This window comes from Ktedonobacter racemifer DSM 44963 (assembly GCF_000178855.1).
Lineage (GTDB): Bacteria > Chloroflexota > Ktedonobacteria > Ktedonobacterales > Ktedonobacteraceae > Ktedonobacter > Ktedonobacter racemifer.
In genome coordinates this window covers 632,996-690,666 of record NZ_ADVG01000003.1, presented here as the reverse complement: position 1 = coordinate 690,666, position 57,671 = coordinate 632,996, and the positions used below count along the sequence as shown (strand labels likewise).

Here is a 57,671-nt window from a genome sequence, read left to right as displayed (position 1 = left end):
TCAGTAGACATATCCTGTTGACAGCACAATAACCCAAAAACCACCTCACTTGTTAGACTATAGATAGAAGGCAAGCAAGTTTCCAGGCGTGTGGAAGCAAAAGGAGCAGACGAGAAAGGAACCAGGCAATGCGTATCTTCGCAGTTCTTTTTGGGCTGTTATTGCTGTTGAGTATTTTGTTCGATAGTTTTGAAACGATGGTTCTGCCACGCAGAATCAAACGCAGAATCAAGCTCTCTCTCATTATCCACAATGGTCTCTGGACAGGATGGGTCACGGTTGCGCGCTTTATGCGCTCTAGTGGCATGCGAGAGGTCTATCTCAGCTATTTTGGCCCGCTGTTACTGCTGTTTATGCTTGCTTCCTGGGCGATAGGATTAATCGTGTCATTTGCGCTGATTCAATGGGGGATCTCATCATCTATTATTGCACCAGAGAAAATTGCCACGTTCGAAACCTACCTTTACATGAGTGGATCAACCTTTTTTACGCTCGGCCTGGGTGATGTCAGGCCGGATACAGTATTCACCCGCTTTCTAGCGGTGACCGAGGCTGGAATTGGCTTCGGCTTCTTGGCACTCATCATTGGCTATGTCCCCGTTGTCTACCAAGCATTTTCACGGCGCGAAGCCCAGATCACCCTGCTGGATGCCCATGCTGGCTCACCCCCTCACGCCATAGAGTGGCTCCACCGTCAGCACAACATGCAGGCAAACGAGGAAGAGATGGGCGATGTGCTCCACACATGGGAACTCTGGTGTGCCGATATCCTGGAGAGCCACCTCTCTTACCCGTCTTTGCTCCACTATCGCTCCCAGCATGAACGGCAGTCCTGGCTGGCAGCCCTCACCACCATGCTCGATATTTGTGCGCTCCTCCTCGTCGGCCTTGATGGTATCAATATTCCCACCGCTCGCTTTCTTTTCGCTATTGCTCGCCATACAGCAGTCGATCTGGCACAAATTTACGGCACATCGCCAAGACAGTCTGCATATAATCGCCTCACCTCAGAAGACTTCCGCCGCCTACGAGATATCCTGGGATCATTCAGCCTTACGTTTCGCCGGGAGGATGCGGAACAACAACTTGCGGAGATGCGCAAGCTCTATGAACCATTTGTATTAGGTCTGGCAGACTACCTGCTCATCGATATTCCCTCTTGGTTGCCAGGCTCCCACCCAGTTGACGACTGGCAAACAAGCCCCTGGGACCATTTCGCGGTCTGGTCCCAGACAAAATTAGAGGAAATTACCCATCTTGTCATCGAACGTAAACGCAAGTTGCCTCACTAGCGCTGCTGGGAACGACCTATCGATCCGGGTATTGTTACAAGCGAGCGGGAGTGTCTGTCACAGAGCTTCCTTCTTCACTTTCATGTACGTTTCATCAATCCGTGACGAATCCGTGTAGTCTTCAAATAAGGTCGGCTGCGCCGTTCTAGCTCAGGGGTAGTTTTCACACCTATGGACGTTCAAAATTCAAATATTTGAACTCAATTTTCCCGCAGAAGGCCGCGTGACTCAGCCGATCTTTCTCTTCTTCGGTCAAATCACCAAAATTGCGTTCGTCGCTGTCAATGAAGGCTCTCATACGCTTGCTTCTGATCTCTTCCAGAGAGCTGTTGTCCCCGAGACGTTGCTTGTAGAGCTGTGGTACCCATTTCTTGCCAAAGCGGACGTGCGAGCGCTCATCTATGATATCTATTTCAGCGGTCATGCCGGAAATGATATCACCTCTGGAATAATATGCCTGCATGGAGTCTCGTTTGCGGTTGAAGGAGCAGGCTTCGCCAAACATGGTCAGGCTGCTGTAATAATGCTCCAATTCCTGCTGTGCATCCTCCCCATAGGGCAGAGGAACATCTTTCAGATCATATCCCATTTGTCGTAAACGGCGAACTCCCATCAAATGATGACGCGACTCGTCCCAGATATGGCGACTCAGATCAAGATAAAATTCAAATGGCATATTGTCCACGCCATAAAATATATAGCACATGGGATCTAGCACCTGGATCTCGGTCGCATAGTGCCACATAAATGTTTTCAGGTTATTCGCGAACTCTTCAGGGGGATTCCCTAGATCACCGGGCTTCAACCATTGTGGCTTTGAGCGCTTGCGAGGGGCAGGCCCGTAAGGCTCACTGATTGGACACGCGGGTTTTTCGACGAGGCTCTCCTCTTTCTCATCAAGTCCCCCAAGAGACAGGAGATACTGCCTGGTGTATTTGCGCCAGCGATTCACCGCCTCCAGCATCGACGACTCTTTCACGGCATCATGAATCAGCTCGGCTGCCCACTTTACCTGTTGCTGCTTTTTCGGCAGGCACTCTTGCAGCATTTCTAGCGTGGGCGCATCAAAAATTGGATCAAGTGCCTCCATGCACTGCTCATAACAGCGAATCTGTTCCCGGATCACTTCCAGAAACCAGCCCGCGACAAAGGGGAAAAATCCATCTGCGGCCGAGGTGTCCTGGATAAAGGTGTGCAGGCTTTTTGAGGGGATCGCAACAGTACGATTACTGGATAATTCGTTTTTGCGTACCAGGAGGCGATCCGCGACTGTCATATTTTGCCAGACCATCTTCGCCATGGTACACTTCCACTCAAGCTCTTCGGCCGCGGGTATCCAGCCAGCGATAATACGCGCCGATGCCCATTCCAGGTAGGCGAACCGATTAAAGAGCTGAATCTGGTCGGCCACGCGCAACCAGTAGTCACCTAACTGATGTTGGAGCGCCTCTGACTCGAAACGCTCGATGTCAAATTGCAGGGACATAGTAATTTTCTCCTCTTTTCAAATGGGCAGCAATTTGTTACTCTGACTATACCCCGGCTTTAGCGTAAAAGCCTGGGGAATCAGACAAACTTTTTGGTGAAATAGCCAGAGGCGTCCTTTGCTCGCAGGAGAGTGTCTATGTCACTTTACGACAACAGTATTTTTGCTTGTAGCACCTTCCCTTTTCATCTGATGCCATTTCAATTGCAGCGAGGAGAAACGGTTGAACTGCACAGCCATCAATATGTCGAATTCGCCTGGATCTCTCAAGGATGGGGTGAGCATCTCTATCAGAAACAGATTTCTGCCGTAAAAGAAGGCGATGTCTTTGTCATTGAGCCAGGCGAAGAACATGGATACCAGGTGACGGGAGATGTTTTAGCAGGCTACAATGTGATGTTTCATCCCTCGCTCCTTCAAGCTGAGTTTGAGACACTCTCACGCGTATCGTCTTTTGTCGATTTCTTCTATGTCGAACCATTTCTGCGACAGAGCAATCATTTCGTCAAACACCTTCAACTCAATCCCCTGGAACAGATAGAGATGCGGTTTCTGCTCAACCGGCTCGAACGCGAATTCCTCAAAGAACCCGATGGCTATCGAATTCTCATCAAAACGTATTTGATCGAACTGTTTATCTATTTGAGTCGCTGCTATCAAGCTGGCCACCACAAACCACTGGCCTCCATCGCCAATGATCGCGAGATTATCGCGCGCATAAGTGAGTTTATTGCGCTTCACCATGCCCTCCCGCTGAGTCTCGACCAGGTCAGTCAGATGAGTGGGATGAGTCCCAGTGCATTTAAAACAAAATTTAAGCAGGCGACCGGAAAGACGTTTGTGGAGTTTCGCAATGAGATTCGTTTGCAGACGGCACGACAGATGTTGGCTGAGACCGAGAAAAAGATTCTGACTATTTCTCAAGCGGTAGGTTTTGCGGACCTGAGCTTCTTCAATAAATCGTTTAAGCAAGCCTATGGGGTATCTCCCGGAGCATATCGGAAACAAAAAGCATAGGCTTCTCCCCTGTCGGAAACGCCTCTTTTAGGGAGCAGAAAGGGAGGAGGTGAAGTTCAGCTTCACCTCCTCCCTTTCTGCTCGTAGTAGCTATTTTTGCTTTTTTACCTCAAATGTGTATGAACCAGAAACAACGTCAAAGACCGTAGAATGTTCTTCGTCGCGCACAAAGCTTACCCCTTCGGCCGCTGTTGCCGCGCTCCCTCCTTCAAAAATCGCTTGCCCCTTCTCACGCGGCACGTACACCAGGGCGCTGCTATTGGCTGGAATAGTCACCTGCAAAATGAAGATATCCTCATGCTGCTGCCAGTGGCTGACGATTTTTCCCAGCGGCGAGTCAAATTCAGCTTGCGCATACGTCAGGCGAGGGTTGGGATTAGGTCGAATCAAGATGTGCTGAAAGCCTGGCTCCTGCGGGTCAACGCTGATGCCCGCGACATACTCATACAGCCACTGCCCCACTGAGCCAAGCGAGTAGTGATTAAACGAGTTCATACCGACGTCCTGGAATCCTCGCTCCTCTGTCCAGCCATCCCAGCGCTCCCAGATCGTCGTCGCTCCGTGTTTGATAGAGTAGCCCCAGGAGGGAAAGGTGTCATTGAGCAAGAGGCGGTAGGCGACATCGTTGTATCCGGCCTCGGTCAGCACCGGGCAGAGGTAGCCTACACCCACAAAGCCTGTTGAGAGATGCCAGCCCTTCTTCTCAATATCCTCTACCAGGTGGCTTGCTGCCAGCGGACGTAGGGCCTGTGGCAAGAGTCCCATGCGTAAGGCGAGGAGGTAGCAGGTCTGCGTCTCGCCCTTGATGCGCCCATCGTCAGTGACATAGGCTCGGCAGAATGCCTCGCTGATCTCTTGGTACAGGGTGCGATATTGTTCCGCGTCTGTGTGTCGCTCCAGCGCCTCTGCAACCTGCTCCATCAACAGGGCATCATAAGCAAAATAAGCGGTTGCCAGCACATCCTTTGGTGTCTCGGCGTCAATCGAGAGCCAATCACCATAGTTGTTGCCTGTCTTGTGAACCCAGAGCAGATCAGGGTTAGCCTCGCGAACATAGTGTACCCAGCGCGCCATGGCTGTGTAATGCCGCTCAAGGACGCGTCGGTCTCCGTACATCTGGTAGAGCGTCCAGGGGACAATAATGCCCGCGTTGCCCCAGGCGGGGGAGGCATCATTTTGTACAAGCAGGCGCGGCGAGACTTCACCAAAGGCTCCATTTTCAGCCTGGGCATCGACGACATCCTGCATCCACTTGCTAAAGAAGGCCGAGACATCCATGTTGTAGCAGGCCGTGCGAATAAAGATCTGGGCATCACCCATCCAGCCCAGCCGTTCATCGCGTTGAGGGCAGTCGGTTGGGATACTCAGGAAATTGCCGCGCTGGCCCCAGGTAATGTTTTTTTGCAACTGGTTGACCATGGGGTCCGAGCATTCAAAGGTGCCGCTCAGTGGGGTATCGGAGTGGACGACGCAGCCACGAAGGGCGGAGAGGTCCGGAATGCCTGTATAGCCAGTCACTTCGATATAGCGGAAGCCATGAAAGGTGAAACGTGGCTCAAAGATCTCATCGCCACTGCCTTTGAGGATATAGCTGTCGGTTTGCCGGGCGCTACGCAGATTCTCGGTATAGATGGTCCCATCGGGACTGCGCATCTCTGCAAAACGCAGTTGTACCCGCTGTCCAGCCTCGCCTCGCACGCGCAACTGGACCCATCCGACCATGTTTTGTCCCATATCATAGACATAGACCCCCGGCGAGACCTCTTCAATGCCTTGCGGGTGCAGCGTCTGTGTCGCACGTATGGGCTGGTCCGGCTGGGCAACCAGCGGAATGGCGTCCTGCTCCCAGGCTGAAACTGGCTGCCATGCCTGCTCTCCCCCCTCGTTATAGTCCGCCTGGTCCCAGTGTCCAAGCTCCAGACGCGCATCGTATGCCTCGCCAGCCAGGAAATCGGAGTACAGAATGGGGCCTGTTGTTCCCTTCCAGGTTTCATCGGTCACAAATGCCTGGCGGCTGCCATCAGTATAGGTGACCACGAGTTGGAGGAGGAGACGAGGCGTCGTTCCATAATGATGATAGTTCTGTTTGCCATTGAGGCCAAAGCCTACATGCCCGCAGTACCAGCCGGTTCCCAGAATGGCCCCCAGAGCGTTCTCCCCCTGGTGTACCTGCCCAGTAACGTCATAGGTCTGATACTGCACTCGTTTCGTATACTCGGTCCAGCCCGGTGCCAGGCAGGCATTGCCGACGCGCTGGCCATTGAGATGGGCTTCGTAGAGTCCCCTGGCGGTGATGTAGAGGCGTGCCCGGCTCACAGACTTCTCACAGGTAATGGTGGTACGCAGGTAGGGACTGGGCTGCAAGCCATGCGCTTCATGTTTCGCAACTTGATTGGCCATGCCGATCCACTGCCCCTGCCAGTCGGAGGGCTCCAAGAGCCCTATCTCCCAGTGGGCTGCCTCGCTGAAGGCTGAGACATTGCCCTGCGCATCCCAGATGCGTACCTTCCACCAGCATGCCTGTCCTGAACTAAGGGGCCGGCCAGCGTAGGGAATGTGCTGCGACTGCCTGGAGTGCACTTTTCCGCTATCCCAGAGATCTCCCTGGTCTCTTGCCAGTGTTGCTTCGTCGCTGGCCACAAGAATATGATATGCTGTCTGGCGTGCCCCGCGCTGCTCTGGGTGTGCCGCAAGCCCAATCCAGCTCAAGCGCGGCTCGCGGCAGTCAATGCCCAACGGATTGTCCAGGTATTCACAGCGCAAACGTGCCGGGATAATCTCGATCGTCATCGCGTTTGTATCCTTCCTAAATACAATGCTCAGTATCCTACTGAACCAGGAAAGTGGTTAGATACTGTTCACCACTGAACAATATGTTCTGTCATCATTATCAAGGTAGAAGCCAGAGGACAGGGCCACGCCAAAGAATGATGAACTCGTGAGAGAAGAGGCAAATACAAGTGATCGCCCTCCAAAGAACGTTCACACGGGTGCAGGGCCGGTTGACGCGCGAACAATCAGTTGTACATGCGTTTCCAGGTGCTGAAGAGGGCGTTTGGGATCAGCGATGCGCTCGATGGCGAGCCTGGCAGCCAGTTCCCCCTGTCTTCTGAATTCCCCGTCAACAGTTGTTAAAGGGGGCGTCATATAAGCAGAAATAGGCGTATTATCAAAACTGATGACACTTATATCCTGTGGTATCGCAATGTTTGCGACATGTAATGCCCGATACACGCTATGTGCCAGGAGGTCATTCACAACCACCAGGGCGGTCGGTCGCTCTTCTCCCACGCATCGAGCGAGTAACTCCTGGCAGGCGCGGTACCCGTCTTCAAGCGTTGGGCCGCAGCGAGAGATCCACCGCTCATCAACTGGGATACCCATCTCCTGTTGTGTCTTTAGACAAGTATCCAGGCGCATTGACATCTGCGGATTGGCAACTCCATAGATATATCCAATACGTCGATGTCCAAGCCCCGCCAGGTGCTCGATGACCTGGCGCTCTCCGCTGGCCTGCTTCATCAGCACAGTGTCCAATTCATCGTAAAAGGTGATATTGACAATGGGATAGTCCTGTTGCAACACCTTGTGAATTTCACTGTGAAGCGCATTGCCAGACCAGACGATAAAAATAAGGGCATCCACTAATTGGTGGGTAAGCATGTGCAGGGCCGCACGCTCCTCTTCAACCTGAAAATCGGTGATGCGTATATTAAGGTTATATCCATGCTGTTGCGCATACGCTTTTGCCCCCTGGATCATTTCATAATAGTGTGGATTTCCGGCTTCAGGAATAACAAAGCCCAGGGTATGTGATGCGCGGCGGGCGAGGTTGCGCGCCGCTGCATGCGGATGAAAGTTTAGCTCAGCAATAGCATCACGCACACGAGCCTGGGTCTCCTCAGAGATACCAGCGATCATGCCGTTAATTACAAAGGAGACGGTGGTTTGTGATACGCCAGCCAGCCTGGCGACATCGTAACTGGTAGCTCTCTTTGCACGTGTTCGCTTTTTCTCTACCGCTTTTTTCTCCATCTCTCTCAATCTCGCTACTGCAATAATGCCCATTACTAATTCGCATTAGTTCTCAATAGTATAAAGAACTGGCGTGATAGTTGTCAAGCCAAGCGCTCAGATCTCTTTAAGTGGCTGGTTCCACCCACTTATTTAATATATTAGTTGCGGGAATAGCTGCAGAAGAAGATTTTGGCGTAAATTGACTAGAAGGTGTCATATCTTTGTCCTGGTAAAATTCTTCTTTTCCAGGTATCCTCCTGAATGAGACCGTTTCTACAGACAATTGAGGAGCGGGCAGGTATTGCCGTTTTCTAACTGTCCTTTAGAGCAGGAATATATGGCTCGCTCTTGAAAAGAATTGCAGATTTTTGCATCTTCCTTCATTTGCCAGTAGAAACATAGTAAATGCCTTGTAAACGAATGGAAAGGAAGCCTCACCTATGAAAAAGATTGTTGTCCGCAAAACCCAGGCCGTCAAATTGACTTCTGGGTCGACTCCGCTCTATGGGATGTGCATCTATTAATCAGGTGAGAAGCCTTTGCAGCCTCGTTTGCAAAGGCTTCTCTCGTCTCTTATGCGATCTTATGCGGAAACCAACGTCACTCTCGTGACTAGCGCTTCGCGCTCAGGTTTCCTAATAGGTAGCACCTGGAAAGCAAAGAAATTCTGGGGAGGCTATGTGAGCGCCAATACGCCTATCTCGTTCTATCCATTAACTTTTGTGCCGGATTCGCCCGATGTAGTCGTTGGACGGAAAGATATTGACAGTTACGCCGTTTTTCCGGAAGATGGGGCAGCATTGCTACAAATGCTGCAATCTGGGGTTAGTCCTGAAGAGGCAGCACACTGGTATTTTGAGCGCTATGCAGAACCGATTGATATAGAAGATTTTCTGCAAACGCTCGGCGATTTGCAGTTTATCCGTAATGGCAGAGATAAAGAAGTAGTGCCTCCTTCCACACGATCATCTATCTGGCAGTCCATAGGTCGGGCCACCTTTTCTCCATTGGCCTGGATTATCTATAGTGCCATCCTTGGATACTCTCTCTACGTTATGATCCGTTTCCCTTATCTGCGTCCGGGTTATCACAATCTTTTCTTTTCACCTTATCTTGTCGTGCTGGAATTGGGGCTTTTCTTGGGGCAATTCCCCGGCATCCTTGTTCATGAACTCTTTCATATGCTGGCGGGGAGGCGTCTGGGTATTCCTTCACGCCTGGGGATAGGCCGCCGTCTCTATATCATTGTCTTTGAGACCCATTTAACAGGTTTATGGAGCGTGCCGCGCCAGGCACGTTATCTGCCTTTTCTGGCTGGTATGCTTGCAGATCTCCTCTGGTTCGCCCTTCTGACTACCATTGCTAGCCTGACCTATACTCCTGCTCACCCATTCTCATTCCCTGGAGCCTTCTGCCTGGCTCTAGCTTTTTCTACCTTATTGCGTTTTATTTGGCAATTTTATTTCTATCTACAAACGGATATCTACTATGTTTTTACCAATATTTTGCGCTGCGTCGATCTTCAACAAACAACGTGGCAATATCTCTGGAATCGGATTTACCGCCTACTCAAGCTCACTCACAAAATACGGGATGAAGATGCATGGAATCCTCGTGATAGACAGGTCGCCCGCTGGTATGTTTTTTTCTTTGGAGCGGGATACCTCTTCACTCTGGGTACTCTTTTCTTTGTTGGTGTACCAACCGCATTGAGAATTTTCTCTGGTATAGTGGCAGATTTACTGAATCATGCAGCTTTTAATCTCAATTTCTGGGATTCTTGCGTGTTTCTTCTTCTCAATGGCATACAAGTTGCGGTAGTCGCCTGGATTTACTGGCGTGAACGCAAGGCGCGCAGAGCCGCGGAACGTTCCTTATCTGCCATGAGTCATGAGAAAAACCTCTCACCTGATTATGTTGAAGAAAAAGGAGTTCTATAATGTCAGCACAGCCTTCTCACATCTGGCTTATCGCTCCTTCCCGGCGAGGCAGACAAAACGTATGGAATACCTTGAAAGCAGGAGCCTCTTATGAGGTCAATTGCCACTGGCATCACTGTGGTCCGTATACTGGAACTTGTACATTGCTGCGTCAATTGGTTCCTGAGGTGTACCGACAGTTTCCCGAGCATGTTCGAGCACACGCAGTTGAGATTCTTTCTATCGCACCCGAACTCCGTTCGACCTTTTCTGTCTCTCACGAGACGCTGACTTCCCTGGCCATTCCAGAAGAACGTACACGCTTTTATTCGCATACCAGAACGTTGCGTTTAGCACATGGGATCATCGATTTCCTCAAAGGATGCCTTAGCCTGAAGATATACAGTCATCTCTCGCTTTATTTTGAAGATGTGCAGGATGCTGATACACTGGATCAAGAATTCCTCAGTGTACTCTTGAGGCGTGCTGACCCAGCTACGTTGACTGTAGTTATTGGCACAACCTGCGATCCTTTACCTGAGCAGTTGCAAACTGCCCTTGCAGATCACACCCACCAGATTCGCGTTGAACCCCAGGACACTGGCGAGTATCTTCAGCTACTCCAGACGTGGCAGTTCCCGCAAGTATGGCAAAGCTGGCTGCTGAAACATACCGAGGGATGGCCAGAAGAGTACGAACCGTTACGTGATCTCTCACAACATCTCAGAACAAGCATGCCACAAGGGGAAACGTTTGCCCTGGGCATGCAGGCAATTAGCGAGCAAGTGCCGGCTGAACAAAATGTGGCCTGGGCACAAGCCTTTATCGCATCTGACTGTACAAATGATTCCATGTTGGAACGCCTGGCCTATCAGAGATTGGATGTTTCTACGCGCCAGAGGTGGCATGACGAACGGGCGGACTGGCTGGAACAACAGCATGAATGGTCGCTGAAGCTGGGGGCTATCCCTTATCATCGCGAGCGAGGCAGTTCTCCCGCCAATCAGGGAGCTGCGGCCCTGCAGGAAGCGCTCGATTACTGTCTTAACATGGGCTATTACAAGGCTACAGTCGACTTTGGCTATCGCGGACGTGCTGTCGTCAATTGGACAGAGCAAGAGCAATATTACTGGATATTTACGACCAAAGCGACGACCTCCCTTGCTGCCCTGGGGCGCCCCGAGGAGGCGGAGAAGCTTTACAACGAGGCACGCGCACTCAGTAAAAGAGCCAAACTGCACATGCAGGCTGCCTATGCCACTGCAATGCTTTATACACGTCATCTTCCAGAAAATCGGCGTGATCATCTACTGGCCAAAGCCTGGATTAACGAGGCGATTGCGATTGCCAGCCTGCTTCCTGACGCCAAAGAGCGAGCGTTTCACTCGGTTTTTAATCAGAACGGCCTGGCTCTGATCGAGACTCATCTGAAGAATTTCCAGGAGGCTCTGCGTCTAGTGACAGAAGGACTGAAGCGCCTCGATGAAGAACTGGAACCAGGCGAGCACATGCTGCATCGCTCGGTATTGCTCTATAACAGGGGCCAGGTGTATGCAGGGATAGGGGCCCTGGAAGAGGCTCTGGCCGATTATACCGCTGTCATTACCCAGGATCCCTATTATAGCGAATATTATCTGGAGCGTGGCAATCTCTACCGCCGCCTCGGACGTAATGAGGAGGCTTTGGCCGATTATGAACGATCCGTTTTCTACAGCCCGCCTTATGCTGAAGCGCACTTTAACCGCGCCAATGTACACTCTCTCTTTGGTCATGATGAGGAGGCCCTGGCCGATTATAGCTACGTTCTGGAAATTGATCCTACGTATCTGGATGCCTTGATCAATCGCGCCAGTATCTTTTACGAACAAGGAAATTACACCGCCTCCCTTCAGGATGTAGAACGCGGATTGCAGCAGGATCCGGAAAATGCCCAGCTACATTGTACTCTTGGCTTGCTCTTAATGGCACAGGAGGATACCGAGAAGGCTGACCAGGCTTTCTCAGCTGCCCTTCAACAAGATCCTTTACTCGTTGCGGCCTGGACAAATCGTGCAATCCTTGCCTTCGAGGAAAACAGGATCGAAGCTGCTATTAAGGATCTCTCTCAAGCGCTGGCATTAGAGGAGAATCCAACCGTTCTCTATAACCGGGGTATCGCTTATCAAGCTCAAAACCGCTGGCAAGAAGCCATCAACGATTTCACACAAGCGTTGGCGTTATCCAATGAAGACGCGCAAGATATTCTCTATAGGCGCAGTTTTTGCTATACGCAACTAGGGGATACTAATCAGGCTCAGAGAGATCTTCAGGAGCAGCAAGTGTTAAGGCCATAGAGGGTGAATGGACCGCGACACCATCCCGAAAGATGTACGCTTTGTGCGAGTGGTTTAGACAGCGAGACTGGCTAGCTGAAGGGGTGGGCGATCCTTGACGAGACCACCATGCCAGTACAGCAGCTCAAGGGCGATTATGTGCGCGACGAGCGTTTGCAGGCACGCGAAATCACGGATCTGCTGGGGATACTCGACGGCGCAAGGGCATATCGTCCCTCCTGTGGCGTAGTGCTTGACCGCGACCCCTTAATGCAGAGCCTGAAAGATAGGCTGCATGAGCCCCGTATTCTCAGGATGGGCAAGAGATTCCAGCGAAGGCTTCCATAAACTGGATGATGGCGGAAGCATCTTCTTCGCCCACGCCGCGCATCGCAGCCGCGGCTATTTGCTGCGCTACCGCTGTCGTTGGCAGAGGCGCGGACACCTCAAAGGCCTCATCGAGCATGAGATGAAAGTCCTTGTGCATCAAGGCCAGGGCAAAATCGGCTGGATACTCCCTCTGCCGCGCGTGCTCAAGATCGGCTTGTTGACGAGGAGAGACAACCGCTGTCTGCTTGAGGACATCGATGAGTTGGTCTCTTTCAAGCCCGGCCTTTTCTCCGAGCACGAGTGCTTCCGCCAGAGCCTGCCTGCCCAAGCCCAGCAGCATATTGACCACAAGCTTCATGGTTGTCCCTTTTCCGCTTGAGCCCAGATATATGCTCTGCTTTCCTAGCACATCAAGGATGGGTTTGCAGCGCTCATACGTTTCCCGCTCGCCACCAACAAAGATGACCAGGCTTCCCTGTTCGACTTGAGGCACGCTGCCAGAGACGGCCGCGTCAATCATCGACACGCCCTTTGCTCGCGCGGCCTGGAAAAGATGGCGCGATGTCTGCGGGGCAACGGTGCTCATATCGATGATCACTGACGAGGCATGCGCTCCCGCCAGCGCACCATCTGGCGCCAGCATGACTGCTTCCAGAGCACTATCATTCGTGACACAGGAGATGATGACTTCACAGCTGGCAGCCAGCTCTCTGGGCGTCTCGGCCACCAGCGCCCCAAGTTGGCCCATGGCCCGTGCCCGCTCCGCTGTGCGATCATAGACCGTCAGGTGATAGCCAGCACGTAGCAGCCTGGGTACCATATGACTTCCCATATGCCCTATGCCGATAAAGCCTATGTTCGGCCTGGAATTCTCCGTTACCGTCATTGCCCAGTTCCTCCATTTCTTCTGCTTGCACGAGAGAGCCTATGCATATCCTCCGATATACACTATTTTACCCCCCGACCTATGGAAACTGTATCCGTCGTAGACAGGGCTGTGAGCTTGCCCTCGCCATCGACAAGATAGCCCACGAAAGGAAAGAGAATCACGAGAAAGCATCATGCCTGGCTTTCTCGTGATTCTCTTTCCTTTCGTGGTGCCATCCCCACCCCAGAGGTAGGTCGGCATAGGCAGAAGACCCTCTAGCATGTGAAAGGGGCCTTCTGTCTATGCTGATCTGCTCGATGCTAGCCGCAAAGTTCGCTCATGAATTCCTGGAGATCCTTATCATTCTGCCAGAAGCGAGCTGCCGCGCGCAGAGATGCAGCAAAAAAGAAATCTTTGGCAGCTAGCGCGTGCATAATAGCCTCCCGCGCCATTCAAGGTGATGGAACTTGAAAGAGAATGATCCCTATGTCGCTTGTTGATGGCGAAATGGATACGCTTAAACAGGCAGTATTATATGGCGCGTTGGCCAACAACGAGTGTCACGCCAAGCCGTTCGAGGGCCTGCCATATGTCCGGGCATAGAGATCAGTGTTACAGAAGCTTGGAGTCGCGTGAATGAAGAGCTCGTCCCCATAATGGTGGTGAGCTCTTCATTCACGCTTTCGAGCGTTCATCCACTGAGGAGTGGATTATAGCTGTGTTGGAGGTGGGAGGGTAGGCGTTTCGGCCTTACGTACCAGCATATCCACCACTTTACTCTGATGCTCAATGAGCCTGGTGCTGACCTCATTGGTGGCGGCAGAAATGACCTCGCTCGCCTTCACCATGGCATCGTCGTTCTCAGCGCGCCGTAATTTCCCTTGCTCATAGGCATCAATGATGGCCTGCGATTGCCTCTCAACTGCGGCGGCCATCGCGGAAATCGTTGTTGGAGTGAGCGTAGGCGTCTCAACCGCGTTGGCAATCAATGGCACAATTTGATCTCCCGCCTGAGAATACGCCGTAAGCCACTCGTTTGCAGAACTGGCAACGATCTGTTCCAATTGCGCGGCCTGCATACTTTGAATCATCATGCGCCATTGCAGGATCGTTCCTAACATGACCGGGATCGTCAGGTTCATCAGCAGATCCAGCTTTTGGGCCAGGGAGACATCCAGATCGCGCATATTTGTGACCTGGGGAGATGTCGTCCACCCGACGAAAAGGCGGTTTTTATACTCGGCGATCTTTATCTCCATGTTACGGGCAAACTGGGCCAGGTTGCGTTTACGCTCCTCTTGCTGGTGATCAAGCGTAGGGGAGGTAACAGTAATACCCTGTCCCTCTTCAACTGCCAGGTCGCGAATGATCTCCATTACGGCAATAGCGGCTATAACCTGCTGAATCTCTTCTTCATTTTTACGATACAACTGGTCATAATAGCCGACATTGCGGAGGATCTGGTGTTCGCTACCCACGAGTTCCTTCTTCACGCGGTCAATCTGCTCCTCAAGCTTCATGGCATCTTCCATGAGCGCCTGTAGAAGGGATTTCATACGACCAAAGAAGCCCCCAATGCCGCGCGCCCACTTCTCAAGCTTCTCACGCGTCTTATCATTGCTGACGTCGTATTTCTGGCGTATCTTGCGCATCTCATCATTGAGTCGACGCATGATCTGAGTCAGTTCGGGAATGTCGACCGGTTCGACCTCTTTTAAGAGACGGTTAATGAGCGTGTTCATTCCCGCGACCGAGTCACTACCAAAGGCCATCATGATCTGTGTGTTTGCCAGCATCTGGGGATAGAGTTGTTTAGCGTACTGTTGCGCTCGCTCATAGCTCTGCGGATCCAGCAGGTCCTTACACACAAGCTGCTGCCGGGTCTGCTGGCTCTGCGCGTACTGAGACATGAATGGATCGGCGTCACTCTTGGGAGTCGGGGCTACCTGTACGGTAGAGCCTGCTCCGGGAACCATTGGAAACGACACTTTAAAGCTTGGAACCGCATTTTCCTCTGCCACGCTGATCGTCCTTTCTTTTCTCTCTCAGTAGTGAGATTAACACTGTTTACTATCTTTCAGGCAGTTATTCAAGAGTGTAATGACCTCTGCTGAAGGGACGTTAATCGAAGAAACGGTTTCTGCAAGAGGGAGTTTGGGAAAGTCTTTCACGTTGGTGATACCCAGTTGGACCGAACGAAAACCGTATTTTCGCCAGGCAATCTGCTGAATCTTCGGGTCCTTCATTGCATCGATAAAGCGCTGTGATTTCTTGTTCAGCGCCAGGATCGGGTGATCGCTATACACGGTTGGGTCAGGATAAAGAACGTTGACGTCCTTTAACTGGGGATATGTGAGGGACTTCTCGATGATCTGCGATTCATAGCCAGAATAAAGCGGGGCGCGAAATTCGCCGCCCTGGTTCAGCCACTGATCAAAGCCAAAGCTTGAGCTTTGTGCTTGCAGTCCCTGCGCATCGTAGAGGGCACGTATTGTAGGCAAGACGCTTTTGGCCTGCGCAACGTTGGGGCTTTTATGCGCGTCATTGGTCGCGATAATGGTTAGCTTCAGCAGGTAGAGGATGAAGCCGCTGTTCGATTCTACCGGATTCGTGCTGCCAATCTGGATGGGACCCTGCAACTGCTGGGCCCCCAGATCCTCCCATTGTTTGCCCTTGAGGACGTATTCGAGGAGCAGCTTCTTCATATTTACGATGAAATAGTTGTTCCCACGCTTTGTGACAATGCCAGCTTTCTGCAACGCTGCCGTACCGTTAGGGCCTGCATAAATGACTTCAGGGCTACTCAGCACCGTCTCGGCGCGGTAGGCTTCGAATTCGCTGGCTTTATGTTGCGCTTCAAAGACTGTCTGTGAAGCGATACTAGAGGGCCAGAGGCAATCTAATCCCTTTTGTTTGATCTCACTCGTTGACATGGTGGCCTGGGCAAGTGAACCCATAGATTGAAATTGAATATTCAGGCCATATTTATTATGCAGAATTCCCTGTATTTCAGTATCCTGCATCAAATCATTCTTCTCACTTCCTCCCACACAGGAAATGCTGGTCTGGGGAACTGGCGTTGATGCAGGTGCAGCCTGTGATGGTTTCAACACAGTGACGAACACAATCAGCACAACCAACCCAATTGTCAGGCTGACTGCTGACAACCCAAAGCGGATGGTACGAGTCATTAGCGTTTTTCTCCTCATGCCAATCTTCTATATTTGGCTGCATCAAGCATTTGCACATCGACGTCAAGCGCGAAGGTATCCCCATCTTCGAGCGCGATGGTGCTGGCAACAATATACTCATCAAAGGACTGTAATCCCTGCTGAATCAGCTCTCGCTTGACGGCGGGGTCTTTGTAGTAGCGCGGGTAGGCTTCGATATCGACATACTTCTCTGTTACGGAGACAACCTGTTGTAAGTAGTTGTCGATTCTCTCCGTTGACGAGAGAAGCTCAGCAGCGTTCTTGGCACGGACCCGCGTGATAAGCTGGTCAACATCATGACAGATTTGGCCCAACAGCGTCGCTGTGGCTTGATGGCGTATTTGGGCCGCGAAGACATTGATCTGGCGTAGTTTGAGTTGGACGAGGCGTACCTTCTGTTCGGCCTCGTCGAGATAGGTATCGAAGCGTGCCTCTCGCTCGCTGCGCCTATCTAGAAGGAGCCAGGAGGCGCCTGATGTACAGAGGCTGACAATGGCAGCGATGCCCAGGGCGATCCAGAGCGACCACCCCGCGGAGGTCAGGAGATAGTAGGCGACGAGAAATATCGCCACCCCTATCCCAAGTGCTATCCAGGTCGCATACCGTGCGATCTTCATCGTGGTCTCCTACCTATTTATACCCTGTCGCCTCACGCATTGCATCGACCATATTATCCTTTTTGGTCACTGACCCATGCGTTGCAGTCGAGATTTCATTCAATTGCGTCACGTCGGCATCACTGCCAAAGGCCACCGAAATGACAGGCACCCCTAGTGAGGCGACCGACTGAATGATCTGATCGACGCCATTGCCCTTCTCGCTCTGTCCATCTGTCATGACGATAATCAGCCGTTTGCGGTTTTCATTTGGCTGCTGCTTGAAGAGTTCAACGGATCTCTGTAAGCAGGCATACATATTGGTCCCGCCGTCCGGTTCGCGCGCCTGAATATTGTCATACAATCCTCGCATCTTTTGCGGATCATTGCCCTCGACCGTCCATGAGCCATCGGGACCGGCAGCGATATCACTGTTAAAAACCATGACCGATGTGAGGTCTTGCGGATGCGTTTGTAGCAGGTATTGGCGCGCCTTCGTTTGATCAAAGAGCAGTTCCGAGGACTCCTTCAACTGGTCCCATCCGCCATTGCTCCCCATTGATCCGGAGCCATCCAGGCAGTAAATGGTATGTACGGGGCGGCGGTACACCGTCTGGTAGTTATCCAGCGCGGCGTTAATCACATCTGGAGCAGGGTACGTAATTGCCTGCTGGCGCAGAGTCGCTTTGATACCCCAGTCAGGATTGAACGTTGTCTTGTCGACGCCGGTGAGAGAGAGACCACCACCGCCAGCCGGTCGACGACCGAGCTGAAGCAATTTCTGCTGAACATCTGTTGACAGGAGGTATTGCTGGAGTTGGTGGAAGTTCTGTTCCTTGGCGCTATTCGCATTCCCGGCATGGGGGAGAAATCCCATGGGGGCATCGGCAATCGCCAGAGACTCTTTGGGATAGACAACGTAGAGAGGCTCCTGTCCCTTCGCCACAAGCTCCTTGTTGTGTTCGATAGCCAGGGCTTCATAGGTAAACAAGGTCCGGCATTTCTCTTTATTGGCAATACAATTGTTCATGAGCGTACCAGTTGAAGGGGGAGTCTGATCCATCGCCCGGATAAACTTGGTAATCCCTTCCTGGACGGGCTGTGAATTCAACTGTTGCTTTGAAAGGGGGACACCTGCTTTGTTGCCTGCAAAGTAATTCATAAATCCGAAAAAGACGGTCGCACCACTATTGGACTGCGAAGGATTCGTCAGCCAGGCAGAGGTCTTATGCGACTCGACGGCGGAGAGAATTTCGGCAACGGAGATATCATCGCGCCCAACGAAGCCTAGCTTCTGCATCTCTGATTTCCAGCCGGCATAAACGAGTGGTGTGATGAACATTGGCTGGACGCTCTTGAGCACATTTTTTTCATCGCCTATCTGCTCAAACACAGAACTCGCGAACCAGAATACATCGTACGCCCCACCACCTTGTTTGAGTAAGTATGACTGATCAACGCTGCCCTTGAGCACAAAGTTACAGGTGAAACCCTTCGACTTGCACCATGGGACAACGATCTGTTCAAGAATTGTTTGCTGTTCGCTGCCCGCGATAATATTCAGTACTTTAGCATCATCTGTATACTGAAGGTCTTGCTTGGTAGTATTCTCAGTTCCTCCACACCCCGTAAGGAGCATGCTCGTCAGCAGCATGCTTAAGAAAAGTGTCAGGAGCTTTTTCGGCATGGATCCTCCCTGATATGTGAAATTAGCACCTTTTTCACTATTGTCATAATTTGGCACCTGGCACAAGAATAGCGAGGAGAAGTACACCAGGTGGTACAACATACAAGATAGTAGACGTAAAGAAGGGGTAAAAAAACAAAAGGCCCTGAAGCGCCTTTGCAAGAACTTGATGCCTCTGCCTGGTAGGGTGAAGAAGCGTTAAGGAGCACCAGCAATCCTGAAAAAGGGTGAATACCCCTTTTTCAGGATTGCTGGTGCTCCTTAAATGCGGTGCGTATGCTTCTGGGGCGCTCTCGCCGCGTATCCTGGTCAGTTCGTCGTGGACGCTGATATCTTCGCCGGCGAACTTGAAGAGCAGGCGTATGGCGGTCTCATCGCTGAGCCAGCCCTGGGCCTTGGCGGCGATGAGGGCCTGTGTGAGGGCGTTAGCGGCCCCGGCAAGCTGCTTGTTGTCGTCGAGGTCGATCTCGGGAAAGATCAGGTCATAGTTGAGGTTAACGTTTTCGCTGAGGCGACCGGCACCCTGAGCCTCGGCGAGCACGCGGTCGAGGATACAGCGCAGAATATATTTCATATAGCGCTGGCGACGCTGAAACTTGAGCAGGGTGAGAACGCTCACTCGTTATCGTTGCCATTTCCCAGCCTGTTGTCGCTGCCCCGATGTTTTATTGCCCCCGTAAATTTGCTCAGTCCTGCAGGGTAGAGCCATACGGCAAAGCTTTGGCTATCCCGCTTGATGGTCTTACTGCTCGTTTGAGCGACCTGTTCAAGAATTTTAAGTGCAATGGCTCTGTCTGGTATAACATTCAGATCAGAAACCGTCACATTGTCAGCAATGGGTGCGGTTTGGGAAATTTGCCGGCGCACACCCAGGAACAGCGCCCGCTCCCGTATCATATTCCAGGTCTTCTCTAGGAAGTGGTTAAGAATCTCCCATTTATTGCCAACACCATAGTGTGCTCTGATGTATTCGTCTTCTTCAGCTGTCCATCGTTCGACGTGCCGTCTTCCCCGCTGGCACCAGATAAGGCAGACGTCAGGCCGAGCAGCGAGAGGGCCGCGCCAGAAAACGGTAAGCCGGAGCCAATGAACGCTGACATCTTCAATCACAACACTTTCAGTAATCAACCTCGCCAGCTTTTGCTTTCGCTCCATCGAGCAACCGTCAAGCTTGCCAGGGATGTCGGCCAGCACATCTGCTAACTCTTGGAAGTCTTCTTTGAGCGTTGTTTGTGGGGTATTATTTTGTGCCTCAATTAGCTCTTTCTCTCGATTGCGCAAACCAGCAAGCGTTTTATTGTACTTGGCTTTTTCTTCAATGGTGAGGGTTAATATTTCGTCGTGGAGGAAGGCTAGCGTCTTTTGGATTTCCAGTCGCACATGTGCGCGCTGGTCATCTATAGAGACAACAGCCTCGACATGCTCTGCCTCCAGTTCGTCGATGCTGGCCTTAATATGTTTGGTAATATGCTGGTTTGCAAGCGCCAGTTCTTTGATAGTTGATCAAAGCATAACCATCTATTGCAATGATTATCCTTCTCACTTTAACCTACGCCTGTTTACCAAACAGCGGACTAGGCGGGAGGATGCACTACGAGCATCCTATGCACCTCTCTCTACTGAGAGATGTTCACTCGTGAGATGATTCCAGGAACATCTCTGGGGGATCCCAGAAGCTCAACTGGACGGGAGGCCCGGCATCCTGGATCCTCTGCTGATTCTGCTGTTTCCACGCTTCATGCCGCGTCATGAGGAGCGCCTTGACCTCCGAGGTCGAGCGACATGCCGCCAGTTTCCGATCCCCCCAGCGTCCCGCGAGCGTCTGTGCGGCTTTGCGGTCGGCCTGGTCTGCGTAATCACAGACCAGGCACTTGAAGGTTTTCTGGTTCGGCCGATTAGCGCGATCGACATAATGGCAGCGGGGGCATTCCTGAGAGGAATAGGCGGCTCGGACCGTGTGGGCTGCCATGCCCTGTTTGGCGGCGGCCCAGGCCAGCTGCTCTGGGATATGCCCCAGGTGAGAAGCATACAGATAACTGTTCATCACCCTTGCTTTGAAGCGCATCGAGGCCACATTGAGGTCCTCATAAATGAGTCTGGCATCTCGATGATCTTTGACCAACGCATTGACCGCCCGGTTGATCTCTTGCTTGACGTGACGGCTCAAGCGTTGCGACGTTTCAGAACTTGTCGAAGGAAGCTTGCCCTTTGGGACGCCTTTCTTTTCCAGACAGGCTCGCAGTTTCGCCTTGCGGCGACGCTTTTCCCGATCGTGCTTGTGCTGTCGGGCCATCTTGCCATGAAAACTGCCATACGCTTTATTGGTGGAGGTCGTGAGGAAATGGGCAATGCCCACATCGACGCCTACTGTAGGGGCGTCAGGCTTGGTTTGAAGAGGAACGTCCTCGTCAAAGGAGAGCGTCAGCCACCAGACTCCATTGCGCTTGTGAAGTGTTGTGGATGCATTGAGCGTACGGCCTTCGAGTGCTCGTTTGTGATAGGAGGCGAGTTTGACTGGGACTCGAAGCGGATTCCCGACATCTAAGGTGGACACGCGCAGCCAGTAGTCGAACGTGGAGTCCTCCGACTTCTCGAGCACCACCACGTTGACATTGGCTTGGATGACTGGCACACGCAGCACAGGGAGATCCCATTCGGTCCAGGTCGGTTCGCGGCGTTTGAAGGCGGACATCCGGCCTTCCGCCTGAGCTTTGGCCTTGGCCTGAGCGTAATCAGCCACATCTTCCAGGTACGCCTGATAGGCGTTCGCTCGATTCGTGCGAACGCTTTTGGCAATGCCTGCGGCTTGCTGTATTGCCACTCGATGCAAGCGGTCGGAAAGATCGGTTTTGAAGACGGTTTCTTGGTACTTGTCCGGGCTTGTCTCGGCCTCGCAAAACAGGGTGGTGTACTGTTGGCACAGCGGCAAGTAAACCGCCACAAGCTGATCGAGCGCCTCAAGTTTGCCAGGATTGGCCTCAATGAGACGGATATGGGTCACCGCTCGAGTGATGGTCTGCTTCGTCTTCTTTTTGCGCTTGCGCTTTTTTTTCTCATCAAGCGAGGCTTTTTGGGGCTTCTTGCTCACGGGCGGGTCCATTCTGCTGCAAAGCCGCTAGCACTTGTTCCGTCTTGCGTTTGGCTCGTCTGCGACCATAAAGACGAGCGCAAAACGAGGGAATGATGCTGATAAAATCGCCCATGAGATCATCGTCGGCAGTATCAGCGGTGTTGACGATGACCAGTTTCCGTCCTTGCATAGCCAACAAGGTCTGAATATAGGCCACGCCAAAGCGAGAAGCGCGATCTTTGTGTTCAACCACGATCTGCCCGATTTTGGGATCTGCCAGCAGCGCCAGAAACTTGGGCCGCTGATCGTTGATGCCACTGCCGCACTCTTTGACGACTTTGCTGACCGACCAGCCTTGGGCATTGCACCAGGTCACCAGCCGCTCGGCTTGCCTTTCCAGGTTGTCTTTGTTTTCGCTGCTTGAAACACGAGCATACACAGCGACGGCGTGGACCGGAACCGAGCGAAGCTCCGGCGGATCAATGATCACGGTGCCGGTGGGCAATTGATAGCCGGGAATCTGGCCGCGTTTCCACATACGCCAGGCGCTGTTATAACTGATCCCAATCTTCTTGGCATAACTCGATAACTTCATACATCCAAGTATACTCTATCTGCTTGAGATATGCAAGAGATGATGATACTTTGTGATGGTTGCTTATACAAAATGGATACCTCTGTCACAGGAAAATTTGGCTCACTGTAAACCTGAACTAATGCCTCATTAGTTCAAGTATACCTCTAGTATATACCATTCGTGCTCAGAAAGGGAAGGCTCTTCGCTTTGGTGTCTTAGGAGGGTGCCTGACTCCTCTTGGATGTGAGAGAGGAGTCAGGCAGGAAGCAGGCAATGCCATACTCGAGGGCCTATTACGCGCCTAGCCACTCCGTTGCCGGAGGTTGATAGATGTGGAAGTCTTCCTGCGCTTATTTGTCCTTGCCTGCAATGAGCTGATCCGCGATTTGGCTCAGATCGGACCCGACAATATCGGGTGGCGCGACATTTGGATCAAGCACCATGCCAGGACGCGAAATAAACGCGGTCTTGCAGCCAGCCTTGCACGCCCCGGCGATATCCCAGGTATGGGCGGCAATCAACGTGAGGTCTCCGATCGGCACGCCGAGTTCCCGCGCGACCATCTGATACGGCTCTGGCGCGGGCTTGAGCCTGTGAACAGTATCCGCCGAAAACTGGCGCTCGATGTACCTGCCCAAGCCGGAATTGCCCAGCTGAGCCTGAGAAACGGCCAGGGTGGAGTTGGTCAGGCTGACCAGGAGCAGCCCAGCCTCTTTCAGACGCTGCAGGCTCTCCGGGACCTCGGGATGGGGCGGCATCTGACGCAGACCTTTCAGCAACGTAGTCTGCTGCTCCTGCGCCAACGAGACGCCGTAGCGGGCGGAGATCATGCCCAGGGCGGAAGCCCCCAATACGCCGAAATCGCGATATTCACCTGTAATAGTGGAAACAAAGGCAAGTTGCAGCATCTGATTGAACCATTCGCGGCGAATGCCAGCATCCCCAAATGCCTCTTTAAATGAGGGGTCCAGGGCCTTGAGATCAAGCAGTGTTTCATTGACGTCGAAGACGCAAATACGCGGCATAAGATTCCCTCCTCTTCACTTACGGTCCGATCAACTTTGCCATGAGTGACTTTAAGCCGGGCCGTGCGGCCCGCGGACTGATGCCTCTCTCTTATCAATACAATTTTCTTCGTGTAACTATTCTGCGTTCAGCAAGAATCTGAATAGTTACAAGAAATTACCTCACTGAATGTTCACATTTACACCATAAAACCCTGAGAAAGCATCTTGCAGAGAGCAAACGCTCTTTCGTACTTACTGCTTGAGCAGTTCTTGCCCACGTTGATCGTAGATACTGACAATCTCACCGGTACTCTCTCCCCGGAGCAGATTGACGACGAGGCGCGCAGGTCGAGATGGCTCAAGCAATGTGCCTTGCTCATAAAAGCCTTTGAAGCGGTCATGGATTTGCTGCCCGACTTGTTCTATCGGTAGGCCACGAATATGCGCCTGCATCGCCGTATCAACGGTGCCTGGGCGAACGGCATTCACCGTCACGCCTTTCCCTCGTAGCTCAGCCGCACTATTGCGAGTGAGCATCTCAAGCCCTGCTTTGCTTGTCGAGTACGCACTACTGTTCTCCATCCCGGTTTCAGTCGCGGCCCCTGTCGAAATGTTGATGATACGCCCCCAGCCGCGTTCAAGCATCATCGGGAGACAGGCACGCATCCAACGAAACGCTCCGATGAGATTGATGTCGATAGCTTGCGCCCATGCATCAGGATCAACTGTTTGAATGGAGCCAAGTGGCTCGACGACCCCTGCATTGTTGATCAGAATAGCAATTGGACCAAGCTCTTTCGTGATGGCTGTGAATGTGTGAGTTATCGCTTTGCCATCCGAGAGGTCACTACTGATTGCAAAGCTCCGCTGCCCTGTTGCTTGTATTTCGGCGGCGACCTGCTCGATCTCTCCATGAGTACGCGCTAGCACTGCAACATCACAGCCCGCTTGTGCCAATGCAAGCGCGATAGCACGCCCAATACCACGTCCGCCACCTGTTACCAATGCAACTTTTCCCTGGAACTCGTTCATGATGCAATCCCTTCGTTATCGCTCGAAATCGAACGTCGCCAGTTCTTCCAACGTCGTCTGGATATGACCAGGAAGATACAACGTCCATAGGACAGAGAGACGTTTAGGCGTTTTTTCATACCAATGGGCGTGAGGACACATGTGAGGGCGCGCCCCCCTGTTGTTTGTGCGTCTGGTGCTGCATATATTTGATGAAATTGATGGTGTCGGCAGCAACAAGACGACCAATCGCGCCACTAGAAGAGACAGAGACAGCAATAGTGCCATCGGGTTGCAAGACGAATCCAGTGGCTTGCAAGTAGAGTGGGTCTTCGTTGATATAGGCTCCTATCTTCTGCGCGATGTCGTGAGCATCCAAGCCATACAAGACCGGAAAGGTGAGATGGTGCTTGGTCACCGTCTCCTGGGCCTTTTCAAGCGGGTCCACTGACAAGGCAACGACCTCGGCTCCTATTTCATGAAGTTGCTCTAAAGCACGCTGAAAATCCATCAATTGCTGTCGGCAATACGGACACCAGTGACCGCGATAGAACAGCAACACCGTCCATTTGCCCTCTAGACTCTGGGGAAGCGTCATTTCACCACCACCAACACGCGAAGCCGTAATCGTCGGGAAGTGCTGACCGTTTGTCAATCGCATCGTGTTTTCCAGCATTCTCGTTAGTCAACTAACTTTTTACAATGATAAAAAGTGGTATAAAGCAAAATGATTTACAAGTGTCCCTCAGAGGCCTTTACTTGCTCATGGTGCGCAGGCCATCGAGGAGCGCGGATGGCTCCAGGCGGTGGGTGTAGTCTGCATCGGCGTAGGTCAGGCGGATGGTGCCATCCTGGGAGATGATGAAGGTGCCGGGTACGGGTAGCTCCCAGGACTCGTCACCGTTGAAGGCGGCTATGTCGGAGCCAAGGCTCTTGAGGAGGGTGCGTGTTTGCTCCTCAATCGAGTAGGCCAGGCCAAACTGACGAGCGACCAGGTTGCCCTGGTCGCTCAGGACCGGGAAGGCCAGCTCATGCTTCTCGCTCAGAGAGAGTGAGTGATCAGGGGTCTGAGGCGAGATAGCGATGAGACTCGCGCCCAATTCCTTGATCTGGGGCAGAACCTGCTGATAGGCATGGAGCTGCAGATTGCAGTAGGGGCACCACTCACCGCGATAGAACGTTACGACGACCGGCCCCTGCTGGAGAAGCCCCGCAAGCGAGACCTGGCGTCCCAGAGCATCGGGCAGCGTGAAAGAAGGAGCTTTCTCACCCACCTTCAACGCGTTCTTCTCTACGCCAGATGCAATGAGCGTATTGATGTGCTGGCTAAACTGGTCAACGACCTGGGGAGGAGCCTGAGTCGCGAGCTGGGCATTGAACTCATGAATTTGCTGCTCAAGTGTTGCGCTCTGGTCTAGAGACATCGTTTTCTTCTCTTTCTTTTTACCAATGAACAATTTTTGTTAGTTAACTAACTTAATTTGTGCGTGGAAGAGGGCCACTCTGTGCGCTCCCCATGGGTGCTTATGGAAGTGCTGCCTGGTGAGAGGCGGCGAGATCGTCAAGCCACTTTTCGAGGCGGGTGAGTTTGCGCTCGAACATTTCTGGCGAGCGCAGGCTCTGGAGCAGGAGATAGATCCCCTGCATGTTCGCGAGCAGGTCTACGGCCAGATCGCGCGCCTCGTCGCCGAAGTCAAGCTGGCGGAACTGCTTCTCGGCCCAGTCCACCTGGAGAGCAAAGAGTTCAGAGGAGGACTGAGCCAGGGGCGTCTCCTCTTTCTCCAGTTCCAGGCAGAGCGTGGCGTAAGGACAACCATAGCTCATCAATTGGTCACGGAAGGAGCGACCGATACCCGCCAGGGCTTTGAGCCGTTGCCAGGGGTCTGGCAGGGTCTCAAGAGCGTGCAGGTTATCGCGGATCTCCTGTAAACGCGCTTTAATGACAGCCTCGACCAGGGCATCCTTGGTCTTAAAGTAGTAGTAGACGTTGCCAAGGGGAACCCCTGACGCCTGGGCGACATCCGCCAGCGTCGTGCGATGGGTGCCTTGCTGGTACATCACCTGCGTGGCGGCCTCGATCAGGCGCTGGCGTTTCTCCTCTCCTGGCATACCCTTGATCTCCTCCGCAATAGTTAGTTAACTTACAAATAGAGTATATCTGAGCAGAAATCAGATTGTCAAGGATAGTGGTAAATGGAAAATGTATCCTTCTCTAAGGGTGGAGTTTCCAGAGTGTAAAACCCAACATTATTCGGCTCTTGTCCAATTAGGGGGAAATGAAGAGCTTCTCGAATCATTCCCTTTCAAAAATGAGCTCAAAAGATCGCCTGGAAAGACTCTTCAATTATCCATTTCCCAAAAATTGGACAAGAGCCAGGAAACTGGCCGTTTTCCAACGATTATTCCGGTGGATGCATCTTGCTTCACCAGAATAATTGTACCAATTTCACCAGTTTCCTGGCTCTTACGCAACCTCGATACTGCTGGCGAACCTCTCTCGACCGCATCAGAATGGCATTGTAAAGAGCGCGTCTGGATCCCAAGCATGTTGAAAGCTCCTCAATCTTCAGTGAAATGCGGAATATATCAGCAATTCCTCCTTTTGTCAGGCTTCTGTTTGACACCGACTCACATGATGGGTTGCACATATTGAAAGTATCCATTGCGATAAAAAGTGGCCTTGTCCAGACAACAGAAACCATGTAATATACTCTGAAGACTGGAAGACGCGGTCTCTTATGGTGCGGTCTATCAATTTGGTGTATCAGAGAGGCTTGTTTCGGAGAACGGAAGCATTTTGGAAAAAGGGCGAGGTTTGCTTCCTTTGCGATGCACAAGAGCTGAGAGGCAAAATAAGAAAGGGATCTCTGTGATGACGATGACAATGATCGTCCTGGTGGTCGCGGTCGTTTTCGCCGGAGCGCTGATGCGAGCGACCTTTGGATTTGGGGAAGCAGTGATTAGTATGCCATTGCTGGCGCTCTTGCCAATCAGTCTCCATACGTCGATCTCACTCATCGGGCTGGCGGGGCTCACTGTCGCCGGGATGACTCTTCCTTCTGGCTGGCGTTACATCGATCGCCCCACACTGATCCGGCTGAGCGTTGCCACGCTCCTTGGCATCCCGATTGGACTGGCATTGGTGAAGCTTGCACCTGCTGGCGTCGTTACCAAAACGCTCGGAGCCCTCCTGATTGGTTATAGCGTCTACTCACTGATCCGTGATGTTATTACTCAAACGACTGCCCCCTCCTGGCTAAGCAATAAGGGCTGGGTTTTCCCGTTCGGGTTTGCCGCCGGAGCGTTGGGAAGCGCCTATAACGTGACGGGAATCCCCGTGGTCGTTTACGGCACCTTGCGCCGCTGGAACCCATCCCGTTTTCACGGGACCCTCCAGGCGCACTTCCTGGTCGCTGGCATCTTTGTTGTGATCGGTCAGGCTCTTGGCGGTCTCTGGACTGCCAACCTGTTCCTGCTCTATGGGGTCTCTCTTCCTGCCATCATCATCGCCACGTTGCTCGGCCTGTTCCTGCATCGATACATTCCGACGGAGAAGTTCAAACACTACGTGTTCTTCGTCATCTTGGCCCTTGGTATTCTGCTCCTCGTCAACCCGACTTGACCACAATGCGCATGGGTCAGGACAAAGATCAGCACACGCTATGCGTCCTGATTCACAGCCTGTCCGCCTCTCCCATGGCAGCGATGCATCTCCTATCACCACTACGTCTGTTGTTAGAAGTTACTCTCTGCGCTGCCAGTCACTTTTTATCGCAATGGATACTTTCAATATGTGCAACCCATCATGTGAGTTGGTGTTACTGGAGGCATTTCTTTGCCGTGTGGCATTGAATTGCTTCTAGTAGTGGTACAGATTCGATGCATGATATACTAGAAAAACATGTATCGGCAAAGGGAAGGTGATCTACGTCCTCATATCCAAAGAAGGTGAGACAGGATGTCAAAGAAGGTTCAACGGTTGAAGCAAAAGAGTACAGGTGCCCTTGCCTTGCAGCCAGCACGCCATTTGACACTATGCAGTGGGTCGCTCTGGTTGCCCCAGGAAACTGTCGGAGCCCAGTTTCAATGGATATGGGCGTGTGCAACTAACGTCGATGAGGCCCTCAACTACCTTCAAGAATCTGAGCCTCATGTGTTAGAGACCTATATCACTCAGCAAGATGTGGATCTCTCTCTCCATGCACATACACTTGGTCTCAGCACTCCTTTCCCAAGGATATATCCCGTGCATATCGTGGCACGCGAGAATTCCGCGCTCTCCGTCGTACAATCACGCTTTCCAGACTTTGCATACCATAATTCCGAGCCGCATAACATTTCCTCTCCTCATCAGCCTGTGCAGCAGTCACTTGTCACCCTGAACAAGCGTGAACTGGAGGTTCTACGCCTTCTGGCTGAGGGCCGCTCGAATCAAGAGATCGCTGATACCTTGATCGTTGCAAAAAGTACGATCAAATGGTATCTCAAACAAATCTACAGCAAACTCAATGCGCATAGCCGTACACAAGCCATTGTATGTGCCAGGCAAATCGGCTTCCTATCATAAAGCCATCGTCTCCTCACTTTTACTTTTTCCCCTAAAGAGGCCACTTTCCCCCCAAAGGGAGGGTGACAGTCTTCCTCTTCCATAGGTACACTGCGCATCATAAACACAAGCGAGTGGCTGGTGTTTGTGTACAAGAGCTTTCTATTGAAAGTGAGGATATGGTGGTATGTCTACTGAAACACGCTTCTCGTTCTTGACCAAAGCAGAACATCTCTTTATCAATCGCAACTTTCTGCTGCTCTGGAGTGGACAAGTGCTTTCGACCTTTGGCGATTTCCTCTTCGGAACAACGCTCATCCTCTGGATGGTTACCTTCATCGCACCAGGACGCTCGTGGCTCCCTCTGGCAGTGAGCGCTCTCATCCTAGCTCAATCATTGCCTCGATTTCTCATTCAGCCGCTTGCAGGGGTTTTTGTTGATCGATGGGACAAACGTCGAACCATGCTGTGGATGGATGCCATTCGGGCTATTCTGATCTCATTTCTGCTCTTTGCGAGTGGAATTCTTCCTATCCCATTTTTCCCTGGTGGGCATCTTCCTCTTATCTGGCTGCTTGCCATCATTTATGGAGTCGTTTTTGTTGCAAGTGTTTGTACGCAATTCTTCGCCCCTGCTCAATTCGCTCTGATTAGCGATATTGTGGCAGAATCAGAACTTGCCAGGGCAAGCGGATGGAATCTCGTTGTCACTAACCTCGCCATGATACTTGGACCGGCTCTGGCAAGTCCACTGCTTTTGGGAATTGGAGTCTCGTGGACGTTTGGGTTCAATGCCTTTTCGTTTATTGTCTCGTTCCTAACCATGTTACTAGTGCACCCTTCCCGTGAAGCAGGAAACGCACAGACTCATTCAAAAGGGCATATATGGCTTGAGTTTTGGGAAGGCCTTCAGTTTGTTTCGAGAAATACGGTTGTGAGGACACTCACCATTTCCTTGATGATTGCCATGTCTGGACTCGGGGCATTAAATGTACTTGATGTGTTTTTTCTCACTCAGAATCTCCATGCACCCACAGTACTTTATGGCTTCTTGAGTACGGCCTTTGGCGTAGGCTCAATTGTAGGAACTGCGCTCGCTAGCCCCTTAGTCCCACGTTTTGGTTTCACCAGAGCATTCTGGAGTTCAATGATAGCAGTGGGAGCGCTTATCCTTGTATTTGCTCGGATGACAAACTTTCTTTCGGCACTTATCGTCTTTGGCTTACTAGGGATACCAAATGCAGCAAATAATGTTGCTTTGGAGCCACTCATGCTTCAAACCACACCTCGCAACCTTGCCGGGCGAGTGTTTGCTGTACTCACACCCGCCTGGACATTGGCCTACGTTGTGTCTGTTACCCTCGCAGGATACGCTGGGAGCCTGGTGTCATGGCACGTTCATATGGTCATCCTCGGTATTACCTTTGGTCCCATAGACACCATACTGATTGGGACAGGTCTGCTCGTGATTGTTGGTGGAGTCTTTGCAATGGTCTCTTTACGTGGAATCACTCAGTAGCCGTCTTCCAGGTCATTGCCTCAAGCCTGGTTCCTGCAATGAAATATGCAAGATATGTACTTTTGGCAACCATTAACGTCCAATTCACACTCCCGGCAAAGTTATGGGCGCAAGAGCGAGAAATATGCCATTCACAAGCTCTACAAATCAAGCTCGTAGACAGCAATGTTATGCTTCCAGCCATGGCAAAGTTATTCGTAAAGTATCAGTTGGTGTCCTTCTGTTTGGCTCAAGGGTGTTCGCAGATCCGGGCCTCTTCACGCTACGCCTGTTCCCTGGCTACCTCATCGCTCTCTCTAGGGTTCGCCAGCAGTATCAACCTCGATGATTCGGAGGAGTGACTCTTCGGTATGAGTTTGGTCAAGAGATTTGTGAAGCTGATTCCTGACTCTTGCTCGAAGCTAATCATTTCTAAAATTATCGAGGTTGCGTAAGAGCCGTTTCCTGTTGGGCTTTACATCCAGAGATCGAAGAAAACAGCGCGAGAGGTTTCCCACCAGTCCTGTCCGATCCATCGAGCATGGAGTCGGCGAACTTGCAAGTAGATGGCCACCTCGGCCCCTCTTTGGCTGCCAAACGTGACCGCCTGACGAAATTTGCGTCGCAACTCCCGGTTCGTGCGCTCCAACAAAGATGTGGTGCGTATCCATACGGGGGCTAGACCGCTGAGTGAGTAGAAGACGAGGGTTTGCTCAAAGTCGCGTTCAAGCGTCGCGATGGATTGAGGAGCCTGTTCTCGCCATTGCTCGCCCCACCTAGCCAGGCGCAGACGGGCATTACTGGCATTCTCTGCTTGATAGACCAGAGCCGCTTGCTCCATCAATTGTTTCCTGAGATCGCGTTGCTCTTTGCCTTTGAGTTCGCTGCGACACTTGGTGGCCACATTGTGCAGTTTGTGAAAGATGCATCGTTGTTCAAGCACCGTCGCGCCATACACCAGGGCGAGTGCTTCCCCCAACCCACCGCTCCTGCCAGCTTGCCAGATTCAAACAGTAGAGGCGGAAATAGACGAGGCGATGATGCGGATGCAGCATGTGTGTTCGCAATTGAGTATTTTATAGCATTTGTTTTGCTTGAAACAGGGCACAGGACATTCCTGTGCTCTGTTTTGCTCGACATGAATACTATATTGGGTGTATTGTAACATACCTGCTTACAGATGGTATTGAGCAAAAAAGAGGCTCATCCGCCATTCCTCCGAAAATCTCTCTTGTGGGCCCAGCACCAGATCTGGAAACTGGCCAAAAGGACCCAAAGGAATCCTGATCGTATTGGATTCCTCTTCGTCTCCGTCTGAAGCCATTCCGTCTGAAGCCGTTGTATCATGCAGAATGAGCAGTTAAGCTGCCTCCTTTGGCATGAGCGTCACGGTGTAACCGAGTCGTTCAAGGCCGTGAATATGGTGACGTTCGATCCGTCCCCGATCCCGTTGGTCAAAATAATCAGCGCCTAGATCGGCATACGGTTTCTTGGTACGTAAGATGTGATAGATAATCACCAACACTTTGTGTGCCAGGGCCATGATCGCTTTTTTCTTGCCATGGCGCCGAGCCATGCGGTGATAGAAAGCTGACAAGTAATTGTCTTTCGTGTGGGCAATGGCCCAGGCCACGCGCAAACAAGATGGCCCGCAGGTAGGGGTTGCCTTTGGTGGTCTTTCCACTCAGCCGCTTCCCCCCACTCTGCTTGTTGCCGGGGCAGTCGGGTAGCCAGCCGACGAGGTAGTTTGGTAACTCCTTTTTCGCCTGGCCCCCGCCGAATGAAGTAGGGCACCAGCGAGGTACTTTATCAGCCCTTTTCTGTTGCCCCCTTCCCAAACCGAGCAGGCGACGTTAATCGCACTCGGCTTTCCAGAGAAATCATTTCATAGCGGAGAGAATAAGGAGGGACTTATGCATTTCGCGGCCAACCAACTCTCCACATTTCTGAAATGTTCCTCCTGCTGCCCTTTGCCCTGCGACCGGATCTCCCGGTCTCCCTGGTGAGGCGTTACGCTCACGACGTGAGGTAGGAGGCCAGGTCTTGATCACTCAAGAGCATCAACCTCCCCCTCCCGAACCGTACGTGCAGCTTGTCACCGCATACGGCTCTCACGGAATCTCCTACGTTGTACTGATTCGTACGGGTTGTATGCCAGATCAGAGAGACGTATTCCACTGTAGTCGCCTCGATGGATCTTCTGATGGCATTCTGAACAGACAGGGATCTGTTTTCGATTCATCAGTTGTAATATGGCGTTGATGCCGGCTGGTTTTTTCGCGCCAGTTTTCCGAATATGGCGGACATGGTGCATTTCTACTTGCTCAGAACTGCTACAAATACAGCATGGCATTCCCAATTTTGAGCGTGATCGCAATTTCATGCTCCATCGGAGCTGATCGACTGTCGCTTGGTTGATTTGAAAACCGTTCCGTTGCTTTTTCCAGTCGCTGTTGTTGTAGAATGCGACCTGACGATCTCGTTTCCCATCTTTTGCTTTGATGGTAACGGTAGGAGTTTTCCCAAAGCGCTTGAAAACTTGGCGCACTGAGCACTTGTATTTCGCTGCCAGCGTGTGAGCAAGTGAGAACTTGAGAATGTATTGGATACGTATCAGGTGTGAAAAGTTGTCCGCGAAGCGATAGTAGTTTTGTACTCCTCGATTGATGCCATTGTAGAGGGCGATGATTTGGTCTGCATCTAGATGTATCCATCCTAACTTGGTGGTGGGTTGTCCTAGTGCAGTGCAAAATCCTTTCGCATGGAGTTTCTTGATGAGCTCATCTCTGGGAGCCACCATAACTATTTCCCAGCCCGTTGAACGGCGTTTGACAGGCCGTATGGAACCGTTGTTGGTCGTGACGACTCGTTGAATTCCTTCTCTTCCAATGGCTAGTCGAGTTCCAAGGAAGTGGGCCTGTTCTTTGCGTGCATGCGTGATTTTTGTCTTTTCCGCGCTCAAGGTGAGCTTGAGGCGTTGACTCAGGAAGGTTTTCAGTTCTTCCTTGACTTGTTCTGCAAGCTTTCGAGGTCCGCAGATCCCAACCAGCCAATCGTCCGCATACCTCAGATATTTGAGGCGGATGAAGTTAGGGTCATCCACGTCTACTGCTGGCATATTTCGGATTTGTCGTACTAATTCGCGGAATTCTTTTGTGCGTGTTGCTCCTTTCTTGACAAGGCGGAGTTTTTGTTCTGACAGTTTGTGGTAGAGGGGGTTTCGTCGTTTCCGTTTCCCGCCTCTCTCTACCTGTTTGCACATTTCTTCGACTTTTTCATCCAGTTCATGCAAGTACACGTTTGCAAGGATTGGGCTTGCCAGGCCGCCTTGCGGGGTTCCTGCCAGACTATCGTGTCTCGCTTCTCGTAGGTCTAAGTATCCTGCCCGCAGGAGCTTCCATATGAGATTGAGAAAGCGCTCGTCTCGAATCTTCTTGCGAAGGAGGCTCACTAACACGCCGTGGTCGATCGCGTCGAAGCAGGATTGAATATCTCCCTCCAAAAACCAGTTGATGGCCGGCCATTTCCCGCGAATCTCCCGTAGCGCTGTGTGACAACTGCGGTTCGGGCGGAAGCCGTGGCTGGTTTCGTGAAAGTATGGTCCCTTTGGGCTATCATAGATGCATTCGAGAATGGTGCGGATCACCTCTTGCACGATTTTATCGCGCGTGGAGGGGATTCCTAACTTTCTCTTCTTTCCGTTGGGTTTTGGCAGATAGACCGTTCGGACCGGTTTGAACTGAAATCGTTCCGTTCGCATCTCCTCGATGATGTGTTGGATCATGCACATGGAGATGCCGTCGATGGTTTTTCCATCCGTTCCTGGGGTCATATTCCCTGGGGCTGATTTAATCCTTTCGTAGGCCAGAACGTACAAATCTTCTTTGTACATCAGGCGATAGAGGTTCGAGTTGATCCAGTTCCTGTCTGTATTCAGTTGTCGTAGGCGCTCAAGTCTCTGTAAGGTCTTGTGTGACTCGTCCAAGTCAACCTCCTTAGAATTAAGCAGATTCCCTAGAGTCCTTCCTTCTCAACAAAAACTTTTGATGAGATAGTACTATGACTCCTCCGTGACCTTGGCCTTCACAGGCTGTAGGCCATCCCCAAGTTGCTCTAGAAGCCTCGCTTCGTGTTTTAGGTGTCCCGTCCGTCGTTTCCCGCTCCTTGCGGGCTGGTCTCGATGGGAGCTTTGCAGGGAAATATGAGCTTTCTCTACAACATCGAGCGCAGGCGATCATACCGTATCCTGCGGGCTGCCACTTTTCCCCCACGACTAGGTTTCAAACAATCCGGTCTTCACCACGCACGACCTCGCTGACTGACCTCTGGTTCGCGGTACTCGAACTTCACCAGCCTTGCTCACATCATGCTACTGTCCCCTCTCACCTTTCGGAGGAAGGTATCCCTGAACTCATTGTGAGCGCAGGTAAGATGCTGCTTTAATCACCATGCTCCAGTGATGCCTTTTCCAAGGCAGAGACTTCTATGCCACATGGGCGCAATCATATGGCAGCTCTGTCACCATCTGACTCGCGTCAGGAAGGTGATCCCGTGGTACGTCGCTGTGGTACGTGCTAGCTTCCCGTAGCGTCCCGACTCATCCTTTGAAAGACCTCGTTGGTCCTCGTTCACGTTTGAGGATTGTCCCAGCCCACCGTTCATGCCAAGACAAAACGTGACATCGGTTTCAAGCGTTCTTCCGATGGGTGCGCACATTCACCCCGTCAGGATTCGGGTTCAGGCAATCCAGCTTTACGCATAGGAAGCGGGTCGTACGAACACCCTGCCCTACAACGCTTTCGAGCATGCGTCGCTTGCCTGGCATGCTTGGTCACCTTCAGCTTTCGCCTCCAGCTATGCCAGTAACCCAGGAACCTCTCCTCAGTTCCTCCTGCTTCCAGCAGGGATACCACAACGCGCCTCACGGCGCACACGGAGCGTGCGATTTTCACCGCACTCCGCTCTCCAGTGATGTCTTTCGTGTTTGTGGTTTTCCGTCCCCTCGATGGATGTTCTCATGGCAGTTGGCGCAAACGATGAGGGTTTTTCGCCTTCTTTGGGCCATTTTCTTCCCCCACCGAGGCTTCTCTTTCCTTCCTTTTTCTCTGAGGTCGGCCAGCTTGCGAATGTGATGGACTTCTATGTTCGTGTGCGAACCACAGAGTTCACATTTCTCCGCAAGAAGTCGTTTGATGAGTTCATTGCGGTCGCGGCCTCGCTGTTGAGAGTAGATTGGATCGAGATCGGTCAGGATTGCCTTTTCTTGCCGTCTCAGCGGTATGCCTCCGAACTGTGCTACCAAGGGCTTCTTTCCGTTTGCTCGTTCAACAACTATCTCTAAACAGGACAGTCTTTCGTAAGGAGTCTCTGTTGTCGCTCGGAATTTTTCGGCCATGGCTTTCAGGCTTGTCCGATGTTTCCGGGCGAGTGTCCTGAGGAGTGAGGCTTGCATGACCCAATGAAGTTGGTGAAACCAGCTTACATTGATTGCCAGCACATAGTATTGAATCAGACCCCGGTATTCGGCCTGATAACGATTGATGATGGTGTAATCATCATCTTGGATCAGTTCATTACGATGCGCAGGAACTCCCTTGCGCATGTATCTGGTGCATCGCTTTTGGATGACCTCGGCAGGAACTCGTAATCCCATCTTGCCATTGACGGTCCGATATCCCGATTGGGAGTTGTGCTTCTCGTTGGCACGTTGGGCGACGATTTCATAGCCGAGGAAGTGAGCCATATCTGAGCTTGCGTTGGTAATCAACGTTTTCTCCAGAGACAGGGAGAGCTTCAGATTCTCTCTCAACCAGTTGGCTATCTTTCCTTTGATTTCCTCAGCCTCTGCTTTTGGTCCGATGAAGCCAAACAACGTGTCATCTGCATATCGGACATATTTGAGGCGCCGGTAGTCAGGATCGTGTGGGTCTCTGGAAGGCAGGTGTTGAACTTGTGTCCAGAGCCGTTGCGCTTCTTTTCGTTTTCCCGCGCGTTTCCTGCGATTGGCCTGTGCTCTCAATGCTTCGTAGTGCAGATTGGGTCGTCTTTTGGCTCCCCGTGTATATTCTGGAATGAGCACTTGCTCGACAAAGGCATCAAACTTGTCCAGGTAGATATTGCTGAGTATTGGTGAGACCACCCCGCCCTGCGGGCTTCCGGAAAGGGTTCGGTGGTATTTCCAATCCTCCAAATATCCTGCCCGGAGGAGGTTTGATAGCAATCTCAAGAAACGGTTGTCTTTGAGCTTTTCTCCCAAAATGGTCAGTAACACAGTATGATCGATCGTGTCAAACGATCGCACAACTCAATACCCGGTTCAAGAACCCAGATGACCCAAAACTGAGAGAGATTGAGGTCATCGATCCGGGGCATCCCCTGTTCGGACGCCGCTTCAGCCTGGTTTCCATCACCTCATCCCCTCATGAGGATGGGCACGTCTTCGTGGCGTATCGCGATGGGATGCTCTTGTGCCTTCCTCTGGCATGCACTACACTGGCTCCGTCTCGGTCACCAGGTTTCAGCAAACTGACTGCTGAGAGTCTCACCGACTTGTTGCATGTGGCTGAGGATTGCGAGGTTCTCCGTGATTGCATCCATTCTTCCCTCTCACCTCTGGATGCGTCTCCCTGCTCAGGTGCAGCAGCGCATCCAAGACCCACGAATTGCGCAACGAGGTTGTTGAAGAGCTAATCCTTGTTCTTCTGGGCAAAAGTGCAGCAAACCGTGAGAGAAAACGCATCAGAGGGAACAAAAACAGCGGGATGGAGAACGAGAAGGGCAGAAAGGAAGAAAAATCGGGGAAAGAGGTCAGAGAGATGCATTCGGAGAAGCAAACTTGTCCGAGGCGAGAGAGGAGCGAGGCGTTCCGAGCGTTTGGTTCAAGCTATTAACGATAGGCCAAGCGAAGTGGCAAAGTTTGCGGGAACACCACACAGTCTGATGGTTACCTGCCCAGCGGTGGAAACGCGGGCATTGCGAACCAGCCGTTCTTGAAACGTCAGACGATAGTGCGCCCGCTGCGCGCGAGACAGAGGCGCTGATGTGAGAGGAGAAAGGGAAGCGGCAGCAAGAGCCGGTTCGACCCGCACCTCCACGCGTTGATGACGAAGGAGTTGCATACACGCTCGCCGATGCTGCCTGCGGCTCCAATCCTTCCACAGGATGGGTTGAGAACCAACGCGCAATGGATGCAACAAGACACTCACCTGGCGCGGCTTCTTGGTGGCACTGCCATTCCATTGACAGTGCTCGCGCAGGGGACAGGGACGGCAACTGCGGATGCTGGCGGCATAGACCACGCGCAGGCTCCCATTGGCTTCCCTACGCCGCTCGTTTGCCACCAGCATCTGGTCAGCGGGACAGCGCAGCGTCCCATCGGGTTGGAGGGCAAAGTCTTGGCCTGAGAAACGGCCAGCTTTCCAGGGCAGGGCTACGGAGGCTTTCTCGTATCCCTGAACAGGAGCCTGAGCGGGGGTCTCCTTGTGCGCAGGTGGGAGAGCGGGAGCGAACTCAGTTGTACGCACCGGATCAGGATGGAGCTGATGGCCCAGTTCCAGACGCAGATTCCATACCCATTGGCTAATCAGTTGCCAGACCTCTTGACCCGTAGCCGTATGGCTGACCCATCGGTCGGGATCGATCTCCTGGTCTTCATCAGCTAATGTTGTTTCAAAGGCGCCACGATGCAGATACAGCGCCACGACGTCGGAGGCGGTAAATGTCTGCTGCGGTAAGCGAGAGAAGAAGAGTTCATAGACGACGCCAGCACGCGTGACCCCAATCCGGCTCTTCTTTTCGGAGGCCTGATGGGTCGCGACCACCACGCGGCAAGAGACGCCATCAGGCCCTACAGGCACATCTGGGCAGTCGTAGAGCGCGCGCACCATCCCACTCTCCGGGTGGGTCAGGTGCTGATCGGGAGGCAGTTTCAGGCGAGCCTGGATGTCAGTGTGTTTCAAGAGGTGGTAGGCTTTGCCGCGCATCACAAAAGGCAACCCAGCCAGGTCGGCGAGGACGGCTCCTGTGCCATATTGCCCGTCGAGGCGCAGCAGAACCCGTTCTTCAGGATGGTGATGTGCCTCTCGGTAGCCTTGTATGGCCGTGACGGCCCGACGCAGTTCGGCTCGGTATTCCCCATTGCCGGAGTTTCCAAACGTGCCGAGGAACTGATGCGTATGCGCTTGCAATACTGTCGTCCGGCTCCGCACGATTTCCCCGCGCTTACGTCCGGTGTAGCCGGGAGCACACAGCGGACGCAAACGCCGCTGTGGAGCAGGCCGATCTGCCGTTTGCGGCAAAGCCCGTTGGCGGGCGGCCTCGCGTGTCCCATCCACATCGAAGACGAGGTAGCGGTTCCCCTGCCGATCGAACAGCCCGCCTAACTGCTCCTCTTTTCCCAGAGGACGAGCAAGCAGATCTTTGAGAAACAGCGTGCGCAGGGACTCCACTGTGGGCTGATCAAGCGCGGCGAGGAAGCGACTAAGGGTCGAACGGGCTGGCAAACGATCGCGTCCGAAGAGCGCCATGAGCATGTTTGCCCAGGGCTGGAGGCACTCGTAAAAGGCTTCGAGCGTTCGTTCGCCACTGATCGCATAGCCGAAAAGGACGGCAACAAAATCGATCACCTCGTACCGCCCAAAACGGCGACGGGCAAAGTGTACCTGTTCTTCGATGGCAGTAAGCACATCCTGGCGTTGAAGGTGATGAGCTATCACCGTGATTTCCCCGAACCAGGATGGCGTCGAGGGGACCGCTTGCGAAGTCGTCAGGATGTTCACCGAGGAAGCAGTGAGACTCGTCATCGGTCTTCCTCTCTGGTATGAGAACTTGCACCATCGTCGGCTCGTTTGCTGATCTGTTGGCGTTTTGGCAATCGGGGCACTGGTCCAATGAACTCATCTCGCAGGATCAATGGGTTATCATCTACGGAGAGGATGAGCAAGGACCGCAAGTGTCCAAGTTCTTGTGGCAGCGTAGTCAGATGGTTCTGGCTCAGGAAGAGATTTCGCAAATGCCTTAACTGGCCGATTTCTGCTGGCAAGTGCCTCAGGTGATTCGCACTCAATTCCAGGCTCCGTACGTTCCGCAAGTGTCCAATTTCTGGAGGCACCTCTGTGAGGTGGTTATGGTCCAGGTGCAAATACCGTAGATTGGGTAACTGCCACAAAGACATGGGCAGCGCTTCCAGGTGGTTATGATCCAGATGCAAACGCTCCAGATGGACCAACTGACCAATCTCTTCGGGGATCTGACGAAGCTTCGAGTATCGCACATGCAGGCTGCGCAGATGCGTCAGTTGCCCAATCTCTGCTGGTAGCCAGGGGCGTTCGCATGCCGTGAGTTTGCATTCGATCAGATGAAAATCCTCGTCATATTTACAGCGCACGACCCTTTTCGGCAGACCAAGTTTTTGAACAAGCACTGCGACTGTTTCCTGATCTTTTGACTTTTCTGACATCCCAGACCTCACCTTTCTCTTGGTCTCGCTCTCCTCGTTCCTCTCCTTTTGTGAGAGAGGAGGAAGAAGAGCATGACTGCCATCACAACGAGTACGATCCAGGTGACTGCCTGAGAGCAGGAAGACGCCTGGGCCACACTTCCCCCGATCATTCCCCCAATGGCATTGAACCCAACCAGTGCGACGATGTAAAGCGCCATAGTACTCCCGCGGAACTGTTCTGGCGCGACGAGATAGAGCTGTGTTTGAACAAGGGCAGAGGCGAGCGTGCCTGAGATCCCTGCCAGAAAGAGCAAGACGAGAGCAAGACCAAAGACAGGAACGTTCGCAAAGAGCAGGAGGACGCTCGCCTGCAAGAGCGTTGCCCCAACAATGAGCACGGTTGTACGGCGGATGGTGCCCACGGCTGACAACAGCAAGCTACTAAGCACGGCTCCGGCGCCAGAGATAGTACGAAGCCAGCCATACCCATCGGCTCCGACGTGAAACGTCTCCTGTGCGAAGAGAGGCAGCAGCGTCTGAGAGCCTCCTTGCAGCAGGCACAGGCACATGGCCATCACGAGCAGTGCCACGAGATCCCGATGCTGGAAAATCGCGCGGAACCCATCCATCAGGTGATGGTTCGGGGCCTGTCTCCTCACATTTTCCCGTCGGGAGATCCCGTGAAGCAGGAACAGGGGAAGGAAAACCGCCAGGGTCGAGAGCGCATCGACGAGGAAGAGACCAGCTACCCCTACCGGTTGCAACAGCACCCCACCCAGTGCAGGACCGACGAGTGTGGCGCTCGCAAACATCGCGGACTGCAGAGAAGTGGCACTCTGCACCTCTTCTTCTGGCACCAGAGAGGGCAACAGCGTTTGATTCGCTGGTAGGCTAAAAGCCGTGGCAACACCGACAAGAAACGTGTGGACAGAAAGCATCCAGAGTTGGAGGTGACCACTCATCAGCAGACAGGCGACGAGGACAGGCAAAGCGATCTGAATACCCCTGGCCCATTTGAGAAGCGTCATGCGATTGATCCGATCAGCTAGCCATCCACCCAAAGGAGGAAGAAGAGTCATCGGGAGCGCAAAACAGAGGCTGAGTCCTCCCAGCCACAGAGCAGCATGAGGAAAGTGGATGACTAGCCAGGTTGTTCCGATGAGCTGGATCTGGGTGCCGATGTAAGAGACAATCCCACCCAGCCACAGCAGCGCAAAGGCGCGGGAATGCAGCGCAGCAAAACGGAAGCGAGCAGCGTGTTGTTCAGGGACAAGCGTATATTTTGACACATGGCACCTCCAGCCAAACAAAAAAAGAAGAAGACACGTCAAAACGCATCAACCTCTCCTCTCTGGCATTTTGTTCCATGAGGTGCCTGCTGCGTGTGCAGCTTCTGTAGCGCTCGGTCCAGACCTGAAAAGCATCAGCGGAACCCTAGCTACCATCAGTTCATGTACTCATACCATACCCAACCTTTGAGAACCTGTCAAGCCTCTTGCGCAAGAAAGCAGAGCTTGCCTTTCCTGACAGGAGACAAACTCCTCTCCTTTTTCAACCTCGTTGCGCATCCCGTGGGCACTGGCACGGATCGAGTCTGAAGACTCGTCCAGCATTCACCCTCACGTGGCCAGGAGCCATACCATGCAGAGAAGCACGGACGATACTCGTTTCCACTCGTCCAGCAATCTGAACTGACATGCATGGAGTACGCATCGCGTAAGGAGAGGAAATCGCAAGCTAGAGCCTGTATCGTCCTTTACCGCACGTGTTTTGCTGCCTGCATCACCTGTTCGGCCATCGCCTCAATATCGTGGGAGAGACCAGGAGCAAACTCTTCTGGCCGTACGTCCCCTGGCGTGAATGGAACGCCTTCAGGAGCCTGCTTGGGAACCTGCAGGGTGCCTCCATTGTGCTCACTGGTCGTTGAGGGGGATTGGCCGGTAATGATCTTCGCCATCTCTGAGCCATCCAAGCGCCAGTGGTACTGCTGGTTGTGAAGCCCCTTTTCCATCAATTGCTTCACTTCGGGGAACTGTGTGGCATCGAAATTGGGAATGGGAAGCAGTTTATTCCAATTCACGCCCAGCGACTCCAGTGCCTTCGCAAAGACATTCTCATGCGCGTGATCACGCACAATTAAATACGAGATGGTGGAGCGTGCCGTCTTATTCGCGGTCATTTCATACAGACGACACTTTTGGAGACGCCCCGTGCTTTCCAGCATCAAATTATAGAGCAGATCAAGCGACAAATTGCCGCTATTATAGACATACGAGCCCGACCAGGGATTTCCGGCGGCATCCACTGGCATTGCTCCCTGAGCAGCGACCAGGAAATGATGAATATTGCCATGCCCCTGACCATTCCGATCAAGCGCAACCTTGAGCGGAGTGCTGTTGCACCCTTCGCCCATTTCCTTGCCCTGATAACGAGGAGATCCATCCACGAGCCGGTTAATTGTGGTCGCGATCAGTTCCACATGGCTAATCTCTTCGATGCCTACGCCTTGAATGACATCGAGATAGGGTTTGGCTTTGCCGCGAAAATTGAAGCTTTGAAAGAGGTACTGCATCATGGTGCGCATTTCACCAAATTGGCCGCCCAATCCCTCCTGAAGCGCATTAGCCGCAGCCGGATCTGGTTCATCGGGCACAATTTCATTGATCAGCTTCTGTACATGGAAAAACATATTTTCTCCTTCTTGTCTCGTAAAGAGGAGCACCCCCGTCCCCTCTTGGGGAAGAAATCACTTTACTTCCATCATAGGCTGAACCACAACTTATCAACCTCTATCGTTAAAGCGAAAAGCGTGTTAACTGGTATGTCTGAGGGCTGTTGCAGGCGGTGGTGGCCCAATTGATGGTGGTGATCGTGCGTCACTGGCTGCACTGGTAGGAAGAGCGTGATGAAGATTGTTGATGGCTGGTAATTGACCCGAAACCTTAGCTGGTTTTGCCCTCAAACGTCGATCTGTCTCACTCTTGGTGAAGGATGGGTTGATCTGGCGACCGCTCTTTATTTTCTGCACAGAGAAAAGGGCAACCCCCCCTGTTTCTGTGCTTTCGTTCCAATAGGGCCAGTTCCATCTCAGGAGCCTGGCCCCGCGGAGCAACGTCTCGCTCACTGCATATAGAGCGTGCCGCGATCTTCATGGATCTTGAGCGCTAACGGCGGGGCGACGTCCTTGTCCGTCACCACTTCAATATAGGCTCCCATCTCACCCATTTCGGCACGAGCGATGGCACGGTCCAACTCGCCACAGGTGGTGACTCTAGCCACAAATCAGTTGTCACACCCGAGGGCCGCTGGTACCTGCTGATAATTCCACGCCTCCACATCGTTGTAGGCTTTCTCTCCATCCTTACAGAGCAGGCGTTCAATCAGGTAGCCATGATTATTGAGGACAAAAATGATGGGCTTGAGTCCATAGCGAGCGAACTGGCCCACTTCTTGCGCAGTGAGTTGATGGGAACCTTCCCCCGTGATCAACACGGTCCGGTGCTGCGGGGAGGCAACAGCGGCCCCAAAGGCTGCTGGAGTGGCCCAGCCGATGGAGCCCCAGAGAGCCTGATTGTGAAAGACGGAGCCCGCAGGCATCCGCGCGAAGGCCATGCCCATCGAGGAGGTGCCTGTCTCGGTGATCAGGACATCATGCGGCTTGAGAAACTGCTCCCAACGAGGATAGAGATACTCAGCGGTGATTTTCCCATCCTTCGTGCCCTGGGGGAGCCCAGTCCGCTGACTGGTGGTCCTTTCACATCGGAACGCCTGGGCAACCGGCGGGCAAGTTCCTGCAACACATCCTTCATCCACACATGCTCAAAGACCTGATGGCCTACCCGCACATGATCGTAGAGAATATTGATACTCTTTGTGCGATCAATACGTGCTGTGAATGCTCCCGTGTTGAAATCCGTTAAAAGAGCTCCCACACCCAGGACGCAGTCGCAGTCTTCGACGAAGGCACGCACTTCGGGATTCATCAGTTGACCATCATACATGCCGATAGAGGAGGGATGCGTCTCATCAAGCGTGCTCTTATCGTTGAACATGGTGGCAAAGGGCAACCCGGAGTGGTCTATGACCGCTTCCAGCTCCTGGCGCAGGTTGGCTCGTGCGACGAGAAAGCCAGGAAGAATGCACGCGGTTCTGGCTCGGGTCACCTTTTCCACGATGGCCGCGATCGCAGCTTCAAGGACCGCCGGGTCACTCTGCGGCATGGGCAGTGGTGTGGCCATTCCGAGCACGGGCCCACTATGCTGCAGAACAATTTCTTTACAAATGGCAAGTCCCAGTCCCCATCCGGGTGTCGCAGAGGATCGCGCTTCAGGACTGCGATAGAATGGTTCAAAAAGCGTCTTCTGCTGTTCTTGGGAAAGCACAGGGCTTTCATTGGAAACCGCAAGGATGGCCTCTCCCGGTCTCTGGCTTATCTCCACACCTATGGGCGTGTTCGCAGGGGAATATTTGAGGGCATTGGTGACCAGATTGCTCACGACCTGAGGGAACCGTCTATCGTCGGCTTGCATGACCACAGGATCAGCAGGCAGTCGCAGATCAATCGAACGATCTGTCTGCGATTGTTGTTCTTCAATAACTTGCTGACGGAGAGAGCCAGACAACATGCGTCCAGGGCCTGCTCTGGGGTCAAGGAGATGGAGCGGCCATCGGGGAGCTGCATGTGCAAGGTGGTGTCTCTGGTCATAGGGGTCTCCCTGGCTGGTATTTCAAGGTGGTGAGAGAACATCCTCTCAAGAGGATACCGCATTCTTGCTATTGGGCAGATGTGCTCGCCGTCATCGCGGCGCAAACTGGTCAGTCCCCTATGCAGATGACAATACAAGCCGCTTGGAAAGCCATTGCTCAAATGGGGGGCTATTTAGCTCGTCGCAGCGATGGTCCTCCCGGCTGGAAAACGCTTTGGAAGGGCTGGCTTCGTGTCCAAACCCTGCTTGAAAGGGTTTATCTCGCTTCTCATCTCCGTTTGTCATTTGTGTATAAAAGACAGGGCTCTAGCCGTGGAGAGTCGTCACTATAGCTCAACCTCTCTTGGCTCATATTTATATCCATTCGTTACCCATTGGCGGCGGATTATCTCTGCCTTCTTCCTCTGCTCATCTGTGATATCAAGCGTCTTAAACCAGATGATAGGCGATAGGCTGTAGGCATTTATCAGAGACTCGATACTGCTATGACTCTCACAATCAACCGACCCCAGGCCAATCGAGTCGCACTGATCGAGCGCGACCCTACCAGAGTCAAACTCTATACCATTGATCAGGTTGAGTTCGGTGACGAGCATAAACCGTCTCATGTTCTCACTTCCTTCTACGTTCATATTGAAACAAGCCCACTCGACGAAGGGCCGGAGCAAGATGTAGACTTGCTCAAAGGACAGTCGAACACGCTGGGGAAAGGCTACTCATTCCGCACGGTTTGACCGATTAAGAAAGCTTTCCTGGGCCTATCTCTGATAACAAAACCCTTCACTCCGGGCCTCATCAGCAAGGCCCCCATACTTCACGCATTCACCACATGCCCACACCATATCGTCAGGATCGTGTGGCGCTTCAACGGGACGAAACATGTCTGTCTGCTTCCCGCACAGTTGGCAATGCGTCGGGATGAACATCGTCTCTTCAACCTCTTCAGGTGTCAAATCGGTGATAGCCAATACATTGTCGGGATGATCCTGTAGACAGGCTTCAGCGCACAACTCACACAGGTATTCCTCACACGCAAGACACACATACATCGCATGGGCTTCACATGTGCATCTGATCAATTCTTTCGACATGATACACCTCCTTACCACCGTCCTACCACGCCACACAAACACAGCTAGCTTCCCTACTTAGGGCAATTCAGAGGGGGTATGTCTGGCCCCCATAGAGAGGGGAAAAACGTAGCATGGCCGAGCTGTTATGCTCCCTCCTCAATCGCTACCCAGATAGAGTTTATCAGGAAGTCACGTTATTCGAGACCCTTTCTGCGCAGGAAGAATGCAACAGATGGAACGGATGATGAAAGAGAGCAAATGCCCGTCGAGAAGTCGAAAAGAAAGTTGACGGTTCCTTTCCCCAGCGGACGACCGTGAGCTTGATCGCTTTCCTCGATCAGATCGAACGGTGGCTGCGATCTCGATGGGAAGCCGTTCTCTCTCATTCTCGATACACTGTGGACGCATCGGGCCACCGACGTGTTGCTGTTTTCCTTGGCCCATCCTGGCTTCGAGTGTGTCTTTCAGCCCACCCCTGCGGCTCCATTCTGGTTCGCAAAGGTGCTATGGAGAGCTGTGTGCTTCTTCTTTTGTGCCGCTGATCGTATTGCGAGAGGCAAGCAAGAACCCACGAAAGACCGCTCCTCCAGACTCCCTATTGGCGGCAGAGAGATCTCCTCCGTGTGCCTGGAAAATCTGCTGAGCAATGGTGAGGCCGAGGCCAGTTCCCCCTGTCTGTCGATTGCGCGAGGTTTCGCCACGATGCAGCGGCTTAAAGACATGTGGGAGATCTTGAGGGGCAATGCCGGGTCCGGTATCGGCGATCGTGAACTCAAAACGCTCTGGTTTGCGCAACCAGTTGATCGCGATAGATCCTCTCTGTGGAGTGTAGCGGATGGCATTCTCTAGCAGATTTTCGATGGCCCGCACGAGGAGCCGCCTATCGACTGCCAGGAGCGACGAAGGTGATGAACCCTCGCATGTGATCGTCACCATGATTCCTGCACGTTCCGCCAGGGGACGCATGGCCTCTACGGTTTTTTGCAACAAGACCCCCATATCGACCTCCTCACGCTGGGGCAGCAGTTCCAGATATTCCAACCGCGTATAGGTAAACAAGTCGGTGATAAGATGCTCAAGATCCTCTGCTTTTCCCCGGCAGATCTGTAGATATTGTGCAACCATCTCAGGCGTATCTGCCACGCCTTTCTCGACCCCTTCCAGGTACCCCCGTAAGGAAAAGAGCGGGGTGCGTAAGTCATGGACGACGGCACTGATGAAGAAACGGCGTTCTTCCTCGAGTTTCTCCTGACGTGCGAGCGCATCACGCAGTGCTTGTCCCATAGCGTTAAAAGCGCTCACCACTTCGGCCATTTCCAGCGTGGAGGATGATGGCAGAGAAAAATGGAGATTCCCCTGTTCAATCTGTTTGCTGGCCTTGCCAATGGCATCCAAAGGGGTCAAAATGGACCGTTGCAGAAACCAGGCGGTCGTCCCTACCAGGAGGGCCTGCACCACAATCAGGAGCAAGAGAATCAACACCGTCATGGACGCGAGCCCTGGCGTGAATGTCAGTGGGTGGGTGGGGGCGGTCGATCTTGCCATAGGCGGTGTGAGGGGGAGAGCAATGCTGATGATGAGCCCTACCGCAGTAAGCATCAGCATGGTATAAAGCAGCCAGGCGAGCGCCAACCACTTGCGCATGGTACGTTTCTTCATGGCCGCGGTCCCTCAAATCGATAGCCTGTCCCTCGGACGGTAATGATGTAATGGGGATCAGCAGGGTCTCTCTCAATCTTTTCACGGATGCGCCGAATATGCACGGTCACCGTTTGACGATCGCCGATCTCGCCCCAAAAACGCTCGAAGAGCTGCTCTCGCGTAAAAACCTGACGGGGATGTTCTGCGAAGAAGCAGAGCAGAGCAAACTCTCTGGTGGTGAACGGAAGTGGTTGTCCCTCGATGAGGACCTCATGCGCCACTGGATCAATGACCAGACGTCCAAAGTTAAACATGCTGGAGGATGGCTTTTCTTTTTGACAACGACGGAGAACAGCCTTCACGCGGGCCACGACCTCACTGGGCGAGGCGGATTTCGCGATGTAATCATCTCCTCCCAATCCGAAGCCACGCAGTTTCTCTTTATCGCTATCGTACGCACTCAGAAAGAGGATAGGGAGATTGCTTGTTTCACGGATGTGCCGGCAGAGATCAAATCCAGAGCGGCCAGGCATCATCACATCGAGTACAAGGCAATCCACCGATGTCCGCTGAACGGTGTCCAGAGCCTTCTCTGCGTCTGTCGCGACCATGACCTGAAATCCCTCCGCTTTGAGAAAATCCCTGAGCAGATGGGCAATGGCGGCATCATCATCCACAATGAGTACCGAAGCTTTCATAGCGATCTCTCTCCTCTTCATTTGTCATTCCTTCTTCCATTTCTCTCATTATGGCCCATTTTCGCGAGCGCCGAAAGCCTTGTGAGAGGCGGATAGCATCTGTTGATCTGCTGTTAAGGAGTTGTTCACCTTTTCCCATCAGAGTTTGTAATCTTCTGCTTGTATACTGCCAATTGTCGGTCTGTTCTTGAGGAACATTTCCTCTCCAGAGAGTCTCATTACGCATGAGGAATGATGTTTGATGACACAATTTTTGCACCTGGATCACCTGCGCTATGAGGTGCATATCCTTGGCCCGGTGCTCTTTTTCATTCCGCTGGCCCTGGTTGCGGTTTTCGTAGGACTGACGGGCATGTTCTTACTAGGCCATGTGGTGCATATCTTGATCGCGTCGCTGCTGATCGCTGCGCTTGAGGCTTGCCTGCCGCTGGCCGCTGGCATCATACTCTCGACCGTTGCGGTTCAGGATGCCTCACTTGAATTGCTGTTGACTCTGCCGGTTTCGTATCGCCGGATTGTCTTTCTGCGTTTTGCCCTGATCCTGGGCTGGACGCTGCTAGTGGAATGGGGGGCCTCGCTGGCACTCTCTGCCTTTCTGCCCTGGGTGCCTGTCAAACCGCTGGCAACTTTCCAACTGACCTGGCTGGCACCTTCGCTCTGGCTGTCCGGAGCCTGTATTCTGCTCGCGCTCTTGTTGCGTAATCAGGCGAGCAGCGGGGCTATTCTGGGTTGTGTCTGGATCATGCAACTGCTCTTCCACGGTTTCTTTGCCCAGAACGGCTGGGCGCAGCCCTGGTTTTTGTTCGCGACCCTGTATACGCCTGACGCGTCGTTCTGGCTGACAAATCGCCTGGAACTGATCGCGACGGCGCTTGTTTTGTTCGCCGCCGTCTGGTGGTTTTTGCGCGATCCTGAGCGGCGCTTTTTCGGAGAGGATATCTGATCAATGAATGCTCTATCTGTCACAGGCGGTGCGCTGCGCTACGAATTTCTCATGCAGATCCGCCGCCGTTCTCTGTGGGTGGTCCTGGTGATCGTCAGCGTGCTGGGCTTCAGCTTATGGGTCTCTCTTTTAAGCGCCCACCCGGTCTCAAGTCCTCACGTGATCAGTACCCCACAGGAGACGGCGCATGACCTTGTACTGTACCTGGCCCAGTTCGCAGCCTGGTTTTTGCCGCTGGGTGCTGGCCTGGTGGTGGCTGATCGCCTGGCACGAGACAAAAAACTGCACGTGGACGAGATCCTGGACACGTTTCCCGGCGGACTTTTCGCGCGCTTGTTGGGCAAATACCTGGGGAGCACTCTGGCAACGCTGGTGCCGGTGCTCCTCATCTATCTGCTCGGCGTGGGATATGTGCTGGCGAAATTTCATGATCCCCAGAGCCTGTTGCTGGCTCTGGAGGCGTTCGCTGCGATTCTGCTGCCCGGCATAGTGTTTGCGGCTGGTTTCTCGATTGCGCTTCCTGTTCTTCTCAAGGTGCCGCTCTACCAGATTCTCTTTATCGGGTACTGGTTCTGGGCCAACCTGATGAGTCCGCGTTTTCCGATACCCAGCCCGGTTGCGACGATGCTCAATGCCACTGGTCCCTGGGCGCAGGAAGCTTTTTTCCATTTTCAATGGGTCTTTTTAATCTTGCATCCGACCATCTGGCAGGGGGTGGAAAGTATTGCGTTGCTGGTCGGGCTGGGCGGACTTTCCGTGTTTGCGGCCTGGCTCTACCTGCGCTGGGAACAGGCGCATCGCTAATTAGACGCACATGAATTGAGCGAAAGAAAGAGGATCTCTTCGATGAATATCGAGATCAATCATCTGACAAAAATCTATCGTGGCAATGTTCAGGCGCTGAGTGACCTGAGCCTGGTAATCCCACAGGGCATGTTCGGGTTGGTAGGACCAAACGGGGCAGGGAAGACGACACTGATGCGCATTCTGGTGGGTATTCTGCATCCGACCAGCGGCACAGTGCAGATTGGCCAGTATGATGGTACTCGCGAGCAGGGTCGTGCTGCGATCAAACGCATCCTCGGCTATGTGCCGCAGGAATTGGGTATGTACCCAGATCTGAGCGCGCGCGAGTTCCTGGACTATGTGGGGGTGCTGAAAGGTCTGAAGGACCGCAAGCCTCGAAGGCTTCGAGTTGAACAACTGCTGGAAACAGTGGCGCTGAGCACGGTCGCCTGGCGCAAGGTCAAGACATTTTCGGGTGGCATGAAGCGGCGCCTGGGCATCGCGCAGGCTCTCATCAACGATCCACAAATATTGATTGTTGACGAGCCGACCGCAGGGCTGGACCCGGAGGAACGGATTCGCTTTCGCAATCTGCTCTCCGATCTGGGCAGCAACCGCACTGTGCTGCTCTCCACACATATTGTCGAGGATATCGCCCAGACCTGCCAGAATATCGCGGTGATGAAGAGTGGGCAGGTGCTTTTTCAGGGGACTGTCGCCCAGATGCTGGAAGCGACGCGCGAGAAGGTCTGGTTGCTCACGACCCCTGGCCCGCGCCCTGAAGGGAATTTTACCATCGTGTCCGCACTTAATATGGGCGCGAATGTCCAATATCGCGTCGTAGGTGACCTCTCACCACGCGTCGGAGCCGTACCCACAGAGCCTGGTTTAGAAGATGGCTATGTATGGCTAATGCATACAGATCCACGACAGTCGACTGAGGCACACGCCTCATCTATTTGAAAGAGGGCAAAGGGGCCATATCGAGGGAACAGCAAGGTGGAGACTATGCAAAATCAGGTGCTGACCATCAGCACCTGATTTTGCATAGTCTCCAGAAAGGATGAGAAGGAGCGACAGTGATGCAATTAACCGCAACTCTCAAGCCTCGTCAAGTGGCCAGACGTGAGATAATCAAGCAAATGGAGCAGGGAGTCTCGGTTCGAGAAGCGCGGATGAACAGTGCGATTCCGATGCATCGCACAACGGTCTATCGCTTGCTCAAGCGCGCGCGGAGCGAAGGAGAACGAGCATTGACCGATGGACGGCATGGTCACCCGATCAAGTTGCGTGGAGAAGTCCTTGCCCTGGTGTGCGAGCATTGTCGAGCCGATCCCTGCGTTTCCAGCTCTGCCGTGCAACGCCTGCTACAAGAGCGTTTCGGGGTATGCGTCAGTGTCAGTCAACTCAATCGGGTCAGAGCAAGCCTTGGATTGACTCGCAAGCCGATGCCGCGAGAAAAAAAGCCCAAAAGCGTCTCGGCTGAGCCGGGATACAGCGAAGGAGCCGGAGGTTTGCTGCTCTTGGCCGCAGCGAGCGAGACGGGATTGTTGGCGCAATTAGAGAAAGCTCTGCCGAGAGAAGCCATCTCTGCTCGTCCCCCACTGGTAGGTAGTTCAGCGGTGGTTCACCAGAGACTCTTGCTGACATTGCTCTTTCTGGGAGCCGCAGGGCTGCATCGCACCTGGGATTTGCGCGGGTACACTGCTGGTGGACTGGCACTGTTCACCGGGCGCAAGCAGGCCTATGGCTACCGCAGGGCAATCGCATCTTATTTTTGACTCATCAGACAAGTGGCAGGCGGTTGTATAGCCGCCTGCCACTTGTCTGATGAATATGTTGAGAACCTGCGTGTCTGGGCCAGAACCAATCAGGCTCTTCTTCACTCGTGAACGTTGGTGAGAGCTCCTGGAAAAGAGCCAACGCCGTTTAGAACGCAATCTCGCTGCTCAGCTTGACCACAACCACGTGTTCGTCGTTGCCAAAATCATCCAGCGTTTCATTGTGATGGGCCACGATCTGCGCCGCCGCTAGGGTGCCGCTCTCGGTGGTGGTGTGGGAGTCGCTGGCCAGGGTGACATCATAGCCCAGGGTGGTAGCGCGCCGGATGGTCGTATCGATGCAATACTGCGTTTTACAGCCGGTGACGACCAAGTACGTAATGCCCAAAGCTTCCAGTTCCTGTTGGAGGGAGGTCTGATAAAACGAATCCGAGGCGCGTTTACTCAGCACTGTTTCGCCCTCCTGGGGCGCGATCTGCGGGTGGATCTGCCACCCGGCGGAATGAACTTCCAATGAACTGCCTTCATCGCCTGCATGTTGGATATAGATGACTGGGGTCGAGGAGGCGCGAGCCCTGTGCAACAAGAACTGGATGTTGGCCAGAACCTCGCTTTTGTGGTGGGCTGGATTGGCGCCGTCGATGAGACCAACCTGGACATCAATAACCAGCAGGGCCGTACGTTGTGCATTGTTTGCACTCATGCTTTGTACTCCTGTTTGTATCGTTCTGAACTTCATCGTTTGTGAAGATGGGGACTCTGTGCTGGTCCTAGTGGTTGGAGAAAGGTTGGTCCTAATACACTGGCGTTTTCTCGCGCTTTCTGCGGATTGCTCCACACTTCCTGCTATTGGGAGCGAACTGTGTAGGCTCTGCCATTATAAAGGCGGCCTGGCCTCCTGTCAAACCGAGGGCTAGGGGAATCACATCGAAAGGGAGGTGATAAAATGGAGTTCAAAAAGACGGAGTAGAACAGTTGAACCGAGAGCCAGTAGTGAGCCTGGAAACGTGTTTTGCCGCAGTGGAAGACCCCCGAGTAGAGCGAACGAAGCGGCACATGTTGTTGGATATCATCGTCATCGCCATCTGTGGGGTGATTTGCGGAGCTGAAGGATGGGTAGAAATCGAAGCGTTTGGGAAAGCGAAAGAGGAGTGGCTCAAAGACCTGCTGGAACTGCCTAACGGGATTCCTTCCCATGACACATTTGGGCGAGTTTTTGCGCGATTGGACCCCAAGCAACAGGGCAATCGCATCTTAATTTAATGAGAGATGCGATTGCCCTGGATGGCTCAGGGGTCATCTTGACTTCTTTATAAATACACACGAAAGTCATCATCATCGAGGAGAAAGTAGGTGCCTGTCCCTTTTCGGCAGCGAGCCGAGCATTTTTTGCACGCCTCGGAAAAACTTCCTGTTGGCCATCATGACAATGCCCTCCATCATACCGTAGGTCAGCATACCTCCGCTGGAGATTGCGATGCTGCGCAGGGGATATTCTGCCATCATGCGTTGTAGCATCTTGCGGGTGGCAAGCTGGCGTTCGAGATCACCATCGGTGTTTGCTTTCATTGCCAGATTGATGATAATCCGGTAGAGAATTCTGCCGATCAAAGTGCCTTTGATGTCGCCCAGGGTTGAGTTGGCCGTATACGGCTTGCGCGCTGTCTCGTTGCTGGTTGGCAACGGCTGGCCATACAGGGCCGCGAATGCTACATCAGTGATCTTGCCCTTATTTGTCACAAGCTGGTAATAGTCTGCCAGAGCCTCCAGACGGTTCGGAACGCAATCTGCGGATTGGATGGTCACCGTCTCTTTGAGGCGGAGGTCGCGGCTTGACGCGCCTGCGATAATCTCGTATTCCCCGCTCTCTACCAGCCAGGCGGCTGTATCGACATCGTAAGAGGCGAAAGCTTGCCTGTCCAGTGTCAACTCAATTGCGGTGCTCTCACCCGGCTGGAGGAGTACCTTTTGGAAGGCTTTGAGCTCTTTTTCTGGTTTGAAAACGGTCGAGGCGACTGCGCGAACATAGACCTGAACAATCTCCGCTCCGGCACGCGACCCGCTATTGGTCACAATCACGGAAACCTGGAGTGTGTCCTTGTCGGTGAGCGTGTGCGCAGAAAGTGCCATGCGGTCGTAGGTAACATTGGTGTAGCTCAAACCGTGTCCAAAGGGAAACAGGACATCCTGGCGCGCCGTATCAAAGTAGCGATAGCCGATATAAATACTTTCGCGGTATTCGACGGTCAGTGGGCCGCCGGGAAAGTTCCTGGCGGAGGCTGTGTCTGTGTAGCGCAGCGGATACGTTTCTGCCAGCTTTCCACAAGGGTTGGCGTTACCGAAAAGCAGATCAACCACCGCGCTCCCGCCAGCCTGACCGGGGAGATACATATTGAGCAAGGCTTTGACCGAGCCAATCCAGGGCATTTCGACTGGAGATCCCCCCAAGAGTACCACGATCAAGTTCTCAGAGACCCCGGCCAGACGCTCAATCAGGATGTTCTGGTTCGCTGGCAGGCGCATATGCTCGCGATCGAAGCCTTCCGACTCGGCGAGTTCGGTCAGCCCAACAAAGACAACGACGACTTCGGCGCTGCTGGCGACCTGGCAGGCATCCGCGAGCAGTTGCTCATCCACATTGTCGCTGAGACGATCGTAGCCATCCGCATAGGCAATATTGAGGCTGCGCTCCCCCAACACATCCAGCGCGTGCTCCAGGCGGGTCGGGTTTATAAGTGAACTGCCGCTGCCCTGGTAGCGGCTCTTCTTCGCCAGATTGCCGATGATTGCTAGCTTCGCGGATGTAGCAAGCGGCAGAATGTTCTCGTCGTTTTTCAGCAGTACGGCTGACTGCGTTGCTGCCATCCGCGCCAGCGCGTGGTGCTCATCAGCATTATAGTGGTAATCCGAGCGCAGATTGTCCTGCGCACGTGCGATCAATGTCAGCAGCCGTTCAACGCTGCGATCGAGCACGCTTTCGGCCAGCAGGCCGCTTTTGACCGCCGCAACGATGCTCTGATCGTTATAGTCCAGTCCGCCGGGCATCTCCAGATCCTGGCCAGCCGCCAGGCCAGCCGTGCGATCGTTACATGCGCCCCAATCAGTCAGCAATACACCATCAAAGCCCCATTCAGCGCGCAGGATGCTCGTCAACAGCCGCTCCTGTTCTGAGCAGTAGATGCCATTCAGCCGGTTATAGGCGCACATAACCGTCCACGGATGGGCTTGCTTGACCGCCTTCTCAAAGCCGGGCAGGTAGATTTCGCGCAGCGCCCGCTCGTCCACAATGGCGTCGATGGTCATGCGTCTGGTTTCTTGATTATTGGCAGCAAAGTGTTTAAGCGAGGTACCAATGCCTTGCGCCTGTACGCCTACGATAAAGGCCGCAGCCAGTTCGCCGGAGAGGAAGGGATCTTCGGAGTAATATTCAAAGTTGCGCCCACACAGTGGATTGCGCTTAATATTCACGCCAGGACCGAGCAATACAGAGACCTGCTCCTGCAGACATTCTTCGCCGATCGCGGCCCCAATTTGTCGCAGCAGATCGGGGTCCCAGGAACTGGCAGTTGTGCAAGCAGGAGGAAAACATGTTGCAGGAATGCTGACATTGATCCCAAAGGTATCGCTACCCTCCGGCTGTTTACGCAGGCCATGTGGACCATCGGAAACAAGAATAGCAGAAATGCCCAGGCGCTCTATCGCTTTGGTGTGCCACATATCGTGCCCGGAACACAGGCTGGCCTTTTCCTCTAATGTCATGTCGTTGATAAGCTTTTTGATATCCATGTAGACTATTTTACCCCTTTGACCTGTTTGATAATCACTGTGCCGAGCACGAAATAGAGAATGGTGATTGCAAACAGCACGCTGTACCCTAAATGATTGGGCATGCCACGGAGTGCCTGGAGAATCAGAGCGCCAACCGTGATACCGACAACCTGTGGAATGATGCCCATGGCTGACCAGATACCCAGAAATTTTCCTGCCTCATCGGTTGGCGGAAGCACATCACAGGTCAGCGCCCAGTCCACACTGGAATATGCGCCGTAGCCGATCCCAAAGAAAACACCGGCGAGCAGGATGAAGCCCTGACTGGGGAACAGAATAAAGATAATGCAGACAACCGACATCACCGCTCCAGAGAGATAGACCATCCCTTTGCGCCCATAGTGATCAGAAATCCAGCCTGCGATTAACGAGGCTGGCAACGCGGCGACCAGCAAAATAGGCTGGAAAAGCGCGCCATTAAACTCCTCACCGGAGAAGGCCGAGCCAAAGATAATGGTCTTTACACCAGGACCGCCCAGCACATCATCGAAATAATACTCCAGGAAGTAAAACACTCCCCAGATGCCCATCATCAGCAGTAAACGCGCCAGCAAGACCCACGAAAGATCAGGATAACGGGCCGGATTAAAGAGAAAACGCTTCAATACCGGCATTAGTTCAAACTTTGCCTCGGTCTGTAAGGGAGTTTCCTTGACCGTCACAATGGTATACACGACAAACACGATCTGTACCACTGCGATCAACAGAAAAATTTGCACGATCTCGTTACGGTAGATAGGCAGTCTGTCGTTTTTATTGACGATGAGACCAGCAACAAGCGCCCCCAGAGCCGTACCCAGGAGAGTGAAGAGGCCATTGAAGCCAGCAGTGACCCCGCGCTGATTCTGGGGCACATTATCCGCGATGATCGCACTCCAGGGCGCGTTGGCGACATTATTGGTCAGTTGCAACAGGATGAACAGCAGAATAAAGGCGACCAGCAGGCCAGTCGCAGAGAACCAGGTTGGTGCGAAAGCAAAAAGGACCAGGGCGATCACATTAAAAATCGTGCCCCAGATCATAAAGGGCCGCCGTCGGCCCATGCGAAAGGTCGCGTAGTCCGATATCGCGCCAACCAGGGGATTGACGACTATCGCGACAATCGTGCCCCAGATCACTACTATGGCCAGATTGATATCCTTGTTGGCATCACCAAGGAATTTCACGATCATACTGGGAAGCACAATGGCTAACAGCGCCTGCCAGTGAAAATTCTGGGCAATCCAGAAGGCGTTGATGTTCATATGATCGAAGATTGAGATACGTCGCGCTGGTACGACTACAGCGACAGGAGCAACAACCTCGTTGGATGGTTGACTGAGATCCATGAGTGTTTACTTCTTTCTCTAAAATGTGTCATTTGTCGAATAAATTGTGTAACCCTTCAGGTTCCCCTTTACTCATCGACGCAAGCGGAGAGAGGGGGGCTCCGGCCAGGGGATTAGGATCCCCTGGCACCTCCCTGGGTCGTGTTCCGCAACCAATGCGCGTTGCTCTACAGTGTCAGGCTGCGGCTCTCACAAAGCGCCCAGGTCTGAATATAGTCCTCCGCTGAACTGAAAAGCGGTGCCAGGTCCGTAGCGGTCAATCCAACATTCTTCAGATCCTGGAACATGCCGTAGTGTGCCACGCCATCCAGATTGATATCAAAATCGCGTTGCCCGGCATAGCTACGTGTCAAGGGTGTATTGTTGCCCTGCATTGCCAGCCACTTGTTCCAGATCGCCAGCACTTTGGGATAGAGATCATACACAGTCTGCGGGTCTGATGTGCCCGGCGTCTGGCCTGTTTTCACTAAGAACGCGGCCCTCTGTTCCCATGGAGTATTGCCGTTAAAAATGGTGGGAAGTTCCAGTTGAGCGGCGTCAGTCGCGAACAACCCTTTGGCAAAGTTGGCCACCGTACCATTGATGTCAGGGATACTTGAGTTTGTCCAGGGATTGAGTCCGGCATAGTATAGTCCGACCCCCTGCCAGATGTCGCGATCCGTCGCATCGTAGACATTCCCCTCAAGTATACCTTCAAAGCGATAATGGCGCACATCGAGAATCGGCTGGTCGTACATCACGCCATTGCCCTGAGCCGCAACCTGACCTGCACGCAAGGGATCGCGCCCCGCGTCTACTCCCGCGCCATCGATGTAATAACTGGCGTTGAGACCAAAGCGCGGGCCGTTGAACTTCGCGAGGCCGTTGGTATCCGTCCCGATGCCAACGCCACGTCCGCCCATTTTCTCTATGGCGTAGAGATACGCCTGGGCCCATGCTTTGGATGAACCGGCGGCGTCATTCGGGACCTTGCCCGCAAGCGTCGGGAGGGGATCTCCCACGG

Annotated in this window: 47 protein-coding genes and 3 pseudogenes (1 of these 50 cut by a window edge); 13 read left to right on the top strand and 37 right to left on the bottom strand. The window is 53.0% G+C overall.

The features are described from left to right. Positions 1 to 128 precede the first annotated feature (128 nt). Positions 129 to 1,292: a potassium channel family protein gene (locus KRAC_RS32020; RefSeq protein ID WP_007914505.1), complete on the top strand. Its 1,164-nt coding sequence runs from the start codon at positions 129 to 131 to the stop codon at positions 1,290 to 1,292. A 169-nt stretch (positions 1,293 to 1,461) separates the two neighbouring features. Here the strand turns inward: KRAC_RS32020 and KRAC_RS32015 are convergent, their stop codons facing one another. Continuing rightward, positions 1,462 to 2,778: a DUF455 family protein gene (locus tag KRAC_RS32015; RefSeq protein ID WP_007914504.1), complete on the bottom strand. Its 1,317-nt coding sequence runs from the start codon at positions 2,776 to 2,778 to the stop codon at positions 1,462 to 1,464. A 138-nt stretch (positions 2,779 to 2,916) separates the two neighbouring features. On the opposite strand from KRAC_RS32015, the gene KRAC_RS32010 reads away from it, so the two are divergent. Further along, positions 2,917 to 3,795: an AraC family transcriptional regulator gene (locus KRAC_RS32010; protein ID WP_007914503.1), complete on the top strand. Its 879-nt coding sequence runs from the start codon at positions 2,917 to 2,919 to the stop codon at positions 3,793 to 3,795. A 90-nt stretch (positions 3,796 to 3,885) separates the two neighbouring features. On the opposite strand, the gene KRAC_RS32005 is transcribed toward KRAC_RS32010, so the two are convergent. Both KRAC_RS32005 and KRAC_RS32000 read right to left on the bottom strand, forming a co-directional pair. After that, positions 3,886 to 6,585: a glycoside hydrolase family 78 protein gene (locus tag KRAC_RS32005; RefSeq protein ID WP_007914500.1), complete on the bottom strand. Its 2,700-nt coding sequence runs from the start codon at positions 6,583 to 6,585 to the stop codon at positions 3,886 to 3,888. A gap of 192 nt (positions 6,586 to 6,777) precedes the next feature. Continuing rightward, complete coding sequence (locus KRAC_RS32000) at positions 6,778 to 7,830, bottom strand: LacI family DNA-binding transcriptional regulator (RefSeq protein WP_052568756.1); 1,053 nt, start codon at positions 7,828 to 7,830, stop codon at positions 6,778 to 6,780. 662 nt (positions 7,831 to 8,492) lie between these two features. On the opposite strand from KRAC_RS32000, the gene KRAC_RS31995 reads away from it, so the two are divergent. The 3 genes from KRAC_RS31995 (at position 8,493) to KRAC_RS71895 (ending at position 12,391) form a co-directional block, all read left to right on the top strand. Then, a complete protein-coding gene (locus tag KRAC_RS31995; RefSeq protein WP_052568754.1) occupies positions 8,493 to 9,752 on the top strand; it encodes a hypothetical protein in 1,260 nt (419 codons plus the stop codon). After that, on the top strand, positions 9,752 to 12,064 hold the full coding sequence (locus KRAC_RS62905; protein WP_007914493.1) for a tetratricopeptide repeat protein: 2,313 nt from the start codon (positions 9,752 to 9,754) through the stop codon (positions 12,062 to 12,064). The genes KRAC_RS31995 and KRAC_RS62905 overlap by 1 nt, the downstream gene beginning before the upstream one ends. 108 nt (positions 12,065 to 12,172) lie before the next feature. Then, positions 12,173 to 12,391 carry a hypothetical protein gene (locus tag KRAC_RS71895; protein WP_007914491.1) on the top strand — a complete coding sequence of 73 codons (219 nt, stop codon included), beginning with the start codon at positions 12,173 to 12,175 and terminating at the stop codon, positions 12,389 to 12,391. On the opposite strand, the pseudogene KRAC_RS79045 reads toward KRAC_RS71895, so the two are convergent. The 14 genes and pseudogenes from KRAC_RS79045 to KRAC_RS31920 all read right to left on the bottom strand — a co-directional run. Beyond that, a pseudogene (locus tag KRAC_RS79045) lies at positions 12,354 to 13,277 on the bottom strand (NAD(P)-dependent oxidoreductase); the annotation flags it as partial. The gene KRAC_RS71895 and the pseudogene KRAC_RS79045 sit on opposite strands and share 38 nt — an antisense overlap. Before the next feature lie 674 nt (positions 13,278 to 13,951). Continuing rightward, positions 13,952 to 15,262, bottom strand: coding sequence for a toxic anion resistance protein (locus tag KRAC_RS31980; protein WP_007914482.1), 1,311 nt, complete (start codon positions 15,260 to 15,262; stop codon positions 13,952 to 13,954). 36 nt (positions 15,263 to 15,298) lie between these two features. Beyond that, positions 15,299 to 16,432 carry a hypothetical protein gene (locus KRAC_RS31975; RefSeq protein ID WP_007914481.1) on the bottom strand — a complete coding sequence of 378 codons (1,134 nt, stop codon included), beginning with the start codon at positions 16,430 to 16,432 and terminating at the stop codon, positions 15,299 to 15,301. Between the two features lie 14 nt (positions 16,433 to 16,446). Beyond that, positions 16,447 to 17,070: a 5-bromo-4-chloroindolyl phosphate hydrolysis family protein gene (locus KRAC_RS31970; protein ID WP_007914479.1), complete on the bottom strand. Its 624-nt coding sequence runs from the start codon at positions 17,068 to 17,070 to the stop codon at positions 16,447 to 16,449. A gap of 13 nt (positions 17,071 to 17,083) precedes the next feature. Then, positions 17,084 to 18,736 (bottom strand): VWA domain-containing protein, encoded by a 1,653-nt coding sequence (locus KRAC_RS31965; protein WP_007914477.1) that lies wholly within the window; start codon positions 18,734 to 18,736, stop codon positions 17,084 to 17,086. A 43-nt stretch (positions 18,737 to 18,779) separates the two neighbouring features. Continuing rightward, on the bottom strand, positions 18,780 to 19,355 hold the full coding sequence (locus KRAC_RS31960) for a hypothetical protein (RefSeq protein ID WP_007914476.1): 576 nt from the start codon (positions 19,353 to 19,355) through the stop codon (positions 18,780 to 18,782). Further along, positions 19,352 to 20,116, bottom strand: a complete 765-nt coding sequence (locus KRAC_RS31955; RefSeq protein WP_007914469.1) for a hypothetical protein — start codon at positions 20,114 to 20,116, stop codon at positions 19,352 to 19,354. The genes KRAC_RS31960 and KRAC_RS31955 overlap by 4 nt, the downstream gene beginning before the upstream one ends. 250 nt (positions 20,117 to 20,366) lie before the next feature. Next, positions 20,367 to 21,824 (bottom strand): RNA-guided endonuclease TnpB family protein, encoded by a 1,458-nt coding sequence (locus tag KRAC_RS31950; protein WP_040445445.1) that lies wholly within the window; start codon positions 21,822 to 21,824, stop codon positions 20,367 to 20,369. Next, on the bottom strand, positions 21,793 to 22,401 hold the full coding sequence (locus tag KRAC_RS31945; protein ID WP_007914463.1) for an IS607 family transposase: 609 nt from the start codon (positions 22,399 to 22,401) through the stop codon (positions 21,793 to 21,795). Before KRAC_RS31945 ends, KRAC_RS31950 begins: the two co-directional genes overlap by 32 nt. Positions 22,402 to 22,733: 332 nt before the next feature. Continuing rightward, entirely contained in the window at positions 22,734 to 23,408 is a 675-nt protein-coding gene (locus KRAC_RS31940; protein WP_007914461.1) for a haloacid dehalogenase type II, read from the bottom strand. Positions 23,409 to 23,642: 234 nt separating this feature from the next. Then, entirely contained in the window at positions 23,643 to 24,422 is a 780-nt protein-coding gene (locus KRAC_RS31935; protein WP_007914459.1) for an SDR family NAD(P)-dependent oxidoreductase, read from the bottom strand. A 115-nt stretch (positions 24,423 to 24,537) separates the two neighbouring features. Next, the gene (locus KRAC_RS31930; RefSeq protein ID WP_007914455.1) at positions 24,538 to 25,062 is read right to left on the bottom strand and encodes a peroxiredoxin family protein; all 525 of its coding nucleotides are present in this window, start codon (positions 25,060 to 25,062) and stop codon (positions 24,538 to 24,540) included. A 94-nt stretch (positions 25,063 to 25,156) separates the two neighbouring features. Continuing rightward, the gene (locus tag KRAC_RS31925; protein ID WP_007914453.1) at positions 25,157 to 25,825 is read right to left on the bottom strand and encodes a peroxiredoxin-like family protein; all 669 of its coding nucleotides are present in this window, start codon (positions 25,823 to 25,825) and stop codon (positions 25,157 to 25,159) included. A 100-nt stretch (positions 25,826 to 25,925) separates the two neighbouring features. Beyond that, positions 25,926 to 26,510: a TetR/AcrR family transcriptional regulator gene (locus KRAC_RS31920; RefSeq protein WP_007914452.1), complete on the bottom strand. Its 585-nt coding sequence runs from the start codon at positions 26,508 to 26,510 to the stop codon at positions 25,926 to 25,928. Positions 26,511 to 27,273: 763 nt separating this feature from the next. Here KRAC_RS31920 and KRAC_RS31910 point away from each other — a divergent pair. From KRAC_RS31910 to KRAC_RS31900, 3 genes are all read left to right on the top strand, one after another. Further along, positions 27,274 to 28,023: a sulfite exporter TauE/SafE family protein gene (locus tag KRAC_RS31910; protein WP_007914441.1), complete on the top strand. Its 750-nt coding sequence runs from the start codon at positions 27,274 to 27,276 to the stop codon at positions 28,021 to 28,023. A gap of 336 nt (positions 28,024 to 28,359) precedes the next feature. Then, positions 28,360 to 28,968 (top strand): helix-turn-helix transcriptional regulator, encoded by a 609-nt coding sequence (locus KRAC_RS31905; RefSeq protein WP_007914439.1) that lies wholly within the window; start codon positions 28,360 to 28,362, stop codon positions 28,966 to 28,968. 166 nt (positions 28,969 to 29,134) lie between these two features. Further along, positions 29,135 to 30,466: an MFS transporter gene (locus tag KRAC_RS31900; protein WP_007914437.1), complete on the top strand. Its 1,332-nt coding sequence runs from the start codon at positions 29,135 to 29,137 to the stop codon at positions 30,464 to 30,466. Positions 30,467 to 30,920: 454 nt separating this feature from the next. Here KRAC_RS31900 and KRAC_RS31895 read toward each other — a convergent pair whose 3' ends face one another. The 16 genes and pseudogenes from KRAC_RS31895 to KRAC_RS31825 form a co-directional block, all read right to left on the bottom strand. After that, on the bottom strand, positions 30,921 to 31,424 hold the full coding sequence (locus tag KRAC_RS31895) for a transposase (protein WP_040445441.1): 504 nt from the start codon (positions 31,422 to 31,424) through the stop codon (positions 30,921 to 30,923). A 381-nt stretch (positions 31,425 to 31,805) separates the two neighbouring features. Beyond that, positions 31,806 to 32,129 (bottom strand): hypothetical protein, encoded by a 324-nt coding sequence (locus KRAC_RS31890; protein ID WP_157507376.1) that lies wholly within the window; start codon positions 32,127 to 32,129, stop codon positions 31,806 to 31,808. A 1-nt stretch (position 32,130) separates the two neighbouring features. Further along, positions 32,131 to 32,283 (bottom strand): annotated as a pseudogene (locus KRAC_RS79835) (hypothetical protein); the annotation flags it as partial. A 257-nt stretch (positions 32,284 to 32,540) separates the two neighbouring features. Next, positions 32,541 to 34,430, bottom strand: coding sequence for a reverse transcriptase/maturase family protein (locus KRAC_RS31885; protein WP_007914435.1), 1,890 nt, complete (start codon positions 34,428 to 34,430; stop codon positions 32,541 to 32,543). Between the two features lie 963 nt (positions 34,431 to 35,393). Continuing rightward, positions 35,394 to 36,716, bottom strand: a complete 1,323-nt coding sequence (locus KRAC_RS31880; RefSeq protein ID WP_244422375.1) for a reverse transcriptase/maturase family protein — start codon at positions 36,714 to 36,716, stop codon at positions 35,394 to 35,396. 607 nt (positions 36,717 to 37,323) lie between these two features. Then, positions 37,324 to 39,246, bottom strand: coding sequence for a hypothetical protein (locus KRAC_RS31870; protein WP_007914434.1), 1,923 nt, complete (start codon positions 39,244 to 39,246; stop codon positions 37,324 to 37,326). After that, entirely contained in the window at positions 39,243 to 39,902 is a 660-nt protein-coding gene (locus KRAC_RS31865) for a leucine-rich repeat domain-containing protein (RefSeq protein WP_007914433.1), read from the bottom strand. The genes KRAC_RS31870 and KRAC_RS31865 overlap by 4 nt, the downstream gene beginning before the upstream one ends. An 8-nt stretch (positions 39,903 to 39,910) precedes the next feature. Continuing rightward, a complete protein-coding gene (locus KRAC_RS31860) occupies positions 39,911 to 41,173 on the bottom strand; it encodes an MFS transporter (protein ID WP_007914432.1) in 1,263 nt (420 codons plus the stop codon). 467 nt (positions 41,174 to 41,640) lie between these two features. After that, on the bottom strand, positions 41,641 to 42,573 hold the full coding sequence (locus tag KRAC_RS31855; RefSeq protein WP_007914431.1) for a manganese catalase family protein: 933 nt from the start codon (positions 42,571 to 42,573) through the stop codon (positions 41,641 to 41,643). Positions 42,574 to 43,004: 431 nt separating this feature from the next. Further along, positions 43,005 to 43,163 (bottom strand): hypothetical protein, encoded by a 159-nt coding sequence (locus KRAC_RS74735; protein WP_211221362.1) that lies wholly within the window; start codon positions 43,161 to 43,163, stop codon positions 43,005 to 43,007. Between the two features lie 3 nt (positions 43,164 to 43,166). Next, complete coding sequence (locus KRAC_RS74730) at positions 43,167 to 43,502, bottom strand: thiamine pyrophosphate-dependent enzyme (RefSeq protein WP_211221361.1); 336 nt, start codon at positions 43,500 to 43,502, stop codon at positions 43,167 to 43,169. 23 nt (positions 43,503 to 43,525) lie between these two features. Next, positions 43,526 to 44,509: an ATP-binding protein gene (locus tag KRAC_RS74725; RefSeq protein WP_211221360.1), complete on the bottom strand. Its 984-nt coding sequence runs from the start codon at positions 44,507 to 44,509 to the stop codon at positions 43,526 to 43,528. A 407-nt stretch (positions 44,510 to 44,916) separates the two neighbouring features. After that, positions 44,917 to 45,198: a hypothetical protein gene (locus KRAC_RS31840; RefSeq protein WP_007914429.1), complete on the bottom strand. Its 282-nt coding sequence runs from the start codon at positions 45,196 to 45,198 to the stop codon at positions 44,917 to 44,919. A gap of 150 nt (positions 45,199 to 45,348) precedes the next feature. Further along, the gene (locus tag KRAC_RS31835) at positions 45,349 to 45,681 is read right to left on the bottom strand and encodes a hypothetical protein (protein ID WP_007914427.1); all 333 of its coding nucleotides are present in this window, start codon (positions 45,679 to 45,681) and stop codon (positions 45,349 to 45,351) included. Between the two features lie 486 nt (positions 45,682 to 46,167). Further along, positions 46,168 to 47,322, bottom strand: coding sequence for a sensor histidine kinase (locus KRAC_RS31830; RefSeq protein ID WP_007914425.1), 1,155 nt, complete (start codon positions 47,320 to 47,322; stop codon positions 46,168 to 46,170). Then, complete coding sequence (locus tag KRAC_RS31825) at positions 47,319 to 48,002, bottom strand: response regulator transcription factor (RefSeq protein WP_007914422.1); 684 nt, start codon at positions 48,000 to 48,002, stop codon at positions 47,319 to 47,321. Before KRAC_RS31825 ends, KRAC_RS31830 begins: the two co-directional genes overlap by 4 nt. A gap of 238 nt (positions 48,003 to 48,240) precedes the next feature. On the opposite strand from KRAC_RS31825, the gene KRAC_RS31820 reads away from it, so the two are divergent. From KRAC_RS31820 to KRAC_RS31805, 4 genes are all read left to right on the top strand, one after another. Beyond that, complete coding sequence (locus KRAC_RS31820; RefSeq protein WP_211221359.1) at positions 48,241 to 48,945, top strand: hypothetical protein; 705 nt, start codon at positions 48,241 to 48,243, stop codon at positions 48,943 to 48,945. Positions 48,946 to 48,948: 3 nt separating this feature from the next. Continuing rightward, positions 48,949 to 49,749, top strand: a complete 801-nt coding sequence (locus KRAC_RS31815) for a hypothetical protein (RefSeq protein WP_007914419.1) — start codon at positions 48,949 to 48,951, stop codon at positions 49,747 to 49,749. Positions 49,750 to 49,791: 42 nt separating this feature from the next. Beyond that, positions 49,792 to 50,694, top strand: coding sequence for an ABC transporter ATP-binding protein (locus KRAC_RS31810; RefSeq protein WP_007914418.1), 903 nt, complete (start codon positions 49,792 to 49,794; stop codon positions 50,692 to 50,694). A 119-nt stretch (positions 50,695 to 50,813) separates the two neighbouring features. Beyond that, entirely contained in the window at positions 50,814 to 51,512 is a 699-nt protein-coding gene (locus KRAC_RS31805) for a helix-turn-helix domain-containing protein (RefSeq protein ID WP_007914417.1), read from the top strand. Positions 51,513 to 51,660: 148 nt separating this feature from the next. Here the strand turns inward: KRAC_RS31805 and KRAC_RS31800 are convergent, their stop codons facing one another. Further along, positions 51,661 to 52,215, bottom strand: a complete 555-nt coding sequence (locus KRAC_RS31800) for a cysteine hydrolase family protein (RefSeq protein WP_007914416.1) — start codon at positions 52,213 to 52,215, stop codon at positions 51,661 to 51,663. Positions 52,216 to 52,487: 272 nt separating this feature from the next. On the opposite strand from KRAC_RS31800, the pseudogene KRAC_RS31795 reads away from it, so the two are divergent. Continuing rightward, positions 52,488 to 52,748 (top strand): annotated as a pseudogene (locus KRAC_RS31795) (ISAs1 family transposase); the annotation flags it as partial. 99 nt (positions 52,749 to 52,847) lie between these two features. On the opposite strand, the gene KRAC_RS31790 reads toward KRAC_RS31795, so the two are convergent. From KRAC_RS31790 to KRAC_RS31780, 3 genes are all read right to left on the bottom strand, one after another. Further along, positions 52,848 to 55,271, bottom strand: coding sequence for a glycoside hydrolase family 3 C-terminal domain-containing protein (locus KRAC_RS31790; protein ID WP_211221358.1), 2,424 nt, complete (start codon positions 55,269 to 55,271; stop codon positions 52,848 to 52,850). Between the two features lie 32 nt (positions 55,272 to 55,303). After that, positions 55,304 to 56,668 carry an MFS transporter gene (locus KRAC_RS31785; protein ID WP_007914413.1) on the bottom strand — a complete coding sequence of 455 codons (1,365 nt, stop codon included), beginning with the start codon at positions 56,666 to 56,668 and terminating at the stop codon, positions 55,304 to 55,306. A 167-nt stretch (positions 56,669 to 56,835) separates the two neighbouring features. Further along, on the bottom strand, positions 56,836 to 57,671 hold the 3' end of the coding sequence (locus KRAC_RS31780; protein ID WP_040445433.1) for a membrane dipeptidase. The gene runs 1,717 nt beyond the window's last position; the window shows 836 of its 2,553 coding nt (coding positions 1,718–2,553); the start codon falls outside the window, past its right edge; the stop codon is at positions 56,836 to 56,838.

What these genes read in the sequence shown, in the direction of transcription:
- KRAC_RS32020 (WP_007914505.1), top strand. Translation starts at nt 129, where the DNA reads ATGCGTATCTTCGCAGTTCTTTTTGGGCTGTTATTGCTGTTGAGTATT.
- KRAC_RS32015 (WP_007914504.1), bottom strand. Translation starts at nt 2,778, where the DNA reads ATGTCCCTGCAATTTGACATCGAGCGTTTCGAGTCAGAGGCGCTCCAA.
- KRAC_RS32010 (WP_007914503.1), top strand. Translation starts at nt 2,917, where the DNA reads ATGTCACTTTACGACAACAGTATTTTTGCTTGTAGCACCTTCCCTTTT.
- KRAC_RS32005 (WP_007914500.1), bottom strand. Translation starts at nt 6,585, where the DNA reads ATGACGATCGAGATTATCCCGGCACGTTTGCGCTGTGAATACCTGGAC.
- KRAC_RS32000 (WP_052568756.1), bottom strand. Translation starts at nt 7,830, where the DNA reads ATGGAGAAAAAAGCGGTAGAGAAAAAGCGAACACGTGCAAAGAGAGCT.
- KRAC_RS62905 (WP_007914493.1), top strand. Translation starts at nt 9,752, where the DNA reads ATGTCAGCACAGCCTTCTCACATCTGGCTTATCGCTCCTTCCCGGCGA.
- KRAC_RS71895 (WP_007914491.1), top strand. Translation starts at nt 12,173, where the DNA reads ATGCCAGTACAGCAGCTCAAGGGCGATTATGTGCGCGACGAGCGTTTG.
- KRAC_RS31975 (WP_007914481.1), bottom strand. Translation starts at nt 16,432, where the DNA reads ATGACTCGTACCATCCGCTTTGGGTTGTCAGCAGTCAGCCTGACAATT.
- KRAC_RS31970 (WP_007914479.1), bottom strand. Translation starts at nt 17,070, where the DNA reads ATGAAGATCGCACGGTATGCGACCTGGATAGCACTTGGGATAGGGGTG.
- KRAC_RS31965 (WP_007914477.1), bottom strand. Translation starts at nt 18,736, where the DNA reads ATGCCGAAAAAGCTCCTGACACTTTTCTTAAGCATGCTGCTGACGAGC.
- KRAC_RS31945 (WP_007914463.1), bottom strand. Translation starts at nt 22,401, where the DNA reads ATGAAGTTATCGAGTTATGCCAAGAAGATTGGGATCAGTTATAACAGC.
- KRAC_RS31940 (WP_007914461.1), bottom strand. Translation starts at nt 23,408, where the DNA reads ATGCCGCGTATTTGCGTCTTCGACGTCAATGAAACACTGCTTGATCTC.
- KRAC_RS31935 (WP_007914459.1), bottom strand. Translation starts at nt 24,422, where the DNA reads ATGAACGAGTTCCAGGGAAAAGTTGCATTGGTAACAGGTGGCGGACGT.
- KRAC_RS31930 (WP_007914455.1), bottom strand. Translation starts at nt 25,062, where the DNA reads ATGCGATTGACAAACGGTCAGCACTTCCCGACGATTACGGCTTCGCGT.
- KRAC_RS31925 (WP_007914453.1), bottom strand. Translation starts at nt 25,825, where the DNA reads ATGTCTCTAGACCAGAGCGCAACACTTGAGCAGCAAATTCATGAGTTC.
- KRAC_RS31920 (WP_007914452.1), bottom strand. Translation starts at nt 26,510, where the DNA reads ATGCCAGGAGAGGAGAAACGCCAGCGCCTGATCGAGGCCGCCACGCAG.
- KRAC_RS31910 (WP_007914441.1), top strand. Translation starts at nt 27,274, where the DNA reads ATGACGATGACAATGATCGTCCTGGTGGTCGCGGTCGTTTTCGCCGGA.
- KRAC_RS31905 (WP_007914439.1), top strand. Translation starts at nt 28,360, where the DNA reads ATGTCAAAGAAGGTTCAACGGTTGAAGCAAAAGAGTACAGGTGCCCTT.
- KRAC_RS31900 (WP_007914437.1), top strand. Translation starts at nt 29,135, where the DNA reads ATGTCTACTGAAACACGCTTCTCGTTCTTGACCAAAGCAGAACATCTC.
- KRAC_RS31870 (WP_007914434.1), bottom strand. Translation starts at nt 39,246, where the DNA reads ATGACGAGTCTCACTGCTTCCTCGGTGAACATCCTGACGACTTCGCAA.
- KRAC_RS31865 (WP_007914433.1), bottom strand. Translation starts at nt 39,902, where the DNA reads ATGTCAGAAAAGTCAAAAGATCAGGAAACAGTCGCAGTGCTTGTTCAA.
- KRAC_RS31855 (WP_007914431.1), bottom strand. Translation starts at nt 42,573, where the DNA reads ATGTTTTTCCATGTACAGAAGCTGATCAATGAAATTGTGCCCGATGAA.
- KRAC_RS74730 (WP_211221361.1), bottom strand. Translation starts at nt 43,502, where the DNA reads ATGGGCATGGCCTTCGCGCGGATGCCTGCGGGCTCCGTCTTTCACAAT.
- KRAC_RS74725 (WP_211221360.1), bottom strand. Translation starts at nt 44,509, where the DNA reads ATGTTGTCTGGCTCTCTCCGTCAGCAAGTTATTGAAGAACAACAATCG.
- KRAC_RS31840 (WP_007914429.1), bottom strand. Translation starts at nt 45,198, where the DNA reads ATGAGACGGTTTATGCTCGTCACCGAACTCAACCTGATCAATGGTATA.
- KRAC_RS31835 (WP_007914427.1), bottom strand. Translation starts at nt 45,681, where the DNA reads ATGTCGAAAGAATTGATCAGATGCACATGTGAAGCCCATGCGATGTAT.
- KRAC_RS31830 (WP_007914425.1), bottom strand. Translation starts at nt 47,322, where the DNA reads ATGAAGAAACGTACCATGCGCAAGTGGTTGGCGCTCGCCTGGCTGCTT.
- KRAC_RS31825 (WP_007914422.1), bottom strand. Translation starts at nt 48,002, where the DNA reads ATGAAAGCTTCGGTACTCATTGTGGATGATGATGCCGCCATTGCCCAT.
- KRAC_RS31815 (WP_007914419.1), top strand. Translation starts at nt 48,949, where the DNA reads ATGAATGCTCTATCTGTCACAGGCGGTGCGCTGCGCTACGAATTTCTC.
- KRAC_RS31810 (WP_007914418.1), top strand. Translation starts at nt 49,792, where the DNA reads ATGAATATCGAGATCAATCATCTGACAAAAATCTATCGTGGCAATGTT.
- KRAC_RS31805 (WP_007914417.1), top strand. Translation starts at nt 50,814, where the DNA reads ATGCAATTAACCGCAACTCTCAAGCCTCGTCAAGTGGCCAGACGTGAG.
- KRAC_RS31800 (WP_007914416.1), bottom strand. Translation starts at nt 52,215, where the DNA reads ATGAGTGCAAACAATGCACAACGTACGGCCCTGCTGGTTATTGATGTC.
- KRAC_RS31790 (WP_211221358.1), bottom strand. Translation starts at nt 55,271, where the DNA reads ATGACATTAGAGGAAAAGGCCAGCCTGTGTTCCGGGCACGATATGTGG.
- KRAC_RS31785 (WP_007914413.1), bottom strand. Translation starts at nt 56,668, where the DNA reads ATGGATCTCAGTCAACCATCCAACGAGGTTGTTGCTCCTGTCGCTGTA.